The 57671-nt window shown below is 56.2% G+C and carries 53 protein-coding genes and 1 tRNA gene (2 of these 54 running past the window's edge); 26 read left to right on the forward strand and 28 right to left on the reverse strand.

Features of this window, described 5'->3' with window-relative positions; translation table 11 throughout:
• Positions 1–944, forward strand: the 3' portion of a protein-coding gene (gene mqo, locus INF73_RS12990) for a malate dehydrogenase (quinone) (RefSeq protein ID WP_028013892.1). Its footprint begins 706 nt before the window's first position; only the last 944 of its 1650 coding nucleotides appear in the window; its start codon lies off the left edge, out of view; the stop codon is at positions 942–944.
• An 80-nt stretch (positions 945–1024) separates the two neighbouring features.
• On the opposite strand, the gene eco is transcribed toward mqo, so the two are convergent.
• On the reverse strand, positions 1025–1528 hold the full coding sequence (gene eco / locus INF73_RS12995) for a serine protease inhibitor ecotin (protein ID WP_193541962.1): 504 nt from the start codon (positions 1526–1528) through the stop codon (positions 1025–1027).
• Between the two features lie 209 nt (positions 1529–1737).
• Here eco and INF73_RS13000 point away from each other — a divergent pair, with 209 nt between their 5' ends.
• Positions 1738–1998, forward strand: coding sequence for a DUF2534 family protein (locus INF73_RS13000; protein ID WP_008500962.1), 261 nt, complete (start codon positions 1738–1740; stop codon positions 1996–1998).
• A 123-nt stretch (positions 1999–2121) separates the two neighbouring features.
• Complete coding sequence (locus INF73_RS13005; protein WP_193541961.1) at positions 2122–3309, forward strand: MFS transporter; 1188 nt, start codon at positions 2122–2124, stop codon at positions 3307–3309.
• 37 nt (positions 3310–3346) lie between these two features.
• Here the strand turns inward: INF73_RS13005 and INF73_RS13010 are convergent.
• From INF73_RS13010 to INF73_RS13020, 3 genes are all read right to left on the reverse strand, one after another.
• Positions 3347–3423 (reverse strand) — tRNA-Pro (locus INF73_RS13010).
• A gap of 72 nt (positions 3424–3495) precedes the next feature.
• Positions 3496–5256: an LPS biosynthesis-modulating metalloenzyme YejM gene (yejM, locus tag INF73_RS13015; RefSeq protein ID WP_028013888.1), complete on the reverse strand. Its 1761-nt coding sequence runs from the start codon at positions 5254–5256 to the stop codon at positions 3496–3498.
• 19 nt (positions 5257–5275) lie between these two features.
• Complete coding sequence (locus INF73_RS13020; protein ID WP_014884596.1) at positions 5276–5503, reverse strand: YejL family protein; 228 nt, start codon at positions 5501–5503, stop codon at positions 5276–5278.
• Positions 5504–5637: 134 nt separating this feature from the next.
• On the opposite strand from INF73_RS13020, the gene yejK reads away from it, so the two are divergent.
• Complete coding sequence (yejK, locus tag INF73_RS13025; protein ID WP_008500957.1) at positions 5638–6645, forward strand: nucleoid-associated protein YejK; 1008 nt, start codon at positions 5638–5640, stop codon at positions 6643–6645.
• A 50-nt stretch (positions 6646–6695) separates the two neighbouring features.
• Here yejK and rplY read toward each other — a convergent pair whose 3' ends face one another.
• Both rplY and INF73_RS13035 read right to left on the reverse strand, forming a co-directional pair.
• Positions 6696–6980 (reverse strand): 50S ribosomal protein L25, encoded by a 285-nt coding sequence (gene rplY, locus INF73_RS13030; RefSeq protein ID WP_028013887.1) that lies wholly within the window; start codon positions 6978–6980, stop codon positions 6696–6698.
• A 125-nt stretch (positions 6981–7105) separates the two neighbouring features.
• Positions 7106–8866 (reverse strand): DEAD/DEAH box helicase, encoded by a 1761-nt coding sequence (locus INF73_RS13035; RefSeq protein ID WP_193541960.1) that lies wholly within the window; start codon positions 8864–8866, stop codon positions 7106–7108.
• A gap of 152 nt (positions 8867–9018) precedes the next feature.
• Between INF73_RS13035 and rsuA the strand changes: the two genes are divergently transcribed.
• From rsuA to INF73_RS13050, 3 genes are all read left to right on the forward strand, one after another.
• Positions 9019–9726: a 16S rRNA pseudouridine(516) synthase RsuA gene (rsuA, locus tag INF73_RS13040; protein ID WP_028013885.1), complete on the forward strand. Its 708-nt coding sequence runs from the start codon at positions 9019–9021 to the stop codon at positions 9724–9726.
• A gap of 15 nt (positions 9727–9741) precedes the next feature.
• Positions 9742–10938 carry a Bcr/CflA family multidrug efflux MFS transporter gene (locus INF73_RS13045; RefSeq protein WP_048958051.1) on the forward strand — a complete coding sequence of 399 codons (1197 nt, stop codon included), beginning with the start codon at positions 9742–9744 and terminating at the stop codon, positions 10936–10938.
• 279 nt (positions 10939–11217) lie between these two features.
• Positions 11218–11562 carry a YejG family protein gene (locus tag INF73_RS13050; RefSeq protein WP_028013883.1) on the forward strand — a complete coding sequence of 115 codons (345 nt, stop codon included), beginning with the start codon at positions 11218–11220 and terminating at the stop codon, positions 11560–11562.
• A 3-nt stretch (positions 11563–11565) separates the two neighbouring features.
• Here INF73_RS13050 and yejF read toward each other — a convergent pair whose 3' ends face one another.
• From yejF to INF73_RS13095, 9 genes are all read right to left on the reverse strand, one after another.
• A complete protein-coding gene (gene yejF, locus INF73_RS13055) occupies positions 11566–13155 on the reverse strand; it encodes a microcin C ABC transporter ATP-binding protein YejF (protein ID WP_126326811.1) in 1590 nt (529 codons plus the stop codon).
• A gap of 1 nt (position 13156) precedes the next feature.
• The gene (locus INF73_RS13060) at positions 13157–14182 is read right to left on the reverse strand and encodes an ABC transporter permease (protein WP_028013881.1); all 1026 of its coding nucleotides are present in this window, start codon (positions 14180–14182) and stop codon (positions 13157–13159) included.
• Positions 14182–15276: a microcin C ABC transporter permease YejB gene (locus INF73_RS13065; protein WP_028013880.1), complete on the reverse strand. Its 1095-nt coding sequence runs from the start codon at positions 15274–15276 to the stop codon at positions 14182–14184. Before INF73_RS13065 ends, INF73_RS13060 begins: the two co-directional genes overlap by 1 nt.
• Before the next feature lie 9 nt (positions 15277–15285).
• Positions 15286–17091 carry an extracellular solute-binding protein gene (locus INF73_RS13070; RefSeq protein ID WP_193541959.1) on the reverse strand — a complete coding sequence of 602 codons (1806 nt, stop codon included), beginning with the start codon at positions 17089–17091 and terminating at the stop codon, positions 15286–15288.
• A 74-nt stretch (positions 17092–17165) separates the two neighbouring features.
• Positions 17166–18722, reverse strand: a complete 1557-nt coding sequence (locus INF73_RS13075) for a cyclic di-GMP phosphodiesterase (RefSeq protein WP_028013878.1) — start codon at positions 18720–18722, stop codon at positions 17166–17168.
• A 127-nt stretch (positions 18723–18849) separates the two neighbouring features.
• Complete coding sequence (mepS, locus tag INF73_RS13080; protein ID WP_028013877.1) at positions 18850–19419, reverse strand: bifunctional murein DD-endopeptidase/murein LD-carboxypeptidase; 570 nt, start codon at positions 19417–19419, stop codon at positions 18850–18852.
• A gap of 415 nt (positions 19420–19834) precedes the next feature.
• The gene (locus INF73_RS13085) at positions 19835–20548 is read right to left on the reverse strand and encodes a phosphatase PAP2 family protein (RefSeq protein WP_028013876.1); all 714 of its coding nucleotides are present in this window, start codon (positions 20546–20548) and stop codon (positions 19835–19837) included.
• 33 nt (positions 20549–20581) lie between these two features.
• Complete coding sequence (locus tag INF73_RS13090; RefSeq protein WP_045259724.1) at positions 20582–21568, reverse strand: GTP-binding protein; 987 nt, start codon at positions 21566–21568, stop codon at positions 20582–20584.
• Between the two features lie 123 nt (positions 21569–21691).
• Complete coding sequence (locus tag INF73_RS13095) at positions 21692–23158, reverse strand: mannitol dehydrogenase family protein (RefSeq protein WP_193541958.1); 1467 nt, start codon at positions 23156–23158, stop codon at positions 21692–21694.
• Between the two features lie 205 nt (positions 23159–23363).
• Here INF73_RS13095 and uxuA point away from each other — a divergent pair, with 205 nt between their 5' ends.
• Positions 23364–24554 (forward strand): mannonate dehydratase, encoded by a 1191-nt coding sequence (uxuA, locus tag INF73_RS13100; RefSeq protein WP_045259726.1) that lies wholly within the window; start codon positions 23364–23366, stop codon positions 24552–24554.
• A 45-nt stretch (positions 24555–24599) separates the two neighbouring features.
• Here the strand turns inward: uxuA and yeiP are convergent, their stop codons facing one another.
• Complete coding sequence (yeiP, locus tag INF73_RS13105; protein WP_008500940.1) at positions 24600–25172, reverse strand: elongation factor P-like protein YeiP; 573 nt, start codon at positions 25170–25172, stop codon at positions 24600–24602.
• A gap of 162 nt (positions 25173–25334) precedes the next feature.
• Here yeiP and INF73_RS13110 point away from each other — a divergent pair, with 162 nt between their 5' ends.
• Positions 25335–25589: a YkgJ family cysteine cluster protein gene (locus tag INF73_RS13110; RefSeq protein WP_028013872.1), complete on the forward strand. Its 255-nt coding sequence runs from the start codon at positions 25335–25337 to the stop codon at positions 25587–25589.
• On the opposite strand, the gene setB is transcribed toward INF73_RS13110, so the two are convergent.
• On the reverse strand, positions 25586–26767 hold the full coding sequence (gene setB / locus INF73_RS13115; RefSeq protein ID WP_045259727.1) for a sugar efflux transporter SetB: 1182 nt from the start codon (positions 26765–26767) through the stop codon (positions 25586–25588). The two genes, INF73_RS13110 and setB, sit on opposite strands and share 4 nt — an antisense overlap.
• Before the next feature lie 361 nt (positions 26768–27128).
• Between setB and fruB the strand changes: the two genes are divergently transcribed.
• The 3 genes from fruB to fruA are packed head-to-tail and all read left to right on the forward strand — an operon-like array spanning position 27129 to position 30899.
• Entirely contained in the window at positions 27129–28259 is a 1131-nt protein-coding gene (gene fruB, locus INF73_RS13120) for a fused PTS fructose transporter subunit IIA/HPr protein (RefSeq protein WP_028013870.1), read from the forward strand.
• Positions 28259–29197 (forward strand): 1-phosphofructokinase, encoded by a 939-nt coding sequence (gene fruK / locus INF73_RS13125; RefSeq protein WP_010433510.1) that lies wholly within the window; start codon positions 28259–28261, stop codon positions 29195–29197. Before fruB ends, fruK begins: the two co-directional genes overlap by 1 nt.
• Positions 29198–29213: 16 nt before the next feature.
• Positions 29214–30899, forward strand: coding sequence for a PTS fructose transporter subunit IIBC (gene fruA / locus INF73_RS13130; RefSeq protein ID WP_049000371.1), 1686 nt, complete (start codon positions 29214–29216; stop codon positions 30897–30899).
• A gap of 46 nt (positions 30900–30945) precedes the next feature.
• On the opposite strand, the gene nfo is transcribed toward fruA, so the two are convergent.
• On the reverse strand, positions 30946–31803 hold the full coding sequence (nfo, locus tag INF73_RS13135; protein WP_041909003.1) for a deoxyribonuclease IV: 858 nt from the start codon (positions 31801–31803) through the stop codon (positions 30946–30948).
• A 64-nt stretch (positions 31804–31867) separates the two neighbouring features.
• The gene (locus INF73_RS13140) at positions 31868–32914 is read right to left on the reverse strand and encodes a YeiH family protein (protein WP_028013867.1); all 1047 of its coding nucleotides are present in this window, start codon (positions 32912–32914) and stop codon (positions 31868–31870) included.
• Positions 32915–33011: 97 nt separating this feature from the next.
• Between INF73_RS13140 and yieE the strand changes: the two genes are divergently transcribed.
• Together yieE and INF73_RS13150 are read left to right on the forward strand one after the other, a co-directional pair.
• Positions 33012–33878, forward strand: coding sequence for a DNA-binding transcriptional regulator YeiE (gene yieE, locus INF73_RS13145; RefSeq protein WP_028013866.1), 867 nt, complete (start codon positions 33012–33014; stop codon positions 33876–33878).
• 158 nt (positions 33879–34036) lie between these two features.
• Complete coding sequence (locus INF73_RS13150) at positions 34037–35506, forward strand: amino acid permease (RefSeq protein ID WP_028013865.1); 1470 nt, start codon at positions 34037–34039, stop codon at positions 35504–35506.
• Positions 35507–35560: 54 nt separating this feature from the next.
• Here the strand turns inward: INF73_RS13150 and INF73_RS13155 are convergent, their stop codons facing one another.
• Both INF73_RS13155 and fghA read right to left on the reverse strand, forming a co-directional pair.
• Entirely contained in the window at positions 35561–37546 is a 1986-nt protein-coding gene (locus INF73_RS13155) for a ligand-gated channel protein (RefSeq protein ID WP_028013864.1), read from the reverse strand.
• Positions 37547–37814: 268 nt separating this feature from the next.
• Positions 37815–38642 (reverse strand): S-formylglutathione hydrolase, encoded by an 828-nt coding sequence (fghA, locus tag INF73_RS13160; protein ID WP_088204793.1) that lies wholly within the window; start codon positions 38640–38642, stop codon positions 37815–37817.
• 138 nt (positions 38643–38780) lie between these two features.
• Between fghA and INF73_RS13165 the strand changes: the two genes are divergently transcribed.
• The 7 genes from INF73_RS13165 (at position 38781) to mglC (ending at position 46972) form a co-directional block, all read left to right on the forward strand.
• Positions 38781–39929 carry a YbfB/YjiJ family MFS transporter gene (locus tag INF73_RS13165; protein ID WP_045259730.1) on the forward strand — a complete coding sequence of 383 codons (1149 nt, stop codon included), beginning with the start codon at positions 38781–38783 and terminating at the stop codon, positions 39927–39929.
• A gap of 102 nt (positions 39930–40031) precedes the next feature.
• Positions 40032–40700 carry a GTP cyclohydrolase I FolE gene (folE, locus tag INF73_RS13170; RefSeq protein WP_047363083.1) on the forward strand — a complete coding sequence of 223 codons (669 nt, stop codon included), beginning with the start codon at positions 40032–40034 and terminating at the stop codon, positions 40698–40700.
• 18 nt (positions 40701–40718) lie between these two features.
• Positions 40719–41876 carry a DUF418 domain-containing protein YeiB gene (yeiB, locus tag INF73_RS13175; protein WP_049137316.1) on the forward strand — a complete coding sequence of 386 codons (1158 nt, stop codon included), beginning with the start codon at positions 40719–40721 and terminating at the stop codon, positions 41874–41876.
• 155 nt (positions 41877–42031) lie between these two features.
• On the forward strand, positions 42032–43054 hold the full coding sequence (galS, locus tag INF73_RS13180; RefSeq protein WP_193541957.1) for an HTH-type transcriptional regulator GalS: 1023 nt from the start codon (positions 42032–42034) through the stop codon (positions 43052–43054).
• A gap of 293 nt (positions 43055–43347) precedes the next feature.
• Complete coding sequence (gene mglB / locus INF73_RS13185; RefSeq protein WP_014884564.1) at positions 43348–44346, forward strand: galactose/glucose ABC transporter substrate-binding protein MglB; 999 nt, start codon at positions 43348–43350, stop codon at positions 44344–44346.
• Positions 44347–44425: 79 nt separating this feature from the next.
• Entirely contained in the window at positions 44426–45946 is a 1521-nt protein-coding gene (gene mglA / locus INF73_RS13190) for a galactose/methyl galactoside ABC transporter ATP-binding protein MglA (RefSeq protein ID WP_028013859.1), read from the forward strand.
• Positions 45947–45961: 15 nt separating this feature from the next.
• A complete protein-coding gene (gene mglC / locus INF73_RS13195) occupies positions 45962–46972 on the forward strand; it encodes a galactose/methyl galactoside ABC transporter permease MglC (protein ID WP_013097952.1) in 1011 nt (336 codons plus the stop codon).
• Between the two features lie 49 nt (positions 46973–47021).
• Here the strand turns inward: mglC and INF73_RS13200 are convergent, their stop codons facing one another.
• The 6 genes from INF73_RS13200 to INF73_RS13225 all read right to left on the reverse strand — a co-directional run bounded on the left by INF73_RS13200 (position 47022) and on the right by INF73_RS13225 (position 52374).
• Positions 47022–48410: a glutamine synthetase family protein gene (locus tag INF73_RS13200; RefSeq protein WP_193541992.1), complete on the reverse strand. Its 1389-nt coding sequence runs from the start codon at positions 48408–48410 to the stop codon at positions 47022–47024.
• Between the two features lie 121 nt (positions 48411–48531).
• A complete protein-coding gene (sanA, locus tag INF73_RS13205) occupies positions 48532–49251 on the reverse strand; it encodes an outer membrane permeability protein SanA (RefSeq protein WP_028013857.1) in 720 nt (239 codons plus the stop codon).
• Between the two features lie 126 nt (positions 49252–49377).
• Entirely contained in the window at positions 49378–50262 is an 885-nt protein-coding gene (gene cdd, locus INF73_RS13210; RefSeq protein ID WP_193541956.1) for a cytidine deaminase, read from the reverse strand.
• Between the two features lie 129 nt (positions 50263–50391).
• A complete protein-coding gene (locus tag INF73_RS13215) occupies positions 50392–51087 on the reverse strand; it encodes a CidB/LrgB family autolysis modulator (protein ID WP_041909023.1) in 696 nt (231 codons plus the stop codon).
• Positions 51084–51479 carry a CidA/LrgA family protein gene (locus INF73_RS13220; RefSeq protein ID WP_193541954.1) on the reverse strand — a complete coding sequence of 132 codons (396 nt, stop codon included), beginning with the start codon at positions 51477–51479 and terminating at the stop codon, positions 51084–51086. The genes INF73_RS13215 and INF73_RS13220 overlap by 4 nt, the downstream gene beginning before the upstream one ends.
• A 190-nt stretch (positions 51480–51669) precedes the next feature.
• Positions 51670–52374 (reverse strand): type 1 glutamine amidotransferase, encoded by a 705-nt coding sequence (locus INF73_RS13225; protein WP_193541952.1) that lies wholly within the window; start codon positions 52372–52374, stop codon positions 51670–51672.
• Between the two features lie 59 nt (positions 52375–52433).
• Between INF73_RS13225 and INF73_RS13230 the strand changes: the two genes are divergently transcribed.
• From INF73_RS13230 to INF73_RS13245, 4 genes are all read left to right on the forward strand, one after another.
• Entirely contained in the window at positions 52434–53231 is a 798-nt protein-coding gene (locus tag INF73_RS13230; RefSeq protein WP_193541950.1) for a helix-turn-helix domain-containing protein, read from the forward strand.
• A 41-nt stretch (positions 53232–53272) separates the two neighbouring features.
• A complete protein-coding gene (gene dusC, locus INF73_RS13235; RefSeq protein ID WP_049137321.1) occupies positions 53273–54205 on the forward strand; it encodes a tRNA dihydrouridine(16) synthase DusC in 933 nt (310 codons plus the stop codon).
• Positions 54206–54357: 152 nt separating this feature from the next.
• Positions 54358–55776 carry a multidrug resistance outer membrane protein MdtQ gene (gene mdtQ / locus INF73_RS13240; protein ID WP_028013850.1) on the forward strand — a complete coding sequence of 473 codons (1419 nt, stop codon included), beginning with the start codon at positions 54358–54360 and terminating at the stop codon, positions 55774–55776.
• A 50-nt stretch (positions 55777–55826) separates the two neighbouring features.
• Entirely contained in the window at positions 55827–56591 is a 765-nt protein-coding gene (locus INF73_RS13245; RefSeq protein ID WP_193541948.1) for an SDR family oxidoreductase, read from the forward strand.
• A gap of 44 nt (positions 56592–56635) precedes the next feature.
• Here the strand turns inward: INF73_RS13245 and INF73_RS13250 are convergent, their stop codons facing one another.
• The gene (locus INF73_RS13250; protein ID WP_193541946.1) at positions 56636–57208 is read right to left on the reverse strand and encodes a DedA family protein; all 573 of its coding nucleotides are present in this window, start codon (positions 57206–57208) and stop codon (positions 56636–56638) included.
• A 157-nt stretch (positions 57209–57365) separates the two neighbouring features.
• Between INF73_RS13250 and INF73_RS13255 the strand changes: the two genes are divergently transcribed.
• Positions 57366–57671 carry the 5' portion of a Yip1 family protein gene (locus INF73_RS13255; protein WP_028013847.1) on the forward strand. Its footprint extends 282 nt past the window's final position, so the window shows 306 of its 588 coding nt (coding positions 1–306); it begins with the start codon at positions 57366–57368; the stop codon falls past the right edge of the window.

Here is a 57671-nt window from a genome sequence, read left to right on the forward strand (position 1 = left end):
TTAAGCGCAATGCGGACAACAGCTGGAGCGTGACGGTTGCCGATCTGAAAAACAATGAAGCCGAGCACGTCATTAAGGCGAAATTTGTCTTCATCGGTGCGGGCGGCGCGGCGCTGAAGCTGCTGCAGGAGTCCGGTATTCCTGAAGCTGACGACTACGCGGGCTTCCCGGTCGGCGGCCAGTTCCTGGTGTCCGAGAACCCGGAAGTGGTGAACCGTCACCTGGCAAAAGTGTACGGTCAGGCTTCCGTCGGTGCGCCACCGATGTCCGTTCCGCATATCGATACCCGTATGCTTGACGGTAAACGCGTGGTGCTGTTCGGACCGTTCGCGACCTTCTCAACCAAGTTCCTGAAAAACGGCTCCCTCTGGGATCTGCTGAGCGCGACCACCACCTCTAACGTCAAACCGATGATGGACGTGGGCCTGGATAATTTCGACCTGGTGAAATACCTGATTAGCCAGGTGATGCTTTCTGATGAAGAACGCTTCGAGGCGCTGAAAGAGTACTATCCGCAGGCGAAGAAAGAAGACTGGCGTCTGTGGCAGGCGGGTCAGCGCGTGCAGATCATCAAGCGCGATCCGAAAGAGGGCGGCGTGCTGCGTCTGGGGACCGAAGTGGTGAGCGATAAGGATGGCACGATTGCCGCGCTGCTGGGTGCGTCACCAGGTGCATCTACCGCTGCGCCAATCATGCTGCACCTGATGGAAAAAGTGTTTAAAGACAAAGTTGCCAGCCCGGAATGGCAGGCGAAGCTGAAAACCATTATTCCATCCTACGGCACGAAGCTGAACGGTAACGTGGATGCGACGGAACAAGAGCTGGAGTACACCAGCCGCGTGCTGCAGCTGCAGTACGTGAAGCCGCAGGCTGCGGATGCTGCGCCGAAGGCGGAACTGAAGCCTCAGCCGGAAAACAAGCCGGTTGCGGATATCGCGCTGTAAGGTAAAAGCAAAACGGTAACATCTGTTACCGTTTTTAATTTAGCAGGTCGGGTAAGGCGAAGCCGCCACCCGACTTGTTTTTAACGTACTACCGCTTGTCCGACCGTCTCTTCTGCCTTCCACACGCGATATTTTACTTCCACGTTTTCAGGCGTATATACCACGATCGGCAACTTGCTGTTGTAGCGCAGCAGGCTGTTGTCGCCCAGATAGGCCGTCACAAATTTCTTCTCTTTCTTGCCGTCCGGGCAGGCCATCATGGTAGAGACCGGAGAGGTCACTTTATCAAAGACGTAATAGTCATAACCCCAGCCTTCCAGGGTTTTGCTTTCCAGCTGGCCGCCCAGACGATGCTGATTGCAGTCCACTTCCAGCGTCTTGCCAATTAACAGTTCAACTTTGTAATTCGCTTCGTCCTGCTGAACCGGCAGTTGAATCACCTGACGCTTCATGCCTTTTTCCGCTTGCGGATAGGGTGCAACTTTTTCCAGCGGCTGCGCTTTTTGGGTGTCGCTGGCGAAAGCGCTGGTGCTGACGCACGCGGCGGCGAGAAGCGCGATGGCAAATTTAGGTGCGTTTTTCATTGTCATTCCTTTATGTCAAAACGGTCCTGAACAGACTAACATAACGAGTATGAATGATTGGTGTGATTTACTTACATTTTCATTATATGCAGCGTAATAAACTTAATATTAACCGTTTTGCCAGGTGTTTGTACTGTTGTGGAGTGTGGCGGGCGTTCGTGTTATTTTAGTCAATCGATAATGTTATTCATCTGTGAAAGGGAAGAGAGATGGTTCGTGCAAAACTTAAAACACCTGAAGGCCGCAAGTTTCTCCTGGCGCTACTCGTCGTGTTTATGATTGCTGCCGCGTGCGTCGGGCGGGCCACCATTGTTGGCGTCATTGAACAGTACAACATCCCTCTCTCCGCCTGGACTACCAGCATGTATGTGCTGCAGTCGGCGATGATCTTCGTTTACAGCCTTGTCTTCACCGTTCTGCTGGCCATCCCGCTGGGCATTTTCTTCCTGGGCGGACGTGAAAAACACTGAGCAGTCACCTGCTATAAGAAGCCAGCCTGCGGGCTGGCTTTTTTATATGTGATGATATTTATTCGCATTTCCAGGGTATTCTGTGTCGAACAAGGTCGTTCGACATAAAGCAGGAGATGTTCAATGTTATCCCGGTTTGCAACGCTCAGCCGGATCCCGAAAGGCGTCTGGGTTGTAGGTGGGGTCAGTATGCTGATGGATATCTCCTCGGATATCATTCACAGCCTGCTGCCGCTCTTTATGGTCACGACGCTGGGAGCCAGCGTGATTTTCATTGGCTTGATTGAAGGCCTGGCTGAAGCCACCGCGCTGTTTATCAAAGTTTTTTCCGGTGCCATCAGTGACTACCTGGGTAAACGTAAAGGACTGGCGGTCCTGGGCTACGGTCTTGGCGCGCTGAGTAAGCCGCTGTTCGCTATCGCCTCTTCGTCGGGCATGATTCTGGGGGCACGCTTAATCGACCGGGTAGGGAAGGGGATCCGGGGCGCGCCGCGCGATGCGCTGGTCGCTGACGTTACGCCGCCGGAACTTCGCGGCGCGGCCTTTGGGCTGCGTCAGTCGATGGATACCGTCGGCGCATTTCTCGGGCCGCTGCTGGCCGTAGGCTTAATGCTGCTGTGGAACGATGATTTCCGCACGATTTTCTGGATTGCGGTGATCCCCGGCGTCCTCGCCGTGGCGCTGCTTTTTTTCGGCCTGCATGAGCCGAAAACGCCCGTCGAACATAAACGCACGAACCCCATCAAAAAAGAGAACCTCAGGCGTCTCGGGAAAGGCTGCTGGTGGGTTATTGGCCTGGGCGCCATCTTCACGCTCGCACGTTTCAGTGAAGCCTTTCTTGTCCTGCGCGCACAGCAGTCGGGGGTGCCGCTGGCGCTGATCCCGCTGGTGATGGTGGCCATGAATTTGCTCTATTTCCTTTCAGCCTATCCGTTTGGCAAGTTATCGGACGGGATGAGCCACACCCGACTACTGCAGTGGGGCCTGGTGATGCTGATTGGGGCAGATATTGTGCTGGCGCTAAGCACCCACTGGGCTGGAATGCTTCTGGGCGTTGCGCTTTGGGGGGTGCATATGGGGATGACGCAGGGGCTGCTGGCGGCAATGATCGCAAAAACAGCACCTGCGGATCTGCGCGGTACCGCCTACGGCATTTTTAGTCTGGTTAGCGGCGTGGGATTGTTAGTCGCCAGCCTGGGCGCCGGGGCCATCTGGGAAACGTTTGGCGCGGAATATACGTTTTATGCCGGAGCCGTGATTTGCCTGGTTACGCTGGTGTACCTGCGCAAAACACCGGACGAGGCAAAATAAAAAACCAGCCGTAAAAGGCTGGTTTTCAATGTGTTTTTGGTCGGCACGAGAGGATTTGAACCTCCGACCCCCGACACCCCATGACGGTGCGCTACCAGGCTGCGCTACGTGCCGACGCATAGAAAGAATACTACTCGATTCCGTTTCGAATGCAAGGGAATCCGTCGCTAACTGGTTTATTATTAATCAGTTAGCGATAAAGCGCTTCTCATCCGTCAGAACCTGTAACAGCAGGCTCAGCTGTGGTTTCTGGTCTTTCAGCCGTTCACCCTGCAGATTATAGGTCTGATAGTTCCCGTTGCTGTTCAGCACCAGCGTCAGCTTCGGCGTGGTCACCACCAGCGTGTTGCCGTCAGCTGCAGTCACCCAGTTATGGCGGCGCGTGGCGCTGAAGAGATCCTGCCCCTGCGAATACTCGTTTGCTGGCGTACTGACGTGCAGCAGGCGCTGCATCAGGGTCGTCATGACGTCTTTATGTTCTGTGAGCATATTGATGCGCTGCGCCGGCGTTCCCGGCCAGTGGATCACCAGCGGAACATGCAGGTTTGGACGTGACCAGCTCATGCTCTTCGTCTCGTCGCCTAACGGTACGCCATGCCCCGCGGTCACGATCACGACGGTATTATCAAGCTTGCCTGATTCACGTAGCGCGTCAAGCACGCGGCCAATCTGTGCGTCAACATCGCTTGCCGCGCGGCCGTAGCGGCGCGCAAAGCCTGCCTGGTTGCTGTCGTTAAGCGTTGTGCCGTTAAAGGCCACCCACGAGAACCAGCGGTTATCTTCCTGCGCGTAGCGCTGCAGCCAGTTTATCCACTGGTTTGCGGTCTGGGCATCAGACTGGCTCTGCGCGGCAGGCAGTGAGAAATCAGAGAGCAGCGCCTGGCGGTACAGTGAACTGTTGAAGCCGTCCGATGAGAACAGCCCTAACTGATAGCCCTGCTGATTAAGCCCGGTGATCAGCGCCGCAGGAATGCGCGCAGACAGCACGCCGTCCATGTATCCGGCAGAAATGCCATAGAACAGGCCAAAGATACCCGCATCGGTTGAGTTACCTGAACTCATATGCTGGGTAAACGACACGTTCTGACTCGCGAAATCGGCCAGCGCAGGCATCTGCTTCTCGTAACGAGAATAGTTGAGGCCATCGACGGTAATCAGCAGGACGTTTTGCCCGCGACCCATATCGCGATAGCGCAGATCGCTCAGTGGATACTGCACGCTAACCGCTTCCGGATTACCCTGTTCGACCAGACGGCGCTGGTACTCCTGGGCATCAAGCAGGCCGTGTTTCTCAAGGAAACGACGGGCCGTCATCGGATAAGAGAGCGGCAGGTTAGCGCGCTGCATGGTAATAGGGCGATAGAAGTTCGCATCCGCCCAGATATACATGAGGTGCGAACTGATAAATGAGACGAAAAAGAGCGCGGCGACGGGCTTCGCGTAATGGCGGCGTCGGGTCAGGCTGCGGAGCTTTTGCCAGCTCCAGGTGGCAAACAGCATCTCGATCAACAGGATCACCGGAACGCTGATGAACATCAGCTGCCAGTCGCGGGCCGTTTCGTTCTGGTCGGGGTTGATCACCAGTTCCCAGACGATAGGGTTGAGATGCAGGTGGAACCGGGTGAACACTTCACTGTCGATAAGCAGCAGCGTCATCCCCACCGTCGCAAGGATTGCGGACAAGAACCGCATCAAACGCTGCGACATGACGATAAACGTCAGAGGAAACAGGATCAGCAGATAGGTGGCGAATACCAAAAAGCTAAAGTGACCAACAACGCTTATCCAGGAGTAGATACGCCCGGTTAGCGTTGTGGGCCAGTCTGCGACAAACAGATAACGACAGCCAATTACCGTCGCTAGCAGAATGTTGAACAGGGCAAACCAGTGTCCCCAGCTGACCATCTGGGAGACTTTTTCACGGTAGCGCTGACGATTCGTCACCATAAACTGTTGTTCGTTTCCCTTAATGGGCCTGGTCGTTGCTGACGGATGACTGTAACGCTTGGGCGAAAGATTTGGCGATCGCCTGACGCTGAGCCGGAGCAACGCTGGTGTTGATAAGGTTGGTGACCATATTTCCCAAAACCATCAGGGAGAGATCGGTCGGCGTTTTATGTTTTTCCAGTACGTTGACCAGCTCACTGAGCAGTTGTTCAACGTGTTCATCACTGTAGCGGGAATGTTGTGGCATAAATCAAAATCAGTTTGTTGATGAAAGGGCAACATATTACCGTAGCAACAGCTTTTTTTCCCCTTTTTTATCTGTTGTTGCACACATGTCCTGGTGGTGGTTGAATACCGCCCGGTCTAAAAGGAGAGTTTATCATGAGTCTGGAAATCAACCAGATTGCCTTGCACCAGCTTATCAAGCGTGATGAGCAAACCCTTGAAGTGGTGCTACGCGATTCGTTACTGGAACCCACGGCAACCGTTGTGGAAATGATGGCAGAGCTGCATCGCGTCTACAGCGCTAAAAATAAAGCCTATGGTCTGTTCAGCGAAGAGAGTGAGCTGGCCGATAGCCTGCGCCTGCAGCGTCAGGGCGAAGAGGATTTCCTGGCGTTTAGCCGCGCGGCAACCGGGCGTCTGCGCGACGAGCTGGCGAAATATCCGTTCGCCGACGGCGGTATTGTCCTGTTCTGCCACTATCGTTACCTGGCGGTCGAGTACCTGCTGGTTACCGTGCTGAATAACTTAAGCAGCATGCGCGTGAACGAGCAGCTGGACATCAGCTCAACGCACTATCTGGATATCAACCATGCGGATATTGTGGCGCGCATTGATTTGACCGAGTGGGAAACTAACCCGGAGTCGACCCGCTACCTCACCTTCCTGAAGGGGCGGGTGGGCCGCAAAGTGGCGGATTTCTTTATGGACTTCCTCGGTGCCAGCGAAGGCCTGAACGCCAAAGCGCAGAACAAAGGGCTGCTGCAGGCCGTTGATGACTTCACGGCGGAAGCGCAACTCGATAAATCTGAACGCCAGACCGTGCGTCAGCAGGTTTACAGCTACTGCAACGAGCAGCTGCAGGCGGGGGAAGAGATTGAGCTGGAGTCCCTGTCAAAAGAGCTGGCGGGCGTCAGCGAAGTGAGCTTCCAGGAATTCACCGCGGAGAAGGGCTATGAGCTTGAGGAGAGCTTCCCGGCGGATCGCAGCACGCTGCGTCAGTTAACCAAATTTGCCGGCAGCGGCGGCGGGTTAACCATCAACTTTGACGCCATGCTGTTGGGGGAACGCATCTTCTGGGATCCGGCCACCGATACCCTGACCATCAAAGGCACGCCGCCGAACCTGCGCGATCAGCTTCAGCGCCGCACCTCTGGCGGTAAATAGCAGCCATAAAAAAACCCCGCCGAAGCGGGGTTTTCTCGACAGGTTTGCGATTACGCGCGAACGAAGTCGATGTGAGTCAGTTTTGGCTTGAACGCGTGACGCTGAACAGCCTGAACCTTCACTTTTTCTTCTTTACCGCCAACAACGATGGTCAGAACTTCGCTGTAGAACTCAGCTTTAGTCTGCATGTTCCACACTTTGTCGTGATCCAGTTCGATAGCAACTGGAGCAGCTTCGCCACCGTAAACGATAGCCGGGAACTTGTTAGCGTTACGCAGGCGGCGGCTCGCACCCTTACCCTGCACGTTACGTACTTCTGCTTCGATAGTGAACATTGATTTCTCTCTGTATTTAAAACCCTACTACAGGCGACCCAGCAGCAGGTGAGTGTTCTGCCCCACGGATGTGAAGCGGGCGGCATTTTATACTCAAATGCCCCGCACATCAATGAAAAGTCCCGTTAACCGCGCAATTCATTTGCCCGACGGAAGCGACCTTCATAGTCAAAGACCTTCTCGCGAACCTGCCAGAACTGGCCTTTCTTACGGGCGACCACGAAGTCGGGGTGGCGCAGCAGCGCCTGCTGATGCACGATATCCGCCACGGTTATCCAGCGCAGCGGCACGCCAGGCGTACGGGTATGCGGCCGGATAAACAGCTGCTCAAATGCCGTGCGCTGGGCAGGCGTCTGAACCCTGAACCGTTCGCTCACGTCAGCGCCATCCTCATCGTAATAGGTGATTTTCAGCCACTCGCCTTTTTCATCCGCGCCGGGCTGCAGCGCCATGCCGGAGCAGCGCAGCACCAGCGCATCTTTCAGCTTCAGCGCCGCTTTCAGCATGTCGTCCGGGTCCACCAGCACCGTGTCGCACTCGCGGCAACGGCGGGCGGCGATGTCATTTTCGGCGTTGCACTGCGGGCAGTTTTTGAAGCGGAAGCGGAAATCGCACTGCTCGCGATGTCCCTCATCATCCTCAAACCAGCCCTGACAGCGGCGGCCAAAGTGTTCAATCAGCGTGCCGTCGGCGGTGGTTTTTCCCCAGAAGGTGTTGGCAAAGCCGCAGGCCGGGCAAAACACCTGTACCGGCATGTTGTCGCTTTTGCCTTTTGGCGCGCCCACTTCCGGGGAGTACAGATCGTGCGGGTTGCCGGCGTAATCCAGTATCAGGCAGTCGGTTTTGCCCGGCGCCAGGCGCAGGCCACGGCCGACAATCTGCTGATACAGGCTGACGGATTCCGTCGGGCGCAGAATCGCAATCAGGTCGACGTGCGGGGCGTCAAACCCGGTGGTTAATACGGAGACATTCACCAGGTAGCGGAACTGCTGGGCTTTGAAAGCCTCAATCAGCCTGTCGCGCTCCGGGCCGGGCGTTTCGCCAGTGATCAGCGCCGCGTCGTCAGCGGGTAGCAGTCCCGTGATTTCGCGCGCGTGTTCGACGGTGGCAGCAAAAATCATCACCCCTTTACGCGTTTGCGCGAACTCTTCAATCTGGCTGATGATATGCGGCGTGATCCGCTTCTGTTTTTTCAGCTCATGGTTAAGATCCGCCTCGCTGAACAGCCCGTTGCTCTGCGCCTGTAAGCGGCTGAAATCGTACTGCACGACCGGCATATCCAGCCGCTCGGGCGGCGTCAGGTAGCCGTGCTTAATCATGTAGCGCAGCGGAAGTTCATAGATACAGTCGCTGAACAGCGCTTTCTCGTCGCCGCGCACCATGCCGTGATAATGAAAGCGGTAGATCCAGCCTTTGCCCAGACGAAACGGGGTTGCCGTCAGGCCGAGCAGGCGTAAGTGAGGGTTCACCTCTTTAAGGTGAGTGAGGATTTGCTGATACTGGCTGTCGTCGTCATCGCTGATGCGGTGACATTCGTCGACAATCAGCAGCGAAAACTCGCTGCGGAACAGATCCAGGTTACGGGCCACCGACTGTACGCTGCCGAAAACCACTTTGCCGTGGCTCTCTTTGCGCTTCAGCCCGGCGGCGAAAATGTCGGCTTCCAGCCCCAGCGCACAATATTTGGCATGGTTTTGCGCCACCAGCTCTTTGACGTGGGCTAACACCAGCACGCGACCGCGCGCCAGGCGCGCCAGTTCGGCGATGACCAGGCTCTTGCCTGCACCGGTCGGGAGGACAATGGCCGCCGGTTCCCGGTGTTTACGGAACCAGGCGAGCGTCGCGTCAACGGCTTCCTGCTGATAGGGACGAAGTGTAAAAGTCATGGGGTCTCGGTTTCGTTAATCCGCATATAGTATGCCACGAAACTTTTTCCCTTGAGTGGCGCAACCAGACCATTATACTGAACCGTTCCTGACTGCTTCTTTTTTCGGACGCACGGTCCGACATCCAGCACCATTAAGGCTAAAAAGATTTCATGCGACTTGATAAGTTTATCGCTCAGCAACTCGGCGTAAGCCGCGCTATTGCCGGGCGCGAAATTCGCGCCAACCGCGTTACCGTGGATGGCGACATTGTGCGAGACAGCGCGTTCAAACTGCAGCCTGACCATCAGGTTGAGTACGACGGCAATCCGCTGACCCAGCAGCACGGTCCCCGCTATTTCATGCTCAATAAGCCGGAAGGCTATGTCTGCTCAACGGACGATCCGGATCACCCGACGGTGCTCTATTTCCTCGACGAGCCGGTGGCGCATAAGCTGCACGCCGCGGGCCGCCTCGACATCGACACTACCGGTCTGGTGCTGATGACCGACGACGGACAGTGGTCGCATCGCATCACTTCCCCGCGCCACCACTGCGAGAAAACCTATCTGGTCACGCTGGAGTCACCGGTTGCGGATGACACGGCAGAGCAATTCGCGAAAGGCGTTCAACTGCATAATGAAAAGGATCTGACCAAACCCGCCGTGCTTGAGGTCATCACCCCGACGGAGGTCCGTTTGACCATCAGCGAAGGACGCTACCATCAGGTGAAACGCATGTTTGCCGCCGTGGGTAACCACGTTGTGGGCCTGCACCGTGAACGCATCGGTGCGATTGCGCTCGATCCCGACCTGGCGCCCGGTGAATATCGTCCGCTGACGGAAGAAGAGATTGCCAGCGTCGGTCTGCCTTCGCACTAATTTCAGGAGAACCCTGTGACCACCAGGCCACACTCGTCGTTCAAAATTGTCTTCATTCTTGGCCTGCTGGCGATGCTGATGCCGCTGTCTATCGACATGTATCTGCCTGCGCTGCCGGTGATTTCCGCCCAGTTTGGCGTACCGGCAGGCAGCGCGCAGATGACGCTCAGCACCTATATTCTCGGTTTCGCGCTCGGACAGCTGCTGTATGGCCCAATGGCCGACAGCCTGGGGCGTAAGCCGGTTATTCTTGGCGGGACGCTGGTCTTTGCGGCCGCAGCGGTCGCCTGTGCGCTGGCGCAGAGTATCGATCAGCTGATTATCATGCGCTTCCTGCACGGGCTGGCCGCCGCTGCCGCGAGCGTGGTGATCAACGCCCTGATGCGTGATATCTACCCGAAAGAAGAGTTCTCCCGCATGATGTCGTTCGTCATGCTGGTGACGACGATTGCGCCGCTGGTGGCACCGATGGCCGGTGGTGCGGTGCTGGTGTGGTTTAGCTGGCACGCGATTTTCTGGATCCTGGCGCTGGCCGCGCTGCTGGCCTCGGCGATGATTTTCTTCTTTATTGATGAAACGCTGCCCGTCGAGCGCCGCCAGAAATTTCATATTCGAACCACGATAGGCAACTTTGCCTCGCTGTTTCGCCACAAGCGGGTGCTGAGCTACATGCTGGCGAGCGGGTTCAGCTTCGCCGGAATGTTCTCCTTCCTGAGCGCCGGGCCGTTTGTCTATATCGAACTGAACCACGTTTCGCCGCAGCACTTTGGCTATTATTTTGCACTCAATATCGTCTTCCTGTTTGTCCTGACCATCATTAACAGCCGCTTTGTCCGGCGGGTGGGCGCGCTGAACATGTTCCGCGCCGGGCTGTGGATCCAGTTTGTGATGGCGGTCTGGCTGGTGGTGAGCGCGTTTCTGGGCGTGGGCTTCTGGGCGCTGGTGATCGGCGTGGCGGCCTTTGTCGGCTGCGTGTCGATGATCTCGTCCAATGCGATGGCGGTGATCCTCGACGAATTCCCGCACATGGCGGGAACCGCATCGTCACTGGCGGGAACCTTCCGCTTCGGGATTGGTGCCATCGTCGGGGCGTTACTCTCTATGGCGACCTTTACTACGGCCTGGCCTATGCTGTGGGCGATGGCTTTTTGCGCAACCAGCTCTGTGCTTTTCTGTCTTTACGCGAGCCGGCCGCGAAAAGCGGCGCACTAACGCGCAGATAAGGCCCGAAAGGGCCTTTTTTGTTGACGCATATCAACCAAACTCGCGTTCGTTTATTCCGTGTTTGTTTATTTTATGTAAAATCTATTTATGTAAAAAGTCACATCATTGTATTCAAAAAGGTTGAGTTAGATCGCAGAAACGGGTACATATAGCGCCGACGCGAGCCTCGATACCGATAAAAAAGCGCTGAATAGTGCAGGTTGGCGATGATGTGTTACTATAAATGTAAATAAATTGTGAAGTAAATTTTGCTTCCGGGGAACGAACGTGAATACATTACAACTCTCCATTGTCCATCGCTTGCCCCAGAGCTATCGCTGGTCGGCGGGTTTTGCAGGTTCGAAAGTTGAACCGATTCCGCAAAGCGTCGCGGGCTGTGAGAATTGCCTGGTGGCGCTCAAGCTGCTGAGCCCGAGCGACGAAAATGCGTGGCGGGTGATGGAGCGTCTCAGCCAGGCCCTGACGGATATCGAAGTGGACAGCTCCGTACTGGAGTGCGAAGGGGAGCCGTGCCTGTTTGTCAAAAGCCAAGACGAATTCGCCGCGACCTGCCGCCTGAAAAATTTTGGCGTTGCGATTGCTGAACCTTTCTCCGGCCAGTATCCGTTTTAAGCGCTAGTCTGCCGCGAGCAGCTGGCGCGTGTAGCTCTGCGTTGGCGCAGTAAATACGCGCTGGCAATCACCCTGTTCGACCACCTCACCCTGTCGTAGCACAATCACCTGATGGCATAGCGCCCGAACCACCTGTAGATCATGGCTGATAAAGATATAGGCCAGCCGGTGCTTTTCCTGTAGCCCTTTGAGCAGCGCCAGGATCTGCGCCTGTACGGTTCTGTCCAGAGACGAGGTCGGTTCATCCAGAATAATCAGCTCCGGTTTTAGGATCAGCGCGCGGGCGATGGCGATACGCTGGCGCTGTCCGCCGGAAAATTCCGCAGGGTAGCGGTGGCGAGTGTCGGGATCTAAGCCCACTTCCGCCATCACCCGCATGACCTCCTGTTCCCGCTGTTGCGCACTCAGGCCAGGCTGGTGAACGCGCAGGCCCTCTTCGATAATCTGCAACACGCTGAGGCGCGGGTTAAGCGAGGAGTTGGGATCCTGAAATACCACCTGCATGCGGGGCCGCACGGGCAGCATCTGGCGGCGGTTCCAGCGGTGCAGCGGCATATCGTCAAACAGGATCTCGCCCTGAGAGGCAATTAAGCGCAGCAGCGCCAGACCGGTAGTGCTTTTCCCCGAACCGGATTCGCCCACCAGCCCCAGGGATTCACCCGGTCGCAGCGAGAAGCGGATATTTTTCAGCACCGGGTTCTGGTCAACGATGCGCCGCAGAACGCCTTTGCGGATCGGGAACGAGACGGATAAATCATCGACGCGCAGCAGCGGTGTGCTGTCTGCCGTGAGAGGCACCGGGTCGCCGGAAGGTTCGCTGTCGAGCAGGCGCTGCGCATAGGGATGCTGCGGCGCGTTCAGCAGCGTGGACGCGGTATTCTGTTCAACGCAGCGTCCGTTTTGCATGACCGCGACGCTGTCGGCCAGCTTTTTCACGATGCTCAGGTTGTGCGTGATAAACAGCAGGCTCATGTCCAGCTCGTCACGCAGCTCCCTCAAGAGCGTCAGAATTTGCGCCTGCACCGTGACGTCCAGCGCCGTCGTCGGCTCGTCGGCAATCAACAGTTCGGGGCGCGTGAGCAGGGCCATGGCAATCATTACCCGCTGGCGTTCGCCGCCGGAGAGCTGATGCGGAAAATCATTCAGCCGTTTGGCCGCGTTGCGTATGCCTGTACGTTCCAGACAATCCAGAATTTCGCCCCGCGCGGCCTCTTTGCGCATCCCCCGATGAAGTGACAGCACTTCATAGAGCTGTTTTTCCAGCGTATGCAGTGGGTTGAGCGACACCATCGGCTCCTGGAAGATCATGGCGATCTTATTGCCGCGAATACCGCGCAGGGTATGTTCATCAGCGTGCAGCAGCGAACTGCCGTGGAACAGAATATCCCCTTGCGGATAGCTCACGGGCGGGGAGGGCAGCAGACGCAGGATGGAGAGCGCCGAGACGCTCTTGCCCGAACCGGATTCACCCACCAGCGCCAGCGTTTCACCGCGCTGGATCTGCAGCGACAGGTCGGTGACCACGGTACGGGTCTCGCCCTGCTTCGAGAAGGCAATCGACAGGCGATCAATACTGAGAAGAGGCTGCGTCATCTTATACCGCCTTGTTGGGATCGAAGGCATCGCGCACGGCTTCGCCAATAAAAATCAGCAGCGAAAGCAGCACGGCCACGGAAAGAAAGGCGGTGATGCCCAGCCACGGCGCCTGCAGGTTGTTCTTGCCCTGCAGCAGCAGTTCGCCGAGCGACGGCGACCCCAGTGGCAGGCCGAAGCCCAGAAAGTCCAGCGAGGTGAGGGTGGTGATGGAGCTGCACAGAATAAAGGGCAGGAAGGTGAGGGTCGCCACCACCGCATTGGGAAGCATATGGCGGAAGATGATTGCGCGATCGCTCACGCCTAACGCCTGCGCGGCGCGAATATAGTCGAAATTACGGGTGCGCAGAAACTCTGCCCGCACCACGCCCACCAGAGCCATCCAGCCAAACAGAACGGTGATGCCCAGCAGCCACCAGAAGCCCGGCTGTACCACGCTGGAAAGCAGAATGATCAGAAACAGCGTTGGCATACCGGACCAGACTTCGATGATACGCTGCCCCCACAGGTCAATTTTTCCGCCGTAGTAGCCCTGAACGGCGCCGGCCACTACGCCCATTACGCTGGAGAAGACGGTCAGCATCAGTCCAAAGAGAATAGAAATCCGCGTACCGTAGAGGATGCGCGCCAGCACGTCGCCGCCGTTGGCGTCTGTTCCCAGCCAGTTTTGCGCAGACGGCGGAGAAGGGAAGGGGGTTGTGGTCGCGAAGTTAATGCTGTTGGCGCCAAAGCGCACCGGTGCCCAGAGGGCCCAGCCGTGCTGTTCGATCTGCTGGCGCAGCCACGGATCCTGGTACTCCGCCGGGGTGGCAAACGGGCCGCCGAAGTCGCTTTCACTGTAGTTAGCCAGTACCGGCACGTACCAGCGGTCGTTAAAGTGCACCAGCAACGGTTTGTCGTTGGCGATCAGCTCCGAACACATGCTCAGGACAAACAGGACAGCAAAAATCCACAGCGACCAGTAGCCGCGGCGGTTATGGCGAAAACGGGCCCAGCGGGCCTGGTTAACGGGGCTTAAACGCGGCATCAGCGGCCCTCAAAATCAATTCGGGGATCGACCAGCGTATAGCTGATATCGCTGATGATATTCAGCAGCAGGCCAATCAGGGTGAAAATATAGAGTGTGCCAAACATTACCGGATAATCGCGCGATACGGTGGCTTCGTAGCCCAGCAGGCCGAGACCGTTGAGCGAGAACATCACCTCAATCAGCAGCGAGCCGGTAAAAAACATGCTGATGAACGTGGCTGGAAATCCGGCAATCACCAGCAGCATGGCGTTGCGGAAAACGTGTTTCCACATAATCTGCTTCTCGCTGACCCCTTTGGCGCGGGCGGTCACGACATACTGCTTGCGGATTTCATCGAGAAAGGCATTTTTCGTTAACATGGTAAGGGCGGCAAACCCGCCGATCACCGTCGCCAGCACCGGCAGCGTGATATGCCAGAGATAGTCGGTGATTTTCTGGTACCACGGCAGCGTGCTGAAATCGGCGGAGACCAGCCCCCGCAGCGGGAAGATGTCGAAATAGCTGCCTCCGGCAAAGAAGACAATCAGCAGAACGGCAAACAGAAACGCCGGAATAGCATAGCCGATGATGATGAAGGTGCTGCTCCAGATATCGAAGCGGCTGCCGTTATGCACCGCTTTTCGGATCCCGAGCGGTATAGAGACCAGATAGATAATCAGCGTCCCCCACAGCCCCAGCGTGACCGAAACCGGCAGGCTTTGCTTGATCAACGTTAATACGGACGCACTGCGGAACAGGCTATCGCCAAAATCAAAGCGGATATAATCCCAGAGCATCTTGAAATAGCGCTCGTGTATCGGCTTATCAAAGCCGTAGCGATGGGTGATCTCGGCGATCACTTCAGGATCCAGCCCGCGCCCGCCGCGGTAGTGGCTTTCACTGATATTCCCCACGCCGGTTCGCGCATGGCTGGCGCCCATGCCTTCTCCACCGCCGCCGGGCATGCCGCCGCTGTTGCCAAACTCAATGGCGGCAATGGCCTGGTCGACCGGCCCGCCCGGGGCAATTTGCACGATAAAAAAGTTAATGGTGATAATGGCCCACAGCGTGGGAATGACCAGCAGAAGACGGCGTATTAAATAGGCACCCATGATAATTCCTTATCGCCGCTCGGCGGGCAGTCTGGCGGCTTTATTCACGTCATACCACCATGTGTCAAAGCCCAGAGAATAGACAGGGCGCACGGCAGGCACGGAGAACTTGTCCCAGCGCGCAAGGCGGTCTTCGCCCATATACCACATGGGCAGCATGTAGTAGTTCCAGGTTAACACCCTGTCGAGGGCGCGACCAAGCGGCAAGAGCTTATCTTTATCGCCCTGCGCCGCCACAATTTTCGCAATCAGGGCATCAATCGCCGGGCTTTTTACGCCTGGCGCATTGTACGAGGAGTCGATGTAGCTGGAGGCCCAGGAGATTTGCAGATCCGAGCTGGGCCACGGCTGTGCGGGCCACAGGCGTTGCATCATGTCGTAATCGCGGCTGCGCATGCGGTTGGTGATCTGCGCGTTATCGACCTGGCGAATGTTCATGGTGATCCCCAGCCGCGCAAGGTTGTGCTTAAACGGCAGCACCCACTGATCGTTGCCGCCGGAGGAGAGCAGCAGTTCAAAGCTTAAAGGCTTGCCGGTTTTCGCATTGACGCGTTTCTGGTTCTTCAACTGCCAGCCTGCCTCATCCAGCAGCTTGCTGGCCTTCAGCAGGTTGTCGCGGTCGTAGCCGTCACCCTTTGAAGCGGGCGGCTGAAACACCGTGGTAAACACCTCCGGCGGCACTTCCGCTTTCAGCGGCGCCAGCAGGAGCAGTTCGTCGGCTTTAGGGTAGTCGCGCGCGGCATATTCGGTGTTCTGGAAATAGCTGTTCGCGCGGCTGTACGCCCCGTAAAACAGGGCTTTGTTCATCCATTCAAAATCGAAGGCCAGGGAAATGGCTTCCCGAACGCGGCGGTCGGTAAATACCGGGCGCTGAATATTAAACGCCAACCAGCGCGTGTCCTGGGCGGATTCGTTTTTGTGCTCGTCTTTGACGATGTAGCCTTTCGTGAAGTTTTTGCCGATATAGCGGGTCGCCCAGTTTTTGGCGCTGTTCTCCACGCGTAAATCGAAGGCACCGGCCTTGAACGCTTCAAACGCCACGTTATCGTCGAGGTAGTAGTCATAGCGAAGGGTGTCGAAATTCCAGCGCCCGCGGTTTACCGGCAGGTTAGCCGCCCAGTAATCTTTCACGCGGGAATAGACCACGTACTGCCCCATGCGCCAGTCGGTAATGCGGTAAGGGCCACCGGCCAGCGGCGGCGTGGAGAGCGGGTCGCTTAACTTATGGTTTTTCCAGAACGATTCAGGCATCACCGGCAACGAGAACAGGCTAAGCATATTCTCTTTGTTCGGTTCGCTCAGCTCAATGCGTACGGTGAGGGGCGCAATGGCGCGCACCGTTGCGCCTTTATACACAATGCGGAACTGGGGAACGCCTTCGGTCATAAATTTATGAAACGTAAAAGCGACGTCGCTGGCCTTGACCGGCGTGCCGTCGTGAAAGCGGGCCCGGGGGTTTAGGGTAATTTCGGCCCAGGCGAAGTTATCCGCATAGCGCACGTTATCGGCAATCAGCGGGTAATAGCTGCCGGGTTCATCATCCGACGTGACAAAAAGCGTGTCATAGAGCGATTCCGTTCGCGCCGCGGCCACGCCGCGCAGGGCGAAGCGGTTAAAGTTGTCGAACGTTCCCGTAGCCGAGAGCGTGACCTTTCCACCCTTAGGGGCGGCAGGATTGACGTAATCGAAGTGCGTAAAATTGGCCGCGTATTTGGGCTCGCCAATCACGGCGAACGCGATGTTCTCTTTGATGGTTTGCGCCTGGCTGGACAGGCTCACGACTGCCAACCAAAGCAACATAAAGCGCATAAACATCTCGCGGCGGCTCCCTCTTTTACAGACCGGCTCAGTTAAGCTGAATAATAAGTGACGCCACGGGCAATGTGAAATTATTCCCCGTCAGGCGACACCGTATTTTGCCACGTGCGGAACTGCTCCAGCGGCATCGGGCGGCTAATCCAGTAACCCTGCAAGTAATTAACCCCATGCTCGCGCAGCCAGGCCGCCTGTTCCGGTGTTTCCACCCCTTCCGCAACGGTCGACATATTCAGTCGTCTTGCCAGCGTCAGTACGGCATCCAGCACCGGGGAGGTCACGGTTTCTGTGCCAATGGCGTTGACAAAACCACGGTCGATTTTCAGGTAGTCCATGGTGAAATGTTCAAGATAAATCAGCGCGCTGTGGCCGGTGCCGAAATCGTCGATGGCAATTTCAAACCCTTCGTTATGAAGCCATTCGAAGAGGCTGTTAGCTTCCCGATGGTTCAGCATGTCGCGCTCGGTAATTTCCAGTACGATCTGGAAGTAATCAGGCGGCAGCAGGGCTTTGAAGGTGCGCATATCGTCTTTGAAGCTTTCCGCATGCAGATGCCCCGGCGCGATATTAATGCCCACTTTGGCACCCGGCGGCAGCACGGTCTGTAGCACTGGCGCATCGTGAATAATCAGGTCAAAAAGATGCAGCGTGAGCGGAACAATCAGCTTCTGCGCTTCGGCAAAATTGATAAAGGCGTCCGGCGGGATCTCACCCATGGTCGGGTGCTTCCAGCGCATCAGCACTTCAAGCCCGGTCATCCTGAGCGATTTGGCGTCGACAACGGGCTGATAAACCACATAAAACTGGCCGCGCTTGATGGCGCTCAGAATCTCTTTGCCCGGATTGAGACGCGTCGTGAGGATGTAGAAGTTAAGCGACCCTGCCGCAATCCCGCACACCAGCCCGAAGAACAGGGCGTAAAGTATCTCATCGGTCGTCCACTCCTCGGCGTACAGGTTGATGGTCAGAGGAACGTCTTTGAGCGTCGCGGTGCGCGCCGGCGTTTCATGTAAATCCTTCGCTTTGACGAGCGTGCTTGAGGTAGTGGATAACGCATTGTCGCCGATGACGATCGCGATGCCTGCAAACTCGTCCTGGCGCGCGGTGTAAAGCAGGTACGGCGTCAGGTTGAGATTCACCGAGGTGAATACGCCGCCGTCCTTCACAAGCGGATTACGATACCAGATGGCAATCGCGGGCTTATTGGGCAGCATGGGCGTGCCGGGGAGCAGTGCGATATCAACCTGCTTGTTGATGTGCAGCTCGGGTATCAGCTCCTCCATCGGGGCATTCATTGGCCCTGTGGCTGACGAGCAGAACGCCATTTTGTCTCTGACCAGCAGGAAGGCGCGTACGTTGAGGCTGAAGGCCGCGCGCGAGGTCAGCTCCGCGTTAACATCCTGGCAATTATTGAGCGTCAGCGGCTGGAGCACGTCGATGGAGGCTTTCAGCTCGTCAAAATAGCTCTCCATGTAGATGCGCACATCCATGATCAACGTATCGAATCGGATTTCCCGCTTGTGGTAGCTCCAGAAAAATTGCAATGAACCCAGGAGCAGGGCGGCGATCAGGCCGGTAATGATACTGAGGAACAGTATCTTTCGATGACTGGAGAAGTAGCGGGTGAGCATAAACGTCGTGGTTCCTGAATTGCCGCTGATTGTATTCATTGTAACGGGCAAAAAAAAACACCGCCGAAGCAGTGCTTTTTTTTATTGTATCGCCAGCCAAGGGATAACCAACGATACAATTATCATATTAACTGCGGGTCAGTACGCGGCGCGCTTCGTTGTAGCGCTTCTTCCAGTACGGTTCATTCATGCTGGAAATGGTCACACCGCTGCTGGTGGAGGCATGAACAAACTGGTCATTACCAATGTAGATGCCCACATGTCGACCGGTAGAACCTGCACGGAACAGCACTAAATCGCCGGTGCGCAGTTTGGTACGTGAAATCGACTTGCCCATCTCCTGCTGTTCGTAGGTCGAACGCGGAAGATCTAACCCAAATTGCTCGCGGAAGGTACGCTGTACAAAGCCGGAACAATCAATGCCTTTTTTAGTGCTGCCGCCAAGACGGTAACGCACGCCTTTCCAGTCAGCATACTGGTCCATAATGCGGGACTTCACGTCCAGATTACGTACCATATTTTCAAATTCATCCTGAGAGGCTTGCAGTGAAGAGGAATCTTCCATTCCCACAACACGCGTCTCAGGATGCATATTCTTTGCGGTGTTCGATGTACTACATGCAGATAACAGTACCGCGACTGCTATCGCCGGGATCCCCCGTAAGATATATCTCAGAAACGGTTGAGATTTGACCATTTTGTTTATTTTCCCTTGAAGTCCTTAACGACAAATATCGTTATAAAAATGCCAAACGTGACGAGACTAATTATCTGTTCACATTGAGACAATTGTTTCTGGTGACATTTGTGGTGCAGCGCACAAAATTATTCACCATCGAAATAATTATCTCCATGGGGCAAAACGAGTTCGAGATTAACCGATTGCCAGGGCTATTGCGAGTAAAAAGAGCCTTTTTTTTATAAGAAATTGTGATACAGAAAGTAAAAATTTGTCATTGCACAAAATAGCGGCAGATCCGCCGCGTAATCGTGCAATTGCTTCATTTTTATCACGAATGTGATGACAAGAATATGACAGCGCAGAAAGATCGCGGGAAGGGCATTATCAGGGATCGTGATGATCCCCGATAGTTTACGTTAAAAAATGGTAATTATTTGTTCAATTTTTGTTGCTTTCTACGCGGAAGATAGCGATCGAAAAGGGTAATTAGGCGATCGCTTAAAGGCGTCATCAGAACCCACGGCAGACCAATCAGCACCGCGGAAAGGGAACCCACGACAATATCCGTCAGCCAGTGCGCGCCAATCATCACGCGTGGGAAGGCAAATATCACCACAATAAGCAGGGCGATTGCGAACGCCTTCTTACCGAAATAGCGCAGCATGAACCCAGAAAAAATAAGCAGCATCATGCCGTGATCGCCCGGGAAACTGTCCTTCGAGGCATCTTTTGTTGGAATATGCAGCAGTTCACTCACGCGATAAATATTCGGGAAAGAGAGCGAAGGACTAGCACGTTTTACCGGCATCAGATGTTGCGCCAGCTGATTAATGATCACCGCAGCCAGAAGCATCACCAGTCCGATAATCAGGATGCGGCGACGCCCCGTGTCATCCTCTTTGAGCCAGAAAGAGAGCATCAGGCAGCCCATGGCCAGCAGGGAAAAGCCGTCGAAGGCGCGGTTATTGGTAATTGCCACCAGCCACAGAAAGGCGTCACTCTTTACCAGCCCCTGGTTGAAGAAATGAAACAGGGATGAATCAAGCGGGAACCAGAAACCGTGATTCACCGGGATATACCAGGAGAAAAAGAGCGCCAGACCGGCGACATTAAGCAGTAGTATCTGGGGAATTCGAGTCGTCATAACGTTCTGCATTGAGTGAAAACTGGGGCAACGTTAGCCGCCCGAACTTAAACGAAGCTTCAACAGGCTGGACTGCAGGGCATTCCAGTCGGCGTTAACCGCACTAATTAACTCTATTCTGCTGTCAGGTGGCGCGACGTTTTGCGTTTCGATAAAGAAATCGTCGCCCTGGCGGTTGATCCGCACCAGCCCATCTGGCGTGCGCATGATCCCTTTCACGCGGTCGACCGGCGCAAGTCTGGCCCACTCCAGGATCCCGATGGTGTCGAAAACGGTGTCGGCATCGAAAATCCATCCGCAGGCCTGATACCCCTGACCGCTGTTAAGGTTACGACGCCAGCGCTGGTGTTCCGGCAGGCTAAGCGCGGCCAGACCCTGCTTTGCAGAATGGTGATGCGCATGCTCTGCGCTGGCCGGGAGTTGCGCCAGGTTCTGGCGGGGAAGATCCAGCAGGGCGCTATCAATATTCCCCTGCGTGGCCTGCACCCGCGTCCGATTGCCGCCGAAATGCTGCCACCACGCGTCCAGCGCGGCCCGGCTTTCCGCCGTGGCGCGATCTTCTTTATTGGCGACAATAACGTCTGCTGCGGCGAGCTGATCGCGAAAGTTCTCATTGGCCACCGCTTTTTCATCCAGAAGCTGACGCGGATCGAGCAGGCACAGCGTGGCGCGAAGATCGATCCACGGCTCGTAAACCGGGGCGGTCAGTAAATCGAGGATCTGCTTCGGGTGGCCCAGACCGGTAGGTTCAATCAGCAGGCGGTCCGGTTTGCCCTGACGCAGCAGCGTATTGAGGCCTACCTGCATCGGTAAGCCGTTTACGCAGCACATGCATCCGCCGGGGATCTCTTTAATCATTGCGCCGCTGGATGACAGCAACGCGCCATCAATGCCCACTTCGCCGAATTCATTGACCAGCACGGCCCATTTCTCGGCGGGGTCTTTATTCGCCAGCAGATGAAGAATAGAGGTGGTTTTACCGCTGCCGAGAAAACCGGTGATGAGGTTGGTTTTGGTCACGTGCGCTCCGCAAGAGAATTGTGATGCTATAACACTATGCTCTTATCCTGGCGAAAAACGGGCGCAATGAGAAGGGGGAGGGCGAACGGAGGCAATGTCCGTTCGCATTAAGCGCAATAATCGCTAAAGATTTAACGTTTCAATAACAGCCTGGCGTGCGCCACGGCGGGTGATGCGCTGGTAGGCCTGGCTGACAGCCTCAGCGAAAACGCTATTTTGCGCGAGATCGTGACCGAAGACCTCGCTCAGCCCCAGCAGCGCATTGACGCGGTCGGCGTCGCTGCTGGCCTCGACAATCGTGCGGATTTTATCGCTGAGGGGATCGCGAACGTCAATCGCGTTGCCGCGTTCGTCGAACCCGCTGACGTAGCGTATCCAGCCAGCGACGCCCAGCGCCAGCAGCGGCCATTCTGTTTTACGCTCAAGGTGGACGCGGATGCCATCCAGCATTCGCTGCGGCAGCTTCTGGCTACCGTCCATCGCGATTTGCCAGGTACGGTGCTGCAGCGCCGGGTTAGCAAAGCGATCAATCAGGCTGTCGGCATAGGCAGTCAGGTCGACATCCTTTATACGCAGCGTAGGCGCCTGTTCATCCAGCATTAGCCGCCGGGCAGCTTCGCGGAAGGTGGCGTCCTCCATGCAATCATTAATATGCGCGTACCCGGCGAGATACCCCAGATACGCCAGGAAAGAGTGGCTGCCGTTAAGCATGCGTAATTTCATCTGCTCCCACGGCAGAACGTCCTGCACCATCTGAACGCCCGCCACTTCCCACTCCGGACGCCCGGCGACAAAATTATCTTCCACTACCCACTGAATAAACGGCTCGCAGCTTATGGCGCACGGATCGTCAACGCCGAGCGCGTCGGCGATCTCCGCAAGCGAGGCCTCCGTCGCGGCGGGAACAATTCTGTCGACCATCGTTCCCGGAAAACTCACGTGGCCCTCGATCCACTCCGCCAGCGCCGGGGAGCGCTTTTGCGCCATGCCAAGCACCGCATTTTTCACCACGTGGCCGTTGTCCGGAATGTTGTCGCAGGAAAGCACGGTAAACGCAGGCAAGCCGCGCTCGCGGCGGCGATTAAGGGCTTCGACCAGGATCCCCGGCGCGGAATGCGGCTCAGCGGGATTTTCCAGATCGTGGACGATCCGGGCGTTTTGTAAATCCAGCTTACCGGTCGCGGGATCGATACAGTAGCCTTTCTCCGTAATGGTGAGCGACACAATCGCCACCTGCGGCTCGCAAAACTTCTCTATTATCGCGGGCAGAGAGTCCAGCTTTGCATTCAGGCATTCATGCACGGCCCCGACAATAATCGGCTGATTTCCTTCAGCACCTTTCTCCAGCACGGTAAACAGGTGATCCTGCGCGCGCAGCTGGCTCATCAGCACGTCGCCGCTGAACAGGCTAATCTCACAAATTCCCCAGTCGCCGCCTTTTTCATTCAGCACCCGGTTTGTTAACAATGCCTGATGCGCGCGGTGAAACGCACCGAAGCCGAAATGGACGATGCGGGAGCGCAGTTGATGACGATCGTAGCGCGGTTGTTGAACCTGGGCTGGAAGGGCGGTTGAGGCAATTGTCTTCATGAAATACACACCTGATTAACCATTAATTAACAATGCCAGTCTAAAGTTATATGACAGCAAATAAAATTGGTAAGCCGTAAATATCCCCGTTATGTGAGTTTGATCAATCAATGTGTGGCGGCGTGTTGACCCTTCACGGCAAACATGTATGGTAGTCGTCATTGCAGTAACCCATATTGGTATAACAACTTGAGAGGATGAGGCAATGGAACAAACCTGGCGTTGGTACGGGCCGAACGATCCGGTTTCTCTTGATGATGTGCGTCAGGCTGGCGCAACGGGTGTCGTCACGGCGCTGCATCACATTCCTAACGGCCAGGTATGGCCGGTTGAGGAGATTCAACAGCGTCAGGCGCTGCTGGCGGAGAAGGGGTTAACCTGGTCTGTGGTAGAAAGCATTCCAGTTCACGAAGATATCAAAACCCATTCCGGGGAATACCGGACCTGGATTGCAAACTATCAGCAGAGCATTCGCAACCTGGCGGCCTGCGGCATTGATACGGTCTGCTATAACTTCATGCCGATTCTGGACTGGACGCGTACCGACCTGGAATATCAGATGCCGGACGGCTCGAAAGCGCTGCGTTTTGACCAGATTGCCTTTGCGGCGTTTGAGCTGCACATTCTGAAACGCCCGGGCGCCGAAGCGGATTACACCGCTGAAGAGCAGCAGCAGGCCCTTGAATGGTTCAATGCCGCCAGTGAAGCGGACGTTGAGAAGCTGACCCGCAATATCATTGCTGGCCTGCCGGGTGCGGAAGAGGGGTACACGCTGGATCAGTTCCGCGCGCGTCTGGCGGAATACGGCAATATTGATAAGCAGCAGCTGCGTGAAAACATGGCGTATTTCCTGCGAGCTATCGTTCCGGTTGCGGAAGAAGCCGGCGTGCGTCTGGCGGTACACCCGGACGATCCGCCGCGTCCTATTCTCGGCCTGCCACGTATCGTGTCTACGATTGAAGATATGCAATGGCTGAAAGAGACGGTAAACAGCATCCACAACGGCTTTACCATGTGTACCGGCTCCTACGGCGTGCGCGCTGATAATGACCTCGTGCGGATGATAGAAACCTTTGGCGATCGCATTCACTTTACGCACCTGCGTGCGACCTGCCGGGAGAAGAATCCAAAGACCTTCCACGAGGCCGCGCACCTTGGCGGTGATGTGAATATGGTCGCGGTGGTGGACGCTATTCTGGCTGAAGAGGCGCGTCGCAAGCAGGCGGGCGATGTGCGTCCTATTCCGTTCCGTCCGGATCACGGACACCAGATGCTGGACGATCTGCGTAAGAAAACCAACCCGGGCTATTCGGCGATTGGCCGCCTGAAGGGGATGGCGGAAGTGCGAGGGGTCGAGCTGGCGCTGAAGATGACGAAGTATCCGGAGCTTTTGTAACCGGAATTGTCGGGTGGCGAAGCCGCCACCCGACAAATGCCATAATCAGTCAGCACGACCCATATAGCGTTTTTCTTCAATATGGATGCGGATCTTCTCGCCAGCGGAGAGATATTCCGGCACCTGCACAACCAGCCCGGTAGTCAGGGTCGCTGGTTTGTTGCGCGCACTTGCTGACGCGCCTTTGATGCCCGGCGCGGTTTCAACGATTTCCAGATCCACGGTCTGCGGCAGTTCAAGCGCCAGCAGCACGCCGTCCCAGGTCAGTACCTGCATGTCTGGCATACCGCCTTCAGGAATGAACAGCAGCTCTTCTTCGATCTGATCTTTGGTGAAGATGTACGGGGTGTAATCTTCTTTATCCATGAACACGTATTCGTTGCCGTCGATGTATGAGAAATCAACGTAGCGGCGGGTCAGGGTCACGGTATCAACGATATCGTCACCTTTAAAACGTTCTTCCACCTTCAGGCCGGTACGCACATCGGCGAAACGCATTTTGTACAGCGTCGCTGCACCACGGGCGCTTGGTGCCTGAATGTCGATGTCTTTCACAATCAGCAATTTGCCGTTGTAATTCAGTACCATACCTTTCTTAATTTCGTTCGCTCTTGGCATTGCAGTAATCCTGTCTACGGGAGGTAAAAAATATCGCGCCAAATTACTCGCGCGCGGCCTTTCAGGCAAGTGGAATTCGTGGCTTTTGCTATCAATACGCAAAAGGTGTTACTGTGCGCCCGATGCCCGACTGTACGGGTGTTCGCCACCGAGAGAGCATGTATGGATTGTCGTCCAGATTGCGGCGCGTGCTGTACCGCTCCGTCCATTTCAAGCCCCATTCCAGGCATGCCTGAAGGCAAGCCCGCCAATACCCGCTGCGTTCAGCTCTCTGAATCCAACCTGTGTATGATCTTTGAGTCTCCCCTGCGCCCGAAGGTCTGTTCCGGGCTTCAGCCATCAGCTGAAATGTGCGGCAGCACGCGCGCGCAGGCAATGACATGGCTGCTGGAACTGGAAGCGCTCACCGCGCCTTAAACGTCTTTGATCCTCGCCAGACAGCCAATCGTCAGCGTACACATCACCAGCGCAATCCAGAACACCGTGTGGTAGTTCCAGATCTCGGCAACGATACCGGCCATCGAGCCCGCGATAATCCAGCCCACGCGGGTGGTATTAGTATAAAGGGTGGTGGCGGCACCTGCCTGCCCCGGCATCAGATCCTGGAAGTAGAGCATGCCAATCCCCGCCAGGATGCCGATATACACGGCGTTCAGCAGTTGTAAAGCAAGAAGCAGGGCGGGCGTATGGACCGTCAGCATGCCAACGTAGAACAGCAGCCCGGCGACGGCGGCGATGCGCATCAAAAAACGTTTCCCGAAACGCTTCGCGTAATAGCCTGCGATCAGCATGGTCGGGATCTCCAGGCCCGCGGCGGTGCCCATCATGATGCCTGCCAGCTTCTCCGGCAGGTGTAGCTCATCAATAATAAACAGCGGCATGTTAATGATATACAGGCTGTTGGTGCCCCACATCAGCGTGCAGATAACAAACAGGAGCAGGGCATCGCGGCGGTTACGACGCGGCGCTTCCAGCACGCCCGTTGCCACTTTGGGCTCTTTGCGCATTGACGGCAGAAAAAACCATACCATTGCGCCGCACGCCACAAACGCGACCGCCGCGCTCAGGTACATCACCGTAAAGCCAAACCCCATCGCCAGCGCGTAGGCCAGCGGCGGGCCAATTACCCATGCCAGCGACACCTGAGCGCGCAATATCGAGCTGAACATCACCGCTTCCCGCCCGGTATGGTCGGCATGTTCGCGGGCAAGGGCAAACAGCTGCGGGTTGGCGGTTGAGCCAAAGCTGCTCAGAAAAACGCCGATGAACAGCAGAATGAAATAGTTACGGTTCCAGGCAAACAGGACGCAGGCCAGCACCCCCAGCAGACAGCAGAAAACGATCAGGCTTTTACGATCGCCTTTGCGGTCGGAACGACCGGCGAGAAACTGGCTGACGAGAATGCCGATGATGGCGCTTCCGGTAAAAAAGAAGCCAACCATCGCCGGACGAGCGTGAACTTCGTTAGTCAGGAACAGGCTCAGCGTCGGGGTTTGCAACGCACCGGCGATGCCCGTGAAGAAGGCAACAATCAGGAACGCCGTTGACGTCAAATCAAAGGGCTTCGGCGCGGTGGCCGCAGGGGTGTTATGCATGTTTTATAATTAGCGAGTAACAGAGAGGGGCGGAGTTTACGCCGTCAGTTAAAAAATAAACAGTGGGTGAAGTCAATTACCCCACGAAAAATCAAAATGGCATTTCAACTTACTCCCCACCAGGCTGAACTTAGCTGAAACTGGTTTGCTGAAGTTCAGCAAAATTCAGCTGAACGCAGAAGAAATGTGCAGTATCTCTAAATTCTGATATCGGAAATACGACATTTCTTGCAAGCCATTGCAGAAAGCGCAAGACTTTTTGAAACGTTTCAGCGCTATCTTGTTTTAACAAACGGAGCAGGCTAGCGCATTTTTTCTCATGTAAGCTGAAACGATTCACTTTCAGCAGGAGAGGAGAACCATGTTCCAGTTATCTGTTCAGGATATTCACCCGGGCGCTCAGGCCGGGGATAAAGAAGAGGCTATTCGTCAGGTTGCCGCTGCCCTTGTGCAGGCGGGTAACGTCGCGGACGGCTACGTAAACGGTATGCTGGCGCGCGAGCAGCAGACCTCCACCTTCCTCGGCAATGGCATTGCCATTCCGCACGGCACAACCGACACCCGCGACCAGGTGCTGAAAACCGGCGTTAAGGTCTATCAGTTCCCGCAGGGCGTGCTCTGGGGCGACGGCCAGGTGGCTTATGTTGCTATCGGTATCGCGGCGAGCAGCGACGAACACTTAGGCCTGCTGCGTCAGCTGACGCATGTCCTGAGCGATGACTCCGTGGCGGAACAGCTGAAGTCAGCAACAACCGCTGAAGAGCTGCGGGCGTTGCTGATGGGCGAAAAACAGAGTGAAGCGCTGAAGCTGGATAACGACACGCTGACGCTGGATGTTGTGGCCTCCGATCTGGTCACGCTGCAGGCGCTGAACGCGGGTCGCCTGAAAGAAGCGGGTGCCGCTGATGCCACCTTTGTGACGCGCGTGATTAACGATAAACCGCTGAATCTCGGCCAGGGCATCTGGCTGAACGACAGCGCTGAAGGCAACCTGCGCAGCGCAATTGCAGTGAGCCGCGCCGCCACCGCGTTCGACGTTGAGGGCGAGACAGCAGCCATGCTGGTGACCGTGGCGATGAACGATGAGCAGCCGGTTTCGGTGCTGAAGCGTCTGGGCGATCTGCTGCTGAACAATAAAGCTGAAAAACTGCTGAACGCCGATGCGGCGACCGTGCTGGCGCTGCTGACCAGCGACGACGCGCTAACGGACGACGTGCTGAACGCCGAGTTCGTGGTGCGCAACGAACACGGCCTGCATGCCCGTCCGGGCACCATGCTGGTCAACACCATTAAACAATTTGAAAGCGAGATTACCGTGACCAACCTGGATGGTTCGGGCAAACCGGCCAACGGCCGTAGCCTGATGAAAGTCGTCGCGCTGGGCGTGAAGAAAGGTCATCGCCTGCGCTTCACCGCGCAGGGCGCAGATGCTGAACAGGCGCTGAAAGCAATTGGCGACGCCATCGCGGCAGGTCTGGGGGAGGGCGCATAATGAGCAGACGTGTTGCGACTATTACGCTGAACCCGGCTTATGACCTGGTGGGGTTTTGCCCGGAAATTGAGCGCGGCGAAGTTAATCTCGTGCGTACCACTGGCCTGCATGCTGCGGGCAAAGGGATTAACGTCGCGAAGGTGCTCAAGGATCTCGGTATCGACGTCACCGTAGGCGGATTCCTCGGTAAAGATAACCAGGATGGCTTCCAGCAGCTGTTCAGCGAGCTGGGCATTGCCAACCGTTTCCAGGTTGTGCAGGGCCGTACCCGCATCAACGTTAAGCTGACGGAAAAAGACGGCGAAGTGACCGATCTTAACTTCTCAGGTTTCGAAGTGACGCCAGCTGACTGGGAGCGCTTTGTTACCGACTCCCTGACCTGGCTGGGCCAGTTCGACATGGTGTGCGTCAGCGGCAGCCTGCCGTCCGGCGTCAGCCCGGAAGCGTTTACCGACTGGATGACGCGCCTGCGCAGCCAGTGCCCGTGCATTATCTTCGACAGCAGCCGCGATGCGCTGGTGGCGGGGCTGAAAGCGTCTCCATGGCTGGTGAAGCCAAACCGCCGCGAGCTGGAGATCTGGGCAGGCCGCAAGCTGCCGGAATTAAAAGATGTGATTGAGGCCGCCCATGCGCTGCGCGAGCAGGGTATTGCTCACGTGGTAATCTCGCTGGGTGCAGAAGGGGCGTTGTGGGTTAACGCTTCAGGTGAATGGATTGCCAAACCGCCGTCAATGGAAGTAGTGAGCACCGTTGGCGCAGGGGATTCTATGGTTGGCGGCCTGATTTACGGCCTGCTGATGCGTGAATCCAGTGAACATACGTTACGTCTTGCCACCGCCGTTGCAGCCCTGGCCGTGAGCCAGAGCAATGTCGGTATTACCGATCGTACCCAGTTAGCCGCGATGATGGCGCGCGTTGACTTAAAACCTTTTAACTAACAGCAGGAGAGGAATAATGAAAACGCTGCTGATCATTGACTCCGGTCTCGGACAGGCTCGCGCCTACATGGCGAAGACCCTGCTGGGCGCGGCGGCACAAAAAGCACACCTGGACATCATTGATAACCCAGGCGATGCCGAACTGGCGATTGTCCTGGGCGATAAAATTCCCGCTGACAGCGCGCTGAACGGCAAAAAAGTGTGGCTGGGCGATATTAATCGCGCGGTGGCACACCCGGAACTGTTCCTGAGCGAAGCGAAAGGTCACGCGACCGTCTACAGCGCGCCTGTCGCGGCGGCTCCTGCTGCGGCCTCGGGTCCGAAACGCGTTGTCGCGGTCACGGCCTGCCCGACGGGCGTGGCGCACACCTTTATGGCGGCTGAAGCCATTGAAACCGAAGCGAAAAAACGCGGCTGGTGGGTGAAGGTTGAAACCCGTGGCTCCGTGGGGGCGGGCAATGCCATTACGCCGGAAGAGGTCGCTGAGGCCGATCTGGTGATTGTGGCGGCAGATATCGAAGTGGATCTGGCGAAATTTGCCGGCAAACCGATGTACCGCACCTCTACCGGCCTGGCGCTGAAAAAGACCGCGCAGGAGTTTGATAAGGCCCTGGCAGAAGCCAAACCGTATCAGGCCACCGGCGCAGTAAAAACGCCGACCGAAGGTAAAAAAGAGTCTGCGGGCGCATACCGTCACCTGCTGACAGGCGTGTCCTACATGCTGCCGATGGTGGTTGCGGGCGGCCTGTGTATCGCACTGTCGTTCGCGTTTGGTATTACGGCATTTAAAGAAGAAGGGACGCTTGCGGCTGCGCTGATGCAGATCGGCGGCGGTTCAGCGTTCGCGCTGATGGTGCCGGTGCTGGCGGGCTTTATCGCTTTCTCCATCGCTGACCGTCCGGGTCTGACCCCGGGTCTTATCGGCGGTATGCTGGCAGTGAGCACCGGCTCCGGCTTTATTGGCGGTATCATCGCCGGTTTCCTCGCGGGTTACGTCGCGAAGCTGATTAGCTCGAAGCTGAAGCTGCCGCAGAGTATGGAGGCGCTGAAGCCAATCCTGATCATTCCGCTCATCTCCAGCCTGGTGGTCGGTCTGGCGATGATCTACCTGATTGGTAAGCCGGTTGCGGGTATCCTGGCGGGCCTGACCCACTGGCTGCAAACCATGGGCACGGCGAACGCGGTGCTGCTGGGCGCAATCCTCGGCGGCATGATGTGTACCGACATGGGTGGCCCGGTGAACAAAGCGGCATACGCCTTTGGCGTTGGCCTGCTGAGTACCCAGACTTACGCGCCGATGGCGGCGATCATGGCGGCCGGTATGGTGCCACCGCTGGCGCTTGGCCTGGCGACGATTATTGCCCGTCGTAAGTTCGACAAAGCGCAACAGGAAGGCGGTAAAGCGGCGCTGGTGCTGGGCCTGTGCTTCATCACCGAAGGTGCGATTCCGTTCGCGGCGCGTGACCCAATGCGTGTTCTGCCGTGCTGTATCGTCGGCGGCGCGGTAACGGGTGCCATCTCCATGGCGATTGGCGCGAAGCTGATGGCACCGCACGGCGGTCTGTTCGTCCTGCTGATCCCTGGCGCCATCACCCCGGTACTGGGTTATCTGCTGGCGATTGTTGCCGGTACGCTGGTGGCAGGCCTGTCTTACGCGGTGCTGAAACGTCCGGAAGCGGAAGTTGTGGCAAAAGCAGCGTAAGCACTAAGAAATAAAAAAGCCGGGTGCTAATGCAACCCGGCTTTTTTTATGCCGCCTGTTCTGCGGTTTGCTGAGCCTTCAGCCAGGCAATCTCCTCCGCCCAGATATCCGGATTGATGGTTTCCAGCACCATCGGAATACCGTCGAAGCGGGCGTCCTGCATAATAAAGCGGAAGGCATCGTGACCGATATTGCCTTCGCCCAGGCTGTGGTGGCGGTCAACGCGGCTGCCGAACGCGCTTTTCGCATCGTTCAGGTGCATACCGCGAAGATATTTAAAGCCAACAACGCGCTCGAACTCCTCGAAAGTATTTTTCGTGGCCTCGGTGGTGCGCAGGTCATACCCGGCGGCAAACGCGTGGCAGGTATCAATGCATACGCCCACGCGAGACTTATCTTCCACGCCGTCAATGATTGCCGCCAGATGTTCAAACCTAAAGCCGAGGTTGCTGCCCTGACCAGCCGTGTTTTCAATCACTGCGGTGACGCCTTTGGTCTTATCCAGCGTCATGTTGATGGATTCGGCAATGCGCGCCAGACAGGCATCTTCATCAATCTGCATCAGATGACTACCCGGATGGAAGTTCAGCAGCGTCAGCCCGAGCTGTTCGCAGCGCTGCACTTCATCAAGGAACGCCTCGCGGGACTTATCCAGCGCTTCCTGCACCGGATGCCCGAGGTTAATCAGATAGCTGTCGTGGGGAAGGATCTGGCCCGGCCCGTAATGGTATTTTTCACAGGCGGCTTTGAAATCGTCAATGACCTCAGCGGTGAGCGGCGCGGCGCGCCACTGGCGCTGGTTTTTGGTGAACAGGGCGAAAGCGGTCGCCTCGATTTCGGCGGCGCGAATGGCGGCATTCGCCAGGCCACCTGCAGCGCTGACGTGCGCTCCAACGTATTTCATAAAAAAACTCCTGTTAACCCGAAACGCTTATGATAGCGGGTTAACAGGAGAAGGACGAGATGGTTTATGCCATCAGGCTGTGCACGGCGAGGTTAATCGCACCGCCGCCGACAATCAGCCAGATGAAGAGCACCAACGCCATCAGCAGCGGCTTCGCACCGGCTTTTTTCAGCGCGCTGACGTGCGTGGTCACCCCCAGCGCCGCCATCGCCATCGCCAGCAGCACCGTATCCAGCGTCACCAGCATCTCCACTACCGCTTTTGGCAGCAGGTGGAAGGAGTTAAAGATAGCGACCACGATGAACAGGATCGCAAACCACGGAATGGTGATTTTGCTCTTCTCGCTGCCGCCAGCCGGTGCCAGCTGTTTAACACGGGCCGCGAGGAAAATCAGGAACGGGGCCAGCATCATCACGCGCAGCATTTTGGCAATGACCGCCGCGTTTTCCGCTTCCGGGTTAATGGCGTGACCTGCCGCCACCACCTGCGCCACTTCGTGCATGGTTGAGCCAATATAGATGCCGTAGGTTTCCGGGCTAAACCAGTGCGCCACCAGCGGGTACATGGCCGGATACAGGAAGATCGCCAGTGTACCGAAGATAACCACCGTCGCGACCGCCACCGTCACTTTACTGGCTTCGGCTTTAACGACGGGTTCTGTTGCCAGCACTGCCGCCGCGCCGCAGATGCTGCTGCCTGCGCCGATTAACCAGCTGGTTTGCTTATCCAGGCCAAACACTTTCTGACCGATAAAGCACGCCAGTAAAAAGGTGCTGGTCAGCGTCAGGACGTCAATGGCAATCCCGCTGACGCCCACGTCCGCAATCTGCGAAAAGGTGAGACGGAAGCCGTAAAGGATAATCCCGAGACGTAATAAATGCTGCTTGGCGAAAATCACGCCGCCGTCGCAGGATTTCCAGATGTGGGGGTAAACGGTGTTCCCGACTACCATGCCGAGCAAAATGGCCAGCGTTAACGCGCTGAACCCTGCACCGGCCACTGCCGGAATACTGCCGCCCCATAAGGCCACGCCGGTGACGACGGCGCTGAGCGCAAGGCCGGGCACGAAGTGCCACACTGTACGATGATGTTGTAAGGTGATTTCTGACATAACCTTCTCCTTTGTCTGGCTAAAGGTTACGGCGCGCTGGCTTAAAAATAAAATTGATTATATATTTATAATCAATCTTTATAAGTGGTAAGCAACCATGCACATTACATTGCGTCAGCTGGAAGTGTTTGCCGAGGTGCTGAAAAGCGGCTCGACGACCCAGGCGTCACAAATGCTGGCGCTCTCGCAGTCTGCCGTCAGCGCGGCGTTGACCGATCTCGAAGGCCAGCTGGGCGTCCAGCTGTTTGACAGGGTAGGGAAGCGACTGGTGGTCAACGAACATGGCCGCCTGCTTTACCCGCGCGCGCTGGCGCTGCTGGAGCAGGCTATTGAAATCGAGCAGCTGTTCCGCGAGGACAACGGCGCGATCCGCGTATTTGCCAGCAGCACCATCGGCAACTACATCCTGCCGGAAGTGATTGCCCGCTACCGCCGGGATTTCCCGACCCTGCCGCTGGAGTTGAGCGTGGGTAACAGCCAGGACGTGATCAACGCGGTGATTGATTTCCGCGTGGATATCGGACTTATCGAAGGTCCTTGCCACAACGTCGATATCATTGCCGAGCCCTGGCTGGAGGATGAGCTGGTGGTGTTTGCGTCTCCGGCCTCGTCGTTATTGCAGGGCGAGGTGACGCTGGAGCGGCTGGCGCAGGCGCAGTGGATCCTCCGCGAGCAGGGTTCCGGCACGCGCGAGATTGTCGACTACCTGCTGCTGTCGCATCTGCCGCATTTCCAGCTGGGAATGGAGCTGGGAAACTCAGAGGCGATTAAGCACGCGGTGCGTCATGGCCTGGGCATCAGCTGTCTTTCCCGGCGGGTGATTGCCGAACAGCTGGAGACCGGATCGCTGGTGGAAATCCCCGTTCCGCTGCCAAAACTGGTGCGCACGCTGTGGTGCATCCACCATCGTCAGAAACACCTGTCCAGTTCGCTGCAGCGTTTTCTGCGCTACTGCGAGATGTAAAAGCGCCCCTCACCCCAAAGGGGAGAGGGAAAAATAATGCGTTACTTATAATCCTGGACGCGTCATGAAGCTCTCTTATAACAGGGTATTTCTGCCGGAAGGAACGCAGATCGTCTGCTACAATCGCGCCTCATTTATTAAATGGACAGCATTTTCACATGGTTTCAGAAACTAAAACCACAGAAGCGCCCACGCTACGTCGTGAACTCAAGGCGCGTCACCTGACGATGATCGCCATTGGCGGCTCTATCGGTACAGGTCTTTTCGTTGCCTCTGGCGCAACGATTTCGGCAGCCGGCCCGGGTGGGGCATTATTCTCTTATATCCTGATTGGCCTGATGGTTTATTTCCTGATGACCAGCCTGGGCGAACTGGCGGCATACATGCCGGTGTCAGGTTCGTTTTCGACCTACGGACAAAAATACGTTGAGGAAGGCTTCGGCTTCGCGCTGGGCTGGAACTACTGGTACAACTGGGCCGTCACCATCGCCGTGGACCTCGTCGCCGCGCAGCTGGTGATGACCTGGTGGTTCCCGGACACGCCGGGCTGGATCTGGAGCGCCCTGTTCCTCGCCGTCATCTTCCTGCTGAACTACATCTCCGTGCGCGGCTTTGGCGAAGCGGAATACTGGTTCTCATTGATCAAAGTGGCAACCGTCATCATCTTTATCGTCGTCGGAGTGGCGATGATCGTGGGTATTTTCAAAGGGGCTGAACCTGCGGGCTGGAGTAACTGGACCATCGGCGACGCGCCGTTTGCCGGGGGCTTCTCGGCGATGATTGGCGTGGCGATGATTGTCGGCTTCTCCTTCCAGGGCACGGAGCTGATTGGTATCGCGGCCGGTGAATCCGAAAACCCGGAGAAGAACATTCCGCGCGCGGTGCGTCAGGTGTTCTGGCGTATCCTGCTGTTCTACGTGTTCGCTATTTTGATTATCAGCCTGATCATTCCGTATACCGATCCAAGCCTGCTGCGTAACGACGTGAAAGACATCAGCGTCAGCCCGTTCACCCTGGTCTTCCAGCACGCGGGCCTGCTCTCAGCGGCGGCGGTAATGAATGCGGTGATCCTGACGGCGGTGCTGTCGGCGGGTAACTCCGGCATGTACGCCTCCACCCGTATGCTTTATACCCTGGCCTGCGACGGCAAAGCGCCGCGCATTTTCTCGAAACTGTCCCGCGGCGGCGTACCGCGCAACGCGCTGTATGCCACCACGGTGATTGCCGGCCTGTGCTTCCTGACCTCCATGTTCGGCAACCAGACGGTGTACCTGTGGCTGCTTAACACCTCCGGGATGACGGGCTTTATCGCCTGGCTGGGCATTGCCATCAGCCACTACCGTTTCCGTCGCGGCTACGTCATGCAGGGTCATGACCTGAATAACCTGCCGTACCGTTCAGGGTTCTTCCCGCTGGGGCCGATTTTCGCCTTCGTTCTGTGCCTGATCATTACTCTGGGTCAGAACTATGAGGCCTTCCTTGCGGACACCATTGACTGGGGTGCCGTCACGGCGACCTATATTGGTATTCCGCTGTTCCTGATCATCTGGTTTGGCTACAAACTGACGAAAGGAACCCGCTTCGTTCGCTACAGTGAAATGGATTTCCCGGAACGATTTAAACAATAACCGCGCTTCCTCTCTTTCAGCCCGCTCAACCGAGCGGGCTTTTTTATGGGCAGATCAGAAGCTGTAGGTCATGCCAACCGTATAGCGACGCCCGTCCAGCACGGTGTCATACGTGTCGTAGTCAATCTGCTTATCCAGCACGTTATACACACCGGCGGTAACCAGCAGGTTTTTGTTCGCGTTGTAGCGCAGACCGACATCAACCTGAGTGTAGGACGGTGTGCCCTGGGACATTGACGTGCGGCTCAGGTACTCAGACGTTTTACCGCGAAGGTTAAGACGGCTCCAGAAACCTACGTCGGGCGTCGCCTGCCAGTCCAGGGTGGTGTTGAACATGTGCTTCGGCATCTTGTTCAGCGGCTTGCCTGAGAACTGACCGCTCTTCTGCTCAGATTCGGTATAGGTATAGTTTGCGGTCCAGTTTACATCGCGCGAGATTTTCCAGCCGAAGGAGGACTCCACGCCGCGCATGTTGGCTTTGTCCACGTTAACGCGGTCGCTCACGAAATCATAGCTGTGATCGCCAATCGTACAGGCGGGATCGGCGCTGCTGTTACAGCGGCGAACTTCCGTAATCTTGTCCTTGAAGTCGGTATTAAACAGCGTCACGCCGGCATTCAGGTTATCGTTGTTATCCCAGAGCAGGGCGAGCTCTTCGCTCAGGCTCTTCTCTGGTTTCAGATCCGGGTTGCCAACGATGATACCGTCAAGACGGCCGCCACCCGTTACCTGGCCCCAACTGGCAGACGACTGCCGCAGATCCGGCGCACGATAGCCAGCCGAAACCCCGCCTTTCAACGTCCAGTGATCGGCCAGGTGCCATACGCCGTAACCGCGCGGCGTCCAGTTCGTCCCGTAGTTTTGGTCTTTGTCCATACGCAGGCCGCCGGTCAATGTAAAGCTTTCCGTCATTGACCATTCATCTTCGGCAAACAGGGCCCAGCTCCAGCGCGTCAGTTTGTTCAGGCCGTCCGCAGCTTCCAGCTGATTGCCCTCGTCGCGCAGTTTCTCATACCGATACTGCCCGCCGAGGGTCAACGTATGATCGCCGAGGAAAATCTGGTTCTGGTTGTTGAAGGTGGTGTTATACGAGCGCATTTTGCGACCTGGATTATTGGTCTCTTCCTGCTGGATATAGCTGGTGGTATTGAAGTCGTCGTAATACCCGCTGTGGGTTAAGGAGTAAGTTGTGTGCTCATAGCGTGAGTCGCTTTTAGTATTTGGCTTACAGGTCGTTCCCCGGCAGGTTTCAGCCGCTTTCGACATCCCTGGCGTGCTGTTTCTGTCCTGAAGCTCGCGAGCAAAATCAAGATCGAAATCGTTCTTCTCATCCGGGGTGAAGTTCAGGGTAATGCCACCGTTACGCATTTTCTGCTCGTTATACCCGTTCACGATTTTATCTTCGGCGCGGCGTGACAACAGCCCCGTCACTTTTGCGCCAAGCAGACCGTCAATCAGGGGACCAGAAGCGTAGGCGTTGGTCTGGAAGATATCGCCGGAATCATGGTTTTCCTGGAAGGTTGCATCGCCGTGCAACGAACCGGTCCAGGCTTTAGTGTTTGAGACTTTTTTGGTAATGACGTTGATGACGCCACCCATCGCATCGGAGCCGTAAAGTGAGGACATCGGGCCGCGTATAACCTCAATGCGCTCAATGGACTCCAGCGGCGGCAGCCAGCCTTGTTCAATACCCGAGTTGTCGCTGTTTGGGCGGGTGCTTCGCGTACTGACGCGTTTGCCGTTCACGAGGAACAAGGTGTACTGAGATGCCATGCCGCGAATGCTGATATCACTGCTACTCCCGCCGCCGGTGACGACCACACCCGGGACGTCTCTCAGGGCATCGGTAACATCACGGTAGGCTTTATCTTCAATCTGCTGTTTCGAAATAACAGAGATGGAGGCGGGGGCATTCTGGATCTTTTGTTCAAAACCCGTCGCGGTGACGACAACGGTGTCCTGATCGGCTGCGTGAACGAGAGGGGTGAATGTGGCAGCGCCAACGGCGACGGCCAGGAGCTTAATGCGGGGTATTGTCATTTGTACATTCCGTATAAAAATGAATAAAACTCCATCGGGATAACCCTGAGAACTGTATGTTTTTGTCTTTTAAGAACTCTTTAAGATGGAGAAGAGCCTGGAATTGTACAAAAGAATGAAGAATTGTAAACACAAATGATAATTGAAATCATTTGTGTTTGAAGGGAGTGAAAGGAAACCAGCCTGGATTCAAGCGGATAGAACTATGTAAATGAGGGGGAGGGGAAAGGCCCGGTATGCAGGAGGCTACCGGGCAAAAAGGCTGAACTTACCTGAACAGATGTTCCGCATGGAAGCGGAGATGATCTTCAATAAAGGACGCCATAAAGTAATAGCTGTGGTCATACCCGGGCTGAATGCGCAGCGTCAGCGGCCAGTCCTTCTGGCGCGCCGCTTCAGCCAGAACCGCAGGCTGTAACTGTCCGGCGAGGAACTGATCCGCATCACCCTGGTCGATAAGCATCGGAATCGCATCTTCCGTCCGGCTTGCCAGCATCAGCGCGCAGCTGTCCCATTCCTGCCATTTCTCTTCATCTTTACCCAGATAGTTTGTGAAAGCTTTTTGTCCCCACGGCACCTGCGTTGGGTTCACAATCGGCGCAAACGCAGAGACGCTGGTGTATTTCCCCGGGTTTTTCAGCGCCATGATTAACGCCCCGTGCCCGCCCATGGAGTGCCCGCTGATGGCGCAGCGGTCGCTCACCGTAAATTCGGCCTTAATCAGCGCTGGCAGCTCGTCGCGAATGTAGTCATACATGCGGTAATGGCTCGCCCACGGCTGCTCGGTGGCGTTGAGATAAAATCCGGCACCTTTGCCCAGATCGTACCCGGCATCGTCCGCCACATCATCGCCGCGTGGGCTGGTGTCGGGCATCACCAGCGCAATGCCCAGCTCGGCCGCAATACGCTGCGCGCCCGCTTTGGTAGTGAAGTTTTCGTCATTACACGTCAGTCCTGAAAGCCAGAACAGAACCGGCGGGTTTTCCGTCGGGGGCAGGAAAATGCTGAACGTCATGGCACAGTTCAGCGTGGTGGAGTCGTGCCGCCAGCGCTGCTGTCGACCTTCAAAACAACGGTGCTCTTCGAGCAGTTCCATGCAGGGCTCCTTAATGAGAATAGCTATTCATTAGAGCCATAATACAGCGTTTTCATTTACCTGTGAGCAACTTTCACTTTCGCGGAGCGGCGAGATGCTGCATCATAAATTTACTTTTCTTTAACAATTGGAGCGGTCATGGCGCTGCGTATTGCGCTTAGTGGGTTTGTCGTTCTGGTGGTGGCGATGGGGATAGGGCGCTTCGCCTTTACGCCTCAGGTGCCGCTGATGATTGCCGCCGGGCAACTCACGCTCACCAGCGCAGGTCTGGTGGCGGCGATGAATTATCTGGGCTATCTGGTGGGCGCATGGGATGCCATGCGGGCGCACCGCTTTGTTGAAACGCGACTCTGGCTTGGCATCACCGGTGCGGTTGCGCTGACCTTGCTCTCCGCCGCCGCGGATAACGCCGTTGTGCACGGCCTGCTGCGCTTTGTGATTGGCTGCATGAGCGGCTGGTCAATGGTGCTGATTGCCGCCTGGAGCAACGAGCGGCTGGGGCAGTTGGGTAAACCGGGGCTCAGTGCCGCCGTGTTTGCCGGTCCTGGCGCGGGCATCGCCCTGAGCGGCCTGCTCGCGGTCTATATTCAGGCTAAATCCCTTTCGGCCGGTGCGGCGTGGCAAATCTACGGCGTGCTGGCGCTGGTATTGGTCGCGCTGGTGGCGCGCTATCTGCCGCGTTCCGGACAGCTTCATCGACCCGGCAGCGCGCCAGAGCCGCTGTTGCTGACGACGGATCTCAAGCGCCTGGTCTGGAGCTACAGCCTGGCGGGATTTGGCTATATCCTTCCGGCGACCTTCCTTTCGCAAATGGCGGCGGTGCGTTTTCCCGGCAGCCTGTTTGCCCAGTTTGTCTGGCCGATTTTTGGTGCCGCGGCCGTGGTGGGGATTGCGCTCAGCATTCTTTTGCGCCACACCTCAACGGCTAACCGCAGGCTGGCGATAGTGCTGTGGTTACAGGGGGCGGGCGTGCTGGCGGCCTGGCTGCTGCCGGGCATTGGCGGCTTGCTGACGGGCGGGCTGCTGGTCGGCGGCGGGTTCCTCTGCGCGGTGCAGCTCTCTCTTTTATACGGCCGCGAACTGGCACCGAACCACACGCGCTATATGGCGGGGCTGCTCACCACCGGGTATGCCATCGGGCAATTGGTGGGGCCGGTGACCTCGGCGTTATCAACCTGGCTAACCCACCGGCTGGAGCCTGCGCTGGGGCTGGCTGGCGTTGCGCTGTTTGTCGCGGGTGCCCTGGTCTGGAATCGCCACGCTGAAAGGCAACAGCAATTGCAATAATTATCGTCGTGAATACTGGATTATGTGCGTCGCCTCACGCACAATGAGCGCATACTTTTGCCACAACGAGGGCGAAAGACGCCACACCTGCAGGAGAACAAAATGTCATCACTCAGTAAAGAAGCTGCCCTGGTCCACGAAGCCCTGCTCGCGCGCGGTCTTGAAACGCCACTGCGTCCGCCCGTTCAGGATATGGACAATGAAACCCGTAAAAGATTGATTTCCGGGCATATGACCGAGATCATGCAACTGCTGAATCTCGATCTGAGCGATGACAGCCTGATGGAGACGCCCAAGCGTATCGCGAAAATGTACGTTGACGAAATTTTCTCCGGACTGGATTACGCCAACTTCCCGAAAATTACCGTCATCGAAAACAAGATGAAGGTGGATGAGATGGTGACGGTTCGAGATATTACGCTGACCAGCACCTGCGAGCACCATTTCGTGACCATCGACGGTAAAGCGACCGTGGCGTATATCCCGAAAGACACGGTGATTGGCCTGTCGAAGATCAACCGTATCGTGCAGTTCTTCGCGCAGCGCCCCCAGGTGCAGGAGCGTCTGACGCAGCAGATCCTGATCGCGCTGCAAACGCTGCTGGGTACCAATAACGTGGCGGTCTCTATTGATGCGGTGCACTACTGCGTGAAAGCGCGCGGCGTGCGTGATGCGACCAGTGCGACCACCACCACCTCGCTGGGCGGCCTGTTTAAATCGAGCCAGAACACCCGTCAGGAGTTCCTGCGCGCCGTGCGTCACCACAACTAATCAGACAGGGCAGGGACCATGGAGCGAAACGTCACGCTCGATTTTGTTCGCGGCGTCGCCATTCTGGGTATCCTGCTGCTGAATATCAGCGCCTTCGGTCTGCCGAAGGCCGCTTACCTCAATCCCGCCTGGTACGGCGACATCACCCGCAGTGATGCCTGGACGTGGGCGATCCTCGACCTGTTTGCCCAGGTTAAATTCCTCACGCTGTTTGCGCTGCTGTTCGGCGCGGGCCTGCAGCTTCTGCTCAAACGCGGCACGCGCTGGATCCAGTCGCGCTTAACGCTGCTGGCAATTCTCGGCTTTATCCACGGCCTGTTCTTCTGGGATGGTGATATTCTTCTCGCTTATGGGTTAGTCGGGCTAATCTGCTGGCGGCTGATTCGCGACGCGCACAGCGTGAAAAGCCTGTTTAACACCGGCGTGATGCTCTATCTCATGGGGCTCGGCGTCCTGCTTTTGCTGGGGCTGATCTCCGGTGACGCGACAAACCGTTCCTGGATCCCGGACGCCGCTAACCTCCAGTACGAGCAGTACTGGAAGCTGAAGGGCGGTACGGAAGCGATAAGCAACCGTGCGGATATGATGGGCGACAATCTGCTTGCCCTGGGGGCGCAATACGGCTGGCAGCTGGCGGGCATGATGCTGATGGGCGCGTCACTGATGCGCACCGGCTGGCTGAAAGGGGAATTCAGCCTGCGTCACTACCGCCGCACCGGCGCGGGGCTGGTCCTGCTGGGCGTGCTGATTAACCTTCCGGCGGTGATGGCGCAGTGGCACCTTCACTGGGATTACCGCTGGTGCGCGTTCCTGCTGCAGGCGCCGCGTGAATTGAGCTCGCCGTTCCAGACCATCGGCTATGCGGCGCTGATCTATGGTTTCTGGCCGCAGCTTTCTCGCCTGTGGATCGTCAGCGCCGTAGCCTGCGTTGGGCGGATGGCGTTAAGCAATTACCTCCTGCAGACGCTGATCTGCACCACGATTTTCTATCGCTTTGGCCTGTTTATGAAATTCGACCGCCTCGGACTACTGGCGTTTGTTATTCCGGTCTGGATAGTAAACCTGGCGTTTTCTGTCATCTGGCTGCGTTATTTCCGCCAGGGACCGCTGGAGTGGGTGTGGCGTCAGTTAACCGCACATGCTTCGGGGGTATCATTGAGTAATACATCCAGATAACGATCTGGATCACAATCATTAACAAAACGGATGTAAGCGTTTTCATGAGTGTGACCTTCTTCACGTAGTCCCCTTTCTCTCGCTGCCAAAATAGCCACCTTGCTAAACACAGGGGGTGTCTGTGAGTTGCTGCAATTCTTTGAAGGATGGTGAATATGATCACCATTCGTGACGTCGCCCGTCTGGCGGGCGTTTCTGTGGCTACCGTCTCCCGCGTGCTGAACAACAGCGCGCTGGTCAGCCCTGAAACCCGTGAAACCGTAATGAAAGCCGTGACCCAGCTCGGGTACCGGCCAAATGCCAACGCGCAGGCGCTGGCAACACAGGTCAGCGATACCATCGGCGTGGTGGTAATGGATGTCTCGGACGCCTTTTTCGGTGCGCTGGTGAAAGCGGTCGATGTGGTCGCCCAGCAGCATCAGAAATACGTGCTGATTGGCAACAGCTATCACGAGGCGGAAAAGGAGCGTTATGCCATTGAAGTGCTGATCCGCCAGCGCTGCAACGCCCTGATTGTTCACTCAAAAGCCTTAAGCGATGAAGAGCTGGTCGGGTTTATGGAGCAGATCCCGGGCATGGTGTTGATCAACCGCATCGTCCCGGGCTATGCCCACCGCTGTGTCGGGCTGGATAACGTCAGCGGCGCCATGATGGCCACCAAAATGCTCATCAATAACGGCCATCAGCGGATCGGCTATCTGGCCTCCAGCCATCACATTGAAGATGACGAGCTGCGGCGTGAGGGGTGGCAAAACGCCCTGAAAGAGCACGGTATTACGCCATCAGAAAGCTGGATTGGCACCGGCACGCCGGATATGCAGGGCGGTGAGGCGGCAATGGTGGAACTGCTGGGCCGCAATCTGCAGCTTTCTGCGGTGTTTGCCTACAACGACAGCATGGCGGCAGGCGCGCTGACTGCGCTAAAGGATAACGGCATTGCGGTGCCACAGCATTTGTCATTGATTGGTTTCGATGATATTCCGATTGCCCGTTACACCGACCCGCAGCTGACTACGGTGCGCTATCCCATTGCTTCTATGGCAAAACTGGCGACCGAGCTGGCGCTACAGGGAGCGGCAGGGCTGCTGGATCCGGGGGCATCTCACTGCTTCATGCCGACGCTGGTGCGTCGTCATTCCGTCGCCGCCCGGCAAATTGTGGTTCCGATCACTAACTGATTACACCAGGTGATGTAACCGTTTTCAATCTGTGAGTAAATTCACAGTATCTTAACAAGGCGCTGACTATGATGTCAGCGTTTTAGGGGCTGAAACGCTATGTAACGGTGATTATTCGCTTTCACCATAGCCAATGTGCCGCAAACAACGAATAAAACGCATTTCTGGAGCGTTACCGACCACGGAAGATAGAAATTTTATAAGTGAACGTCGGCTGTCAGTAACGTTTTATTAACACCTGCCTGCCGATCGTTATTCACAAGAACTACCCTGCATAAAAAACCGGAGATACCATGAATAAGAAGGTGTTGACCCTGTCTGCTGTAATGGCAAGCATGCTTTTTGGTGCAGCAGCGCACGCTGCGGATACCCGTATTGGTGTGACCATCTATAAATACGACGACAACTTCATGTCTGTTGTGCGTAAAGCAATTGAGAAAGATGCGAAAGCAGCGCCAGACGTACAGCTGCTGATGAATGACTCCCAGAACGACCAGTCCAAACAGAACGATCAGATCGACGTTCTGCTGGCTAAAGGCGTTAAGGCCCTGGCGATCAACCTGGTTGACCCGGCTGCAGCAGGCACGGTTATTGAGAAAGCGCGCGGCCAGAACGTGCCAATCGTCTTCTTCAACAAAGAACCTTCCCGTAAAGCGCTGGACAGCTATGACAAAGCGTATTACGTCGGTACTGACTCTAAAGAGTCCGGCATTATTCAGGGCGATCTGATCGCGAAGCACTGGGCGGCGAACCCGAACTGGGACCTGAACAAAGACGGTCAGATTCAGTTCGTGCTGCTGAAAGGCGAGCCTGGCCACCCGGATGCTGAAGCGCGTACCACCTATGTTATCAAAGAGCTGAACGACAAGGGCCTGAAAACCCAGCAGCTGGCGTTAGATACCGCGATGTGGGACACCGCTCAGGCGAAAGATAAGATGGACGCGTGGCTGTCTGGCCCGAACGCGAACAAAATCGAAGTGGTCATTGCCAACAACGATGCGATGGCAATGGGTGCGGTTGAAGCGCTGAAAGCTCACAATAAATCGTCCATCCCGGTATTTGGCGTGGATGCCCTGCCGGAAGCGCTGGCGCTGGTTAAATCTGGCGCGATGGCCGGTACCGTTCTGAACGATGCCAACAACCAGGCGAAAGCGACCTTCGATCTGGCGAAAAACCTCGCCGACGGTAAAGGCGCGGCGGATGGCACCAGCTGGAAAATTGACAACAAAATCGTTCGCGTGCCTTACGTGGGCGTAGACCAGTCCAACCTGGCTGAGTTTATCGGTAAATAAGATCTTTGTTTTGTCTTCACTGGGCGCAATTCGTTGCGCCCTTTTATAACGCGATATGCGAGGCCAACAAGGTATAATTATGGTCAGCACAACTACTCAGTCGTCCGGTGAATACTTGTTGGAAATGACAGGCGTCAACAAGTCCTTCCCCGGTGTTAAGGCACTCGATAATGTTAATTTAAAAGTCCGTCCTCACTCTATTCATGCATTAATGGGGGAGAACGGTGCGGGTAAATCAACGTTATTAAAATGTCTTTTTGGGATCTATCAAAAAGATTCTGGCAGCATTCTTTTTCAGGGGAAAGAGATCGATTTCCATTCAGCGAAAGAAGCGCTGGAAAACGGTATCTCGATGGTTCACCAGGAATTAAACCTGGTACTGCAACGCTCGGTAATGGATAACATGTGGTTGGGACGTTACCCAACCAAAGGTGTGTTTGTCGATCAGGATAAAATGTATCGCGACACCAAAGCGATTTTCGATGAGCTGGATATTGATATCGATCCGCGCGCCCGCGTGGGGACATTATCCGTTTCCCAGATGCAGATGATCGAAATTGCCAAAGCGTTCTCCTATGATGCGAAAATCGTCATCATGGATGAACCCACCTCGTCATTAACGGAAAAAGAGGTTAATCACCTTTTTACCATTATTCGTAAGCTGAAAGAACGCGGCTGCGGCATTGTGTACATCTCGCACAAAATGGAAGAGATCTTCCAGCTGTGCGATGAAATTACCATCCTGCGCGACGGCCAGTGGATTGCCACGCAGCCGCTGGAAGGGCTGGACATGGACAAGATCATCGCCATGATGGTCGGCCGTTCCCTGAACCAGCGCTTCCCGGACAAAGAGAACAAGCCAGGAGAAGTAATCCTGGAAGTGCGCAATCTGACCTCGCTGCGCCAGCCGTCCATCCGCGATGTTTCTTTCGATCTTCACAAAGGCGAAATTCTTGGCATTGCTGGCCTGGTAGGGGCAAAGCGTACCGACATCGTGGAAACCCTGTTTGGCATACGCGAGAAGGCCGACGGCACCATCACGCTGCACGGTAAGAAAATTAACAACCATAATGCCAACGAAGCCATTAATAACGGTTTTGCGTTGGTGACGGAAGAACGCCGTTCGACCGGTATTTATGCTTATCTGGATATTAACTTTAACTCGTTAATCTCTAATATTCGCAATTACAAAAACAAAGTCGGGCTGCTGGATAACTCCCGCATGAAGAGCGATACCCAGTGGGTAATTGACTCCATGCGCGTGAAAACGCCTGGCCACCGTACCCAAATCGGTTCGCTTTCCGGTGGTAACCAGCAAAAAGTGATTATTGGCCGTTGGTTATTAACCCAGCCAGAAATTCTGATGCTGGATGAACCGACGCGCGGTATTGACGTCGGCGCGAAGTTTGAAATTTATCAGCTGATTGCCGAGCTGGCGAAAAAGAATAAAGGGATCATTATTATTTCTTCCGAAATGCCGGAACTGTTAGGGATCACGGACCGTATTCTGGTTATGAGCAATGGTCTCGTTGCCGGTATTGTTGACACCAAAACGACAACGCAAAATGAAATTTTGCGTCTTGCGTCTTTGCACCTTTAAGATCAGGGGCTCCTCATGAGTGCGTTAAATAAAAAAAGTTTTCTCACTTACCTGAAAGAAGGCGGTATTTACGTTGTTCTTTTAGTCCTGCTGGCCATTATTATTTTCCAGGACCCTACGTTCTTAAGCCTGCTGAACCTGAGTAATATTCTGACCCAGTCCTCCGTGCGTATCATCATTGCGCTGGGCGTGGCGGGTCTTATCGTCACCCAGGGGACGGACCTTTCTGCCGGTCGTCAGGTCGGCCTGGCGGCGGTTATTGCGGCAACCCTGCTGCAGTCGATGGAAAACGCCAACAAGGTGTTCCCGGAGATGGCGACCATGCCGATTTTCGTGGTGATCCTGATTGTCTGCGCCATCGGGGCGGTGATTGGTCTGATCAACGGTATTATCATCGCTTACCTGAACGTGACGCCATTTATCACCACTCTGGGTACGATGATCATCGTTTACGGTATCAACTCCCTGTACTACGACTTTGTGGGCGCGTCGCCGATCTCGGGCTTTGACAGCGGCTTCTCCACCTTCACGCAGGGGTTTATCGCGCTGGGCAGCTTCCGCCTGTCGTACATTACCTTCTATGCGCTGATTGCGGTGGCGTTCGTCTGGATCCTGTGGAACAAAACGCGCTTCGGTAAAAACATCTTCGCTATCGGCGGTAACCCGGAAGCGGCGAAAGTGTCCGGGGTAAACGTTGCCCTGAACCTGCTGATGATTTACGCGCTGTCCGGTGTGTTCTACGCCTTCGGCGGGATGCTGGAAGCAGGCCGTATCGGCTCCGCAACGAACAACCTTGGCTTCATGTACGAGCTGGATGCGATTGCGGCCTGCGTGGTCGGCGGCGTCTCCTTCAGCGGCGGGGTGGGTACCGTGCTCGGCGTGGTCACCGGTGTGATCATCTTCACCGTCATCAACTACGGGTTGACCTACATCGGCGTGAACCCGTACTGGCAGTACATCATCAAGGGCGCCATCATTATCTTCGCGGTGGCGCTGGATTCACTGAAGTACGCCCGTAAGAAGTAATCGTCACTCGCCATACCCGGCCCGCTCACCGAGCGGGCTTTTTTATGCCCTATGCCAGATGGGACTCTTCTTGCGTCACAATGCGCTCAAACCACTCAAGTTCAGAAAGCTTGCAGGCGACCCACTGTTCGGAAAAGGCATCGCCCAGGCTGTCGGTGAGATACTGACAGCGGGCGAAGGCCTCAATTGCCTCCTGCTGGAACAGCGGGAGTTCCGGTTGGTCCTGCTGCGGTTCCGGGAGTTCCCCCTCGTCGATATGTTCCAGCCCGTACAGCATGCCGGTCAGGATTGTGGCCGCCACCAGATACGGATTCGCATCGGCTCCGGCCAGCCGGTACTCGATACGACGGTTGCTCTCTTCCGAGCAGGGAATGCGCAGGGCAGCGGAGCGGGTGTTATAGCCCCACGAGTTAAAGACGGGTTCCGTCAGGTTTTTTCGCAGGCGACGAAACGCGTTGACCCCCGGCGCAAGAATGGCGACGGAGGCGGGCATCAGCGCCAGCTGGCCCGCGATGCACAAGCGCATCATGCTGCTCAGCGCGTTCACCGGCGAGGCAAAAACGTTCTCGCCACGGCTGTTGTTCAGGCTGAAATGGATGTGCAAACCGCTGCCGGAGAGCTGGCTGAAGGGCTTAGCCATAAAGTTAGCCTGAAGACCGTGCTTTTCAGCGACATAGCGGGTCAGGCGGCGCAGGGCCAGCACGTTATCACAGACCTCTACGACGCGCTGGCTGTGCTTCAGGTTTAATTCGTACTGTCCGGACTCGGCTTCCGCTACCACCCCTGACAGCGGGATGCGCTGAAGGTGCGCCAGCTGTTCCAGTTCGTCAAAAAGCGCCGCATGCGCCGACGAGGTGTCCATGTGAAAACAGCCCTGATTTTGCGGATCGCGCTCGCCCTGTCCCGTCAGGTAAAACTCGATTTCCGGGGCAATGACCGGGAAAAGGCCGTGCTGGTGGAAGCGGGCCACGACGTTCTGCAGTATCGCGCGTGGCTCAAGCGGGCAGGGGTTACCGTCGCTGTCCTTCATCGTCAGCAGGATCTGCGCGGTATGCTCCGGATCCTGCGGACAGGGACGCAGAGAACCGGCGACCGGGACGCACAGCCGGTCGGGTTCATCATAAAGCGGGGCGGCGATTTTTCCCTTCTGATCCATGGAGTAAACGGAAAGCGGAAAATAACAGCCTTTTTCCAGACTCAGCATGCTCTCCACCGTGAGGCGCTTGCCGCGCATCGTGCCGTTGATATCGTTCAGGTAAACGTCAACGTGTTTCGTCTGCGGGTAGCGTTCCAGATAGTCGGCCACTTCCACGGCAATATTGTGCTGCAGGGCGTCAATTTTTTCATCCAGCCAGAGACCAGAATTAAGTGCGCCGGGGAGTGATAAACCGGGGAAGTTAAAATACGGGCGAAGACTTTTGAGGAAAAACGCATTCATTATCGAGTTCATAGTCATTCTTCAATGAAGCCGTAGCGGCAGTGAACTCAGGTTAAAAGAGCTGGCGTAAAGGGGGGATAAAAAGCGTCAGTACCGGCGTAAAGAAAGTATAAAGGCAGGCCTATTTTTTCTCTTTTTTCTGCATATCCAGCAGCTGCTCTGGCGTCACCGCCGGGTAACCCTGCGCGTCTTCCGGCACTTCATGCATTGCCGGGATCGGCACCAGCGGGCCTAAAAAGCGCGGTTCGCGTTTGAAGATATAGAGATCGGCCAGGGCACCAAAGCGGGCACCAAACTCGCGGACGCGCACGCTCAGCATATCTTTTGGCGACGGCACCGCGTAGCACTGGGCCTGAATGCCCATGTGCAGGGCGATAAACAGCGCGCGCTCGCAGTGGAAGCGCTGGGTGATGATGATGAAGTCGTTGGTATCAAAGACTTTGCGCGTGCGCACGATGGAGTCGAGGGTGCGGAACCCGGCGTAATCGAGCACGATATCGGCAGGGTCCACGCCCGCGGCAATCAAATCCTTCCGCATCGTCACCGGCTCGTTATAGCTTTGCAGCGCGTTATCGCCGCTCAGCAGCAGGTAGTTTACCTTGCCGCTGTTGTAGGCGTTCAGCGCGCCCTGAATGCGGTAGCGATAATACTGGTTGATCACCCCTGTGCGGTAATACTTGGCGGTGCCGAGCACCACGCCCACCTGACGGTAGGGGAGATCCTGCAGGTCATCAAAGATGTAGGGGGCCGTTTTCCAGCTCATCCAACGGTCGAGACCCAGCACGATAAACAGCAGTATGCCGACCAGGACAGACAGGCTGTAAAAAACGCGCTTTAACATGAAGATGGCTCGTTCGTGGATGAAATTTAACTCAGGCTACTTTACCCGCCTGGTTAGCGCAAGAAACAGCGACTCAACTGAGGGGTTTTTCAGCAACGTGGCGGACATTTCTGTCCGCCGGAAGGTTTACGCCAGCAGGACGCGGTCGATCGTCGTGCAGCCTAACGCCTTGAGCGTTGCGGCGGTGGCATCCCACTGAATCAGCGGCGCATCGGCCTTTTCGGCCAGAACGGCACGCTGAATGTCCGGATAATCGTAGCCGTTCAGGCTCAGCAGGTTGAGTGCGCCCTGCAGCGGCGGCAGCGTTGGGTTAAACGCGGCGTTTTCCGCATAGCTGCCGGTGAAGATACGGCCATCGCGGCACTGCAGTGCCACGCCGCTCGGGGAGTTGCTGTACGGAGTGTGGCTCTTGTTCGCCGCGCGTATGGCCGCCTGGTTCAGGTCATCGCCGGACAGGGCGAAACCGTGATCCTGCTCGTCCATCAGCAGGGTTTTGATCTCCAGATCTTTCGGGCCGAAGGCGTCAGGCAGGTAGTCCCCCAGCGTGTGCGGCGCGCGGCCCGGCAGGTTAATGCGCAGCTGCAGCCCGCTGTTCAGCTCGTTCATAAACTGGCGGCAGTGGCCGCATGGGGTGTAGTTTACGGTGATGGCGCTCAGGGCTTTCTCACCGTGCAGCCAGGCGTGGCTGATGGCGCTCTGCTCGGCGTGAACGGTCTGCTGCATGGTTGCGCCGAGGAACTCCATGTTCCCGCCGAAGTACCAGGTTCCGCTGACGCCGCGCGCGATAGCACCGACGTTGAAGTGGGAAAGATCGGCCCGGGCGCAGGCGGCAGCCAGGGGCAGCAGTGCGAAAGCCAGCGCGTCTTCATCCAGCCCGGTTGCCTGTTTAAGCACCGTGACCTGCTCCGCCGTCAGCAGGGCGGGGAAATGTGCATCTGCCAGAACGGGAGCGAGGGCTGACTGCAAATTCTCTGCAAGCTGAGCGAAGGCAGCTTGAAAACGTGGGTGCATGGCGTTTGCCTCATAAAGGTTAATGGATCGGTAGTTTACGGAGCCGTAAGGCCTTTATATGTGATCCACTTCTCATTATGTATGCAACTTATGAAATCAAAATGAAATTTGCGCGACGCATCGCAAATTTTAGCCCATCACCGCCAGAATCAGCGGGAAAATGAACGGGGCGAGCAGGGAGGTGATAATCCCGCAGATCACCAGCGCAAGAGAGCTAAACGCCCCTTCCTGATAGTCCAGCTCCGCGCAGCGTGCGGTACCCAGCGCGTGCGAGGCGGTGCCCATCGACAGCCCGCGCGCCGCTTTGGTGTGAATACGCATCCCGTTCAGCAGAGTGTGGCCAAACACCGCGCCGAGAATACCGACGAAAATCACGCACATCGCGCTGATGGCCGGAATACCGCCGAGGCTGCCGCCTACCGCCATCGCGATAGGCGTGGTCACTGATTTAGGCAGGATAGAGGCGGCAATTTGCGGGGAGGCCCCCATCAACAGCGCCACCGACGTGCCGGTAATCATCGCCACCAGGCTTCCCACAAAACAGATAGTAATGATGGACTTCCACCGTGCGCGGATCTGGTGCAGCTGCTCATATAAAGGAAAGGCAAGCGCGACAACGGCGGGCTGCAGGAGGTCGTTTAAAATTTTGCTGCCCGCAAAGTAACGCTCATAAGGAATGCCGGTGAGCAGCAGGAAGGGAATAATCACCACCATCGCCACCAGCAGGGGGTTCAGCAAGGGCATTTTAAATCGTGCGGCAAGCTTGCGCGCGGCGAAGAATACCAGCAGGGTTAACGGCAGTGACCACCAGATATTAGCCATCATTTTTTTGTTTTCTCCCCGACCACGTTGCGTTCGCCATGTACCAGATGAGAGCTCCAGCTCACCACCAGGAAAACCACCAGCGTGCTGACCGCGCAGGAAACTACAATCGGGCCGAACTGCGCTTTGAGCAAATCAAAATACTGCATGACCCCGACGCCGATAGGCACGAAAAGCAGCGCCATATAGCGAATGAGGACGAGGCAGCCTGGATTGACCCACTTTGCAGGCAGAATTTGCAGCGCCAGTAAAACGAAGAGGATCAGCATACCGATAATGCTGCCGGGAATGGTGATGGGCAGCAGCGACGCGATGAAAATCCCGGCATACAGGCAGGCGTAAATCAGGACGAATGCGCGCAGATATTGCCAGATAATGTTCAATGGTTTGCTCATGGTGATAGTCCTTGCTGAAACGCATTCATCATACAATTAAACCTAAAAATGTGCCACGGATCACATCATGAATTTTGAGCATACCAGACATTCCGGAATGGAACGTCCGGTATCACCTTACTGGTGCAGGCTACAGTTTAGAGGAAAGGGATTGCGCTGGCGAAGTCACGCGCCAGAGAAGGCATCAGCGTCAGGCGGTCAGTTTATCGAGAAAAGAAAACAGCACCTGGTTCATTTCGCGATAATCATGCGAGCGGAGTTTTTCCGCCGTTTCGACAAAACGGAACTCACCCGCACGGCGGAGGTCATTCTGCGAATGCTCAATCAGCAACTCTACCACCTCCGGCGTCAGCTCCATATGGCACTGGAAACCGTAAACCCGTTCGCTGTATTGCACGATCTGACGGGGACAGCCCTCGCTGTAAGCCAGAACCTTAGCCTGCGGCGTCAACCCAGGCATATCGTTATGCCAGTGACCGACGTTCAGCACGCTGCCAAAGCCCTCAAACAGCGGGTTCGCCTTGCCTGCATCTGTGAGCCTGACGGGAAATTTGCCGATCTCTTTTTCCGGGCTGTGGCAAAACGCTGCGCCCAGCGCTTCGCCGATAAGCTGTGAGCCCAGACAAACGCCTATCACCGTTTTACCTGCCTCTATCGCGCGGCTGATGAGTGCCTTTTCCGCCTGCGCATCAAACCAGGGGCATTCCTCAAGCGTGGTGGCGGGGGATTGCGGGCCTCCCATGATGATAAGCAGGTCTGTGCCCCCCAGTTCCTCAGGTAAAGGTTCGCCCTGATACACTCTGGTGTAGCTCAGACTGCAGCCGCGACTTTTCCCCCAGATTTCATAGGCGCCTGGCGCCTCGAAATGTTCATGAATAATAAAATGGATGTGCATTGCGTCTCTCTCTGGTTACGTGTACAAGCAGCATCATAAGAGGAAGGGGGGAATGTGAAATGCCAACCGTTATCGATAAAACGCCAATTCACGACGATGCTATCGGATGGTCAAGAGGGGCAATTAGCTATACGCGCGGCGAAGTCGATCCGCCTCACCAGCATTCGCAGGGACAACTTTTGTTTGCCATTAAGGGGGTTATGCTGGTTGAAACCGGCAGCAAACGCTGGGTCATACCGCCGCAGCGCGCGCTGTGGATCCCTCCCTTTCAGGAGCATACCTACAGCGTGTTATCCGCAACGGAGCTTCGCGCGGTCTGGTTTAGCCCGGCACTGATTTCGCAATGCGAACCTTTTAAGCGGAAAGACGAGGTTCACGTAATTATGGCCACAGCGTTGTTCAAAGAGCTGATTGCCGGGCTGTTCAGCGCGGAATACCGGCCGGCAAGCCAGCGCAGCATGGCCGTTTTGCTGCTCGACATCCTCAGCGAGACGCAGCAGATTTTTGCCGAACTGCCGATGCCCGTGGATGAGCGCTTACATCGCGTGGCCTGTGACATCATTGCCAACAATCTCTGGGATCTCTCTCTGGAAAGGCTGGCGGAACGGGCCGCGATGTCTGAACGCACATTTTCACGTGCGTTTATCAACGATACCGGCTTTAGCTTTCGGGCCTGGCGACAGCGCGCAAGGATTTGTGCCTCGCTGGATCTCCTCGCCAACGGATACCCGGTTAAGCAGGTGGCCTGGATGCTGGGGTTTTCCGGCCCGGCGGCATTTGCGGCGGCGTTTCGCGCTATTGTTGGGGCAACGCCGGGTGACTTTCTGCCTGAACAGAAGCGCTTCCCAGCGATATAGAGAGCGGCTACTATACCGCGTCTTTTTTCACAGGTACTGTTATGCGTGTTTTACTGGCCCCAATGGAAGGCGTGCTCGACTCTCTCGTGCGCGAGCTTCTGACCGAGGTGAACGACTACGATCTCTGCGTGACGGAGTTTTTGCGCGTGGTCGATATGCTGTTGCCGGTAAAATCCTTCTTCCGGCTCTGCCCCGAGCTGCACAACCAGAGCCGAACCTCTTCCGGCACGCTGGTGCGTATTCAGCTGCTCGGCCAGTATCCTGAATGGCTGGCGGAAAACGCCGCCCGCGCGGTAGCGCTTGGCTCTTACGGGGTGGATCTGAACTGCGGCTGTCCGTCGAAGCTGGTGAACGGCAGCGGCGGCGGAGCGACGTTGCTGAAAGATCCTGAGCTGATTTACCGCGGCGCGAAAGCCATGCGTGAGGCCGTGCCCTCGCATTTGCCGGTGACGGTTAAGGTGCGCCTGGGGTGGGACAGCGACGCCCGACAGTTTGAAATTGCCGATGCGGTGCAGCAGGCCGGGGCCACCGAGCTGGTGGTGCATGGCCGCACTAAAGAAGACGGCTACAAAGCCGAGCGCATTAACTGGCAGGCGATTGGTGAAATCCGCAAACGACTTACTATTCCGGTGATCGCCAACGGCGAAATCTGGGATTACGAGAGCGCGCAGGCGTGCCTGAAAGCCACCGGCTGCGATGCGGTGATGATTGGCCGCGGCGCGCTGAACGTGCCGAACCTCAGCCGGGTGGTGAAATATAACGAACCGCGTATGCCGTGGGCAGATGTCGTCACGCTGCTGCAAAAATACAGCCGTCTGGAAAAGCAGGGCGATACCGGTTTGTATCACGTCGCGCGTATTAAGCAGTGGCTGAGTTATTTACGCAAAGAGTACAGCGAAGCGCTGGGATTATTTCAGGAGATCCGCACGCTGCAAACGTCGGCTGATATTGCGCGGGTTATACAGTCAAAATAACAGGCAGTTATATTTAAAAATAAATAATTCACTCGGTGAATATTTTGCCGAGTATGTAAGTGTATGACAATTTGCGGATTGCCACGCGTTACTAAAAAATAGCGCGTCATCAAGCGTAAGTTGCGCCTTTATTTTTTTGAGTGCATGGCGTAATGAAACGTTTTCTTATTTTATCTCTGAGTGCTCCCCTTGTTTTTATGCTGGCTGCCTGCGCACCGGAACATTCCACGGTGTCGCCAATTCAAACGCAAACGACAGCCGCGTCCGTTAATACCCAACTTCGTCATGCGGACTGGCCGAAAAATGAATGGTGGAAAGAATATAACGATCCGCAGTTAAATTCGCTTATTGCCAAAGCCATAGCGGATGCGCCCGATATGCAAATTGCCCGGCAGCGCATTACGCTTGCCGAAGCGCAGGCCAGAGCCGCTATCGCAGCCGATGGCCCACAAATGGATTTTTCAGCGGATGTTGAACGGCAAAAAATGTCGGCAGAGGGGCTGATGGGGCCGTTTGCCCTTACCGACCCGGCGGCGGGCACCACCGGCCCATGGTATACCAACGGCACCTTTGGCCTGACGGCGGGCTGGGATCTCGATCTATGGGGAAAAAACCGCGCCCGGATTGCAGCGCGTATCGGTAAAGTGAATGCGCAAAAAGCGGAGCTGGAGCAGACCCGCCAGCTGCTTTCAACCAGCGTTGCGCGCCTTTACTGGGCGTGGCAGACCCAGGCCGAAGCAGGGGAAGTTCTTACCCGGATTAAACAGGAGCAGGAAAATATTATCGACGCCGATCGCGAACTGTATCAGCACGGTATTACCTCCTCGGTGGAGGGCGTCGAAACCGATATACACGCCAGTAAGACTAATGAACAGCTGGCCGACGTAAAGGGCAAAATGAAGGCCATTGAAGCGCGTCTGGATGCGCTGACCGGCACCCCGGCGACACACCTTACGCGCCACCCGTTGCCTGCAGCCGAAGCCTCGCTACCGTCAACGCTGGGATATGAACTGCTGGCACGCCGTCCGGATCTGCAGGAGGCGCATTGGTATATCGAAGCCTCCATGAGCGAGGTGGAAGCCGCCAGAGCGGCGTTCTATCCTGACGTGAACCTGATGGCGTTCTTACAGCAGGATGCCCTGCACCTGAGCGATCTGTTCCGCTCTTCAGCCCAGCAGATGGGCGTGACTGCCGGACTGACGCTGCCGATCTTCGACAGCGGCAGGCTGAACGCTAATCTGGATATCGCCCAGGCGCAGAATAACCTCTCGGTCGCGAACTACAACAAAGCGGTGGTGGAGGCGGTCAATCAGGTGGCGCGTACGGCAAGTGAAGTTGAAACCCTGACGGCAAAAAATCGTCACCAGCAGCAGATAGAAAAAGACGCGGCGCGCGTGGTGGCGCTGGCGCAGGCGCGTTTTAGTGCAGGTATTATTGCCGGTTCGCGGGTCAGCGAAGCCAGAATCCCGGCACTAAAAGAGCATCTTGAAGGCGTCATGTTGAAAGGCCAGTATCTCGACGCCACGCTGCAGCTGACGTCAGCGCTGGGCGGCGGCTATCATCATGGCTAAAAAAGGTCATTATCTATACTTACCTCTTTGCAGTTTTTCAGGAGGTGAGTATGAACAGAGTAGCGATTGTAACCGCATCGGATTCCGGGATCGGTAAAACCACGGCGCTGATGCTGGCAGAGCGCGGGTTTGATATTGGCGTCACCTGGCATTCGGATGAAAAAGGGGCGCTGGAAACCTGCCGTGAAGTTGAAGCGCGTGGGCAGCGTGCAGAGGCTATCCATCTTGATTTAAGCACGCTCCCGGACGGCACTGAAGCCATTGAAACGCTGATTGCACGTTTCGGCCGGCTGGACGTGCTGGTTAACAATGCCGGAGCGATGACCAAAGCGCCATTTCTTGAGATGGCGTTTGACGACTGGCGGAACATTTTTACCGTCGACGTGGACGGCGCGTTTCTCTGCTCGCAGATTGCGGCACGGCAGATGGTGAAGCAGGGGGAAGGGGGGCGGATTGTGAACATCACCTCGGTGCATGAGCACACGCCGCTGCCTGATGCCAGCGCTTACACGGCTGCGAAACACGCGCTCGGCGGCTTAACCAAGTCGATGGCGATGGAGCTGGTGAAGCACAAGATTCTGGTGAACGCCGTCGCGCCTGGGGCCATTGCCACGCCGATGAACGATATGGATGACAGCGAAGTGAAGGAAGGGTCAATGCCGGAAATCCCGCTGGCAAGGCCGGGCCACACCAAAGAAATCGCCAGCCTGGTGGCGTGGCTGTGTGACAGCGACGCCAGCTATACCACAGGGCAATCGTTTATCGTCGACGGGGGCTTTATGCTGGCGAACCCGCAGTTTAAGCCGGAAGGGTGACAGTTTTCCCCTCTCCCCAAAGGGGTGAGGGGCACCAGGCTGACTCACTCCTCATCCCGCTTCTTGTCTCTGTGCCGCATCCACAGCCTGACCCCAATCACCGCCACAACCACCAGAATCAACCACGCCCAGTGCTTCAGGTGTTGGTCAAGGTTATGCAGCCACGGGCCAATCACCTCGCCACCCACGTAACCAAGCGTCGTGAAGATCAGCGCCCAGGCTATCGCGCCGACAATATTCAGCGGCAGGAAAATTTTTGGCGGCAGGCGGCTGGCACCAATCAGTATCGGCCCGATGATCCTGAAGCCGTACATAAAGCGGGTGCCTATGACGAACAGATAAGGGTGACGCTGGATCAGGCGCTGCGCGCGGTTGATTTTCTTTTTGTGTTTAACGAAACGCTTGAGCAGCGTCGGGCCAAAGCGCAGCCCCAGGAAGTAGAGCAGCTGATCGCCAATCATGCCGCCCAGCGCGACCGCAGCGACGACCAGCGGAAACTTCAGTAAGCCCTGATGCGCGGCGACGCCGCCCAGCAGCGTGATGGTTTCACCTTCCGCCACGCTGCCGATGACCAGCGCGGCATATCCATATTGTTCAATGAGTGCGTTAATATCCATTACGTAACGGTTATCTCCCTCTGCGTACCTCGTTTAATCATATACCTCATGAATCAACCGCGCGGCAATCAACGGAAATTTCCCACTGTACATAAAATAATCTAAAGCCTGCATTATACTTAAGGTATCGCTGACGGGCCGACAACAAGGGGGCGCTATGAACCATGTCTGGGGACTTTTCTCCCATCCCGATCGTGAAATGCATGTCATCAAAAGTGAGAACGAAACGGTCTCGCATCATTACACCCACCATGTGCTGCTGATGGCCGCGGTGCCGGTAATATGCGCGTTTATTGGCACAACACAAATCGGCTGGAACTTCGGTGACGGTACCGTGGTTCAGCTCTCCTGGTTTACCGGGCTTTATCTGGCCATTCTCTTTTATGGCCTGATGCTGGCAGGGGTGGCGGTCATGGGGCGCGTCATTCACTGGATGGCGCGTAACTACCCACAGCGCCCATCG

The sequence above is a fragment of the Enterobacter cloacae complex sp. P6RS genome (assembly GCF_014982245.1).
Taxonomy (GTDB): domain Bacteria; phylum Pseudomonadota; class Gammaproteobacteria; order Enterobacterales; family Enterobacteriaceae; genus Enterobacter; species Enterobacter bugandensis.

Coding starts and splice junctions, on each gene's coding strand:
- eco (WP_193541962.1), bottom strand. CDS start 1,528: ATGAAAAACGCACCTAAATTTGCCATCGCGCTTCTCGCCGCCGCGTGC.
- INF73_RS13000 (WP_008500962.1), top strand. CDS start 1,738: ATGGTTCGTGCAAAACTTAAAACACCTGAAGGCCGCAAGTTTCTCCTG.
- INF73_RS13005 (WP_193541961.1), top strand. CDS start 2,122: ATGTTATCCCGGTTTGCAACGCTCAGCCGGATCCCGAAAGGCGTCTGG.
- yejM (WP_028013888.1), bottom strand. CDS start 5,256: ATGGTGACGAATCGTCAGCGCTACCGTGAAAAAGTCTCCCAGATGGTC.
- INF73_RS13020 (WP_014884596.1), bottom strand. CDS start 5,503: ATGCCACAACATTCCCGCTACAGTGATGAACACGTTGAACAACTGCTC.
- yejK (WP_008500957.1), top strand. CDS start 5,638: ATGAGTCTGGAAATCAACCAGATTGCCTTGCACCAGCTTATCAAGCGT.
- rplY (WP_028013887.1), bottom strand. CDS start 6,980: ATGTTCACTATCGAAGCAGAAGTACGTAACGTGCAGGGTAAGGGTGCG.
- INF73_RS13035 (WP_193541960.1), bottom strand. CDS start 8,866: ATGACTTTTACACTTCGTCCCTATCAGCAGGAAGCCGTTGACGCGACG.
- rsuA (WP_028013885.1), top strand. CDS start 9,019: ATGCGACTTGATAAGTTTATCGCTCAGCAACTCGGCGTAAGCCGCGCT.
- yejF (WP_126326811.1), bottom strand. CDS start 13,155: ATGACGCAGCCTCTTCTCAGTATTGATCGCCTGTCGATTGCCTTCTCG.
- INF73_RS13060 (WP_028013881.1), bottom strand. CDS start 14,182: ATGCCGCGTTTAAGCCCCGTTAACCAGGCCCGCTGGGCCCGTTTTCGC.
- INF73_RS13065 (WP_028013880.1), bottom strand. CDS start 15,276: ATGGGTGCCTATTTAATACGCCGTCTTCTGCTGGTCATTCCCACGCTG.
- INF73_RS13070 (WP_193541959.1), bottom strand. CDS start 17,091: ATGTTTATGCGCTTTATGTTGCTTTGGTTGGCAGTCGTGAGCCTGTCC.
- INF73_RS13075 (WP_028013878.1), bottom strand. CDS start 18,722: ATGCTCACCCGCTACTTCTCCAGTCATCGAAAGATACTGTTCCTCAGT.
- mepS (WP_028013877.1), bottom strand. CDS start 19,419: ATGGTCAAATCTCAACCGTTTCTGAGATATATCTTACGGGGGATCCCG.
- INF73_RS13085 (WP_028013876.1), bottom strand. CDS start 20,548: ATGACGACTCGAATTCCCCAGATACTACTGCTTAATGTCGCCGGTCTG.
- INF73_RS13095 (WP_193541958.1), bottom strand. CDS start 23,158: ATGAAGACAATTGCCTCAACCGCCCTTCCAGCCCAGGTTCAACAACCG.
- uxuA (WP_045259726.1), top strand. CDS start 23,364: ATGGAACAAACCTGGCGTTGGTACGGGCCGAACGATCCGGTTTCTCTT.
- yeiP (WP_008500940.1), bottom strand. CDS start 25,172: ATGCCAAGAGCGAACGAAATTAAGAAAGGTATGGTACTGAATTACAAC.
- INF73_RS13110 (WP_028013872.1), top strand. CDS start 25,335: ATGGATTGTCGTCCAGATTGCGGCGCGTGCTGTACCGCTCCGTCCATT.
- setB (WP_045259727.1), bottom strand. CDS start 26,767: ATGCATAACACCCCTGCGGCCACCGCGCCGAAGCCCTTTGATTTGACG.
- fruB (WP_028013870.1), top strand. CDS start 27,129: ATGTTCCAGTTATCTGTTCAGGATATTCACCCGGGCGCTCAGGCCGGG.
- fruK (WP_010433510.1), top strand. CDS start 28,259: ATGAGCAGACGTGTTGCGACTATTACGCTGAACCCGGCTTATGACCTG.
- fruA (WP_049000371.1), top strand. CDS start 29,214: ATGAAAACGCTGCTGATCATTGACTCCGGTCTCGGACAGGCTCGCGCC.
- nfo (WP_041909003.1), bottom strand. CDS start 31,803: ATGAAATACGTTGGAGCGCACGTCAGCGCTGCAGGTGGCCTGGCGAAT.
- INF73_RS13140 (WP_028013867.1), bottom strand. CDS start 32,914: ATGTCAGAAATCACCTTACAACATCATCGTACAGTGTGGCACTTCGTG.
- yieE (WP_028013866.1), top strand. CDS start 33,012: ATGCACATTACATTGCGTCAGCTGGAAGTGTTTGCCGAGGTGCTGAAA.
- INF73_RS13150 (WP_028013865.1), top strand. CDS start 34,037: ATGGTTTCAGAAACTAAAACCACAGAAGCGCCCACGCTACGTCGTGAA.
- INF73_RS13155 (WP_028013864.1), bottom strand. CDS start 37,546: ATGACAATACCCCGCATTAAGCTCCTGGCCGTCGCCGTTGGCGCTGCC.
- fghA (WP_088204793.1), bottom strand. CDS start 38,642: ATGGAACTGCTCGAAGAGCACCGTTGTTTTGAAGGTCGACAGCAGCGC.
- INF73_RS13165 (WP_045259730.1), top strand. CDS start 38,781: ATGGCGCTGCGTATTGCGCTTAGTGGGTTTGTCGTTCTGGTGGTGGCG.
- folE (WP_047363083.1), top strand. CDS start 40,032: ATGTCATCACTCAGTAAAGAAGCTGCCCTGGTCCACGAAGCCCTGCTC.
- yeiB (WP_049137316.1), top strand. CDS start 40,719: ATGGAGCGAAACGTCACGCTCGATTTTGTTCGCGGCGTCGCCATTCTG.
- galS (WP_193541957.1), top strand. CDS start 42,032: ATGATCACCATTCGTGACGTCGCCCGTCTGGCGGGCGTTTCTGTGGCT.
- mglB (WP_014884564.1), top strand. CDS start 43,348: ATGAATAAGAAGGTGTTGACCCTGTCTGCTGTAATGGCAAGCATGCTT.
- mglA (WP_028013859.1), top strand. CDS start 44,426: ATGGTCAGCACAACTACTCAGTCGTCCGGTGAATACTTGTTGGAAATG.
- mglC (WP_013097952.1), top strand. CDS start 45,962: ATGAGTGCGTTAAATAAAAAAAGTTTTCTCACTTACCTGAAAGAAGGC.
- INF73_RS13200 (WP_193541992.1), bottom strand. CDS start 48,410: ATGAATGCGTTTTTCCTCAAAAGTCTTCGCCCGTATTTTAACTTCCCC.
- sanA (WP_028013857.1), bottom strand. CDS start 49,251: ATGTTAAAGCGCGTTTTTTACAGCCTGTCTGTCCTGGTCGGCATACTG.
- cdd (WP_193541956.1), bottom strand. CDS start 50,262: ATGCACCCACGTTTTCAAGCTGCCTTCGCTCAGCTTGCAGAGAATTTG.
- INF73_RS13215 (WP_041909023.1), bottom strand. CDS start 51,087: ATGATGGCTAATATCTGGTGGTCACTGCCGTTAACCCTGCTGGTATTC.
- INF73_RS13220 (WP_193541954.1), bottom strand. CDS start 51,479: ATGAGCAAACCATTGAACATTATCTGGCAATATCTGCGCGCATTCGTC.
- INF73_RS13225 (WP_193541952.1), bottom strand. CDS start 52,374: ATGCACATCCATTTTATTATTCATGAACATTTCGAGGCGCCAGGCGCC.
- INF73_RS13230 (WP_193541950.1), top strand. CDS start 52,434: ATGCCAACCGTTATCGATAAAACGCCAATTCACGACGATGCTATCGGA.
- dusC (WP_049137321.1), top strand. CDS start 53,273: ATGCGTGTTTTACTGGCCCCAATGGAAGGCGTGCTCGACTCTCTCGTG.
- mdtQ (WP_028013850.1), top strand. CDS start 54,358: ATGAAACGTTTTCTTATTTTATCTCTGAGTGCTCCCCTTGTTTTTATG.
- INF73_RS13245 (WP_193541948.1), top strand. CDS start 55,827: ATGAACAGAGTAGCGATTGTAACCGCATCGGATTCCGGGATCGGTAAA.
- INF73_RS13250 (WP_193541946.1), bottom strand. CDS start 57,208: ATGGATATTAACGCACTCATTGAACAATATGGATATGCCGCGCTGGTC.